Source organism: Anaeromyxobacter sp. Fw109-5 (assembly GCF_000017505.1).
Taxonomy (GTDB): Bacteria; Myxococcota; Myxococcia; order Myxococcales; family Anaeromyxobacteraceae; genus Anaeromyxobacter.
The window spans coordinates 4,586,362-4,640,447 of sequence record NC_009675.1; the positions used below are offsets into that span (position 1 = coordinate 4,586,362).

The window sequence follows — 54,086 nt, forward strand, 5'->3', positions numbered from 1 at the left end:
TCCGGCGCCCAGCTCCACGATCGTGCGCGGCAGGCCCCCGAACAGCTCCCGCTTCAGCTCGCCGTAGCCGGCGTGGAGGTGCCGGTCCATGACGCGGAGGAACCAGGCGTTCAGCCGGCCGCGGACGGCGTGATCGACGGGCTCGAAGCCCTCGCGATCGAGCGTCGTCTCGAGCTCGTTCATCGTCTCGGCAGCTTGCATGTCCGTCTCCTCGTGCGCCTCGCCGGGCGCGTCGTTCACGAGGACGAAGCTACGGAATGGCTGCTCCGAGGTCCTGACCGAACCCTGATCTCGCGCAGGACGGCTCCGCTCGCCGACCACGTGACCGCGCGCGGTCCGCGAGGATTCGGTGGACGCGCGCGCGTCGCCCGCACACAAGAGCCCGGCGGGGCGGTCGCGCGCCGGCGGGCCGGCTGCCGGCCTCGCGAGGAGAGGAGCGGGTGATGAAGCTCCAGGGCTCCACGACGGCATTCGACGAGAAGCGGGCGGAGCGGTTCGCGGAGGGGATGGCCGCCACCCTCAACTCGGGGGCGCTCGCGGTGATGATCTCCGTGGGCCACCGGACGGGCCTCTTCGACACGCTCGCGGAGCACCCCGGATCGCCGAGCGCGGCGCTCGCGCGCGCCGCCGGGCTCGAGGAGCGGTACGTGCGCGAGTGGCTCGGCGCGATGGTCGCGGGCCGCATCGTGGAGTTCGACGCCGAGCGCCGGACGTACACGCTCCCGGCGGAGCACGCCGCCTTTCTCACGCGCGCGGCGGCCCCCAACAACCTCGCGGTGTACGCGCAGTACATCCCGGTCGTCGCGTCCGTCGAGGACGACGTCCTCGCCTGCTTCCGCGCCGGCGGCGGGGTCCCGTACGAGCGGTACGCCCGCTTCCACGAGGTGATGTCGGAGGACTCCGAGCAGACCATCCTGACGGTGCTGTTCTCGGACGTGCTCCCGCTCGCCGAGGGTCTCGCGGCGAGGCTCGAGGCCGGCGCCGCGCTCGCAGACCTCGGCTGCGGACGGGGCCGCGCCCTCCTGCGGATGGCGGAGCGGTTTCCGCGGAGCCGCTTCGTCGGCTACGACCTGTCGAGCGCCGCCGTCGCGTGGGCCCGGGGCCAGGCGGAGCGTCTCGGCCTGGGCAACGCGCGGTTCCTCCAGCGCGACCTCCGTGACTTCGATCGCTCGGCGGAGCCCGGCGCGTTCGACGCGGTGACGACGTTCGACGCCGTCCACGATCAGCCGGCGCCCCTCGCCCTCCTGTGCGGCATCCGCCGCACGCTCCGCGACGACGGCGTCTATCTCATGCAGGACATCCAGGCCTCGAGCGACGTCGCCGAGAACCGCGACCACCCGTTCGGCCCCTTCCTCTACACGGTCTCCACGATGCACTGCCTCGCCGTCTCGCTCGCCCAGGGCGGCGACGGTCTCGGCACGATGTGGGGGACCGACACGGCTCGCGCCATGCTCGCGGAGGCCGGGTTCGGCTCGGTCGAGGTGCACCAGCTCCCGCACGACCCCATGAACGCGTACCTGGTGGCGCGACCGTGAGCTGAGGTCCAGGACGCTCAGCGCTCCAGCAGCCGCTTCAGCGCGTTCAGGTCCTTCTCCACCCAGCGCGCGTCCTCGGAGAACCTCTCGTCGGAGACGCCCTCCAGGCGGAAGAGCGTGAGCGTGACCTCGCTGCCGCTCCCGTTCGGAACCACCCGCATCGGCGTGTGGATCGTCGCGCCCGACGCGAGGACGATCTCGTGGTCCAGGACCCCGAGCGTGTTTCGCTCCACGAACCTCACCGTCACCCTGCCCGCGGGAGAGTCCGCGATCCACGCGCCGCCCACGTTGGCGATCGTCCCTGCGAGGCCGGTCGCCCAGCGCGGGAGGTTCTCCGGGTTCGACGCGAACGCGTACACCTCGGCGGGAGCGCGCGCGATGGAGACGCTGACGTGCCGGACCTCGTGCAGGGAGCTCATCTGCGGCGACCTCCGCACGAGGTTTGTCGCCGGTCGGGCCGCGGCGCCATCCGTTCGCCGGCGCGAGCGCGGGTTCCCCGACCGTACCGGGCGCTGCGATCGCACGCCTCGCGCTCGGCGCCGAGCGGGCCGCGATCCAACTGGGGTTCCGCTGCTCGCCCGACCCCGTCCTCGCGCCGCGCGGACCGGCGGGCGCTCGGGACCGATCGCATGCCGGTGGGCGGCAAGGACTCTCGCGGGCACTGCCACCCACAGGCGCGCGTGAACGGCGCGGCCCGGCGTGGCGTCCCCACGTCCCCCGACCTCCCCGGCCAGCGCCTTGCGAACGAAGACTGTCGGGCCTGACCTTGGGTTGGTAGGCTCCAGAGCCCCTCCGACATGCCCCCCTCCATCGTCGAGAAATACGAGCAGATCCTCGCAGCCGATCCCCGCTCGCGCATCTTCGTCGAGCTCGCGAAGGCGCTCGTGGAGCGCGGCGACGCGGCCCGCGCCGTCGAGGTGTGCCGCCGCGGGCTCGAGCACCACCCGTCGTCGATCCTGGGCCGGGTGGTCTGGGGCCGCGCGCTCCTCGACACGGGCGACGCGGGCGGCGCGGTCGCGCAGTTCGAGGCAGCGGTCGCCGTCGATCCGGCGAGCCCGTACGCCTTCAACCTCGTCGGCGAGGCGCTCGTCGCGAAGAAGCACTTCGCCCAGGCGCTGCCGTACCTCGAGCGGGCCGTCGAGCTGCAGCCCGCGGACGCGCGCGTGCGCGGCTGGCTCGACCAGGCACGCCGGCAGCTCGGCGTGGGAGCCGTGACGCCGCAGCCGGGCCCGAAGCAGGCGCCCGAGCAGGAAGACTCGGAGACGACGATCCAGGTCGGGTTGAGGAGGCGCTCGAGCTCGGCCGCGACGCCGGCGCCGACCTCGGCCCCCGCCCCGGCCGCGACCGGGACCGCTATCTCGACCGCGACCTCGACCGCGATCCCCACCGCGACCTCGACCTCGTCTCCTGAGACCGCTCATCCCGAGCCCTTCGACTCCGCGGCCTCCGGCCGCTCCGCTCAGGACAGGCTGCGCGTCTCCGCGACAGCGGAGACGGGGACTCGAGGGGCCCCGCCCGTGCTCTCGCGCGTGGCGCCGGCGGGCGAGACCTCCGCCGCGGGTACCGTCCCGGGCGCGGGAGCGACCGCTCCCATCACCCCCCCGCCGCTCCGCGCCCCCGCGACGCCTCCCCCGCTCTCGCCGGATCCGTCGCGCTCGGTGCTTTACATGATCCCGACCGAGACGACCCGGGACGTCATCGGTCCGTCCGCCGCCGGCCGCGTGGGCGCGCTGCGCGCGCCCGCGGGCGCGGCGCCCGACGCCGCCGAGGCGGATCGGCTCGCGCAGCAGTTCGCCGACGAGCTTCGGAAGAAGCTGCTCGCGGAGACGCCTCCGCCCGCTCCCTCACGGCTTCGCCGTAGCCGCCGCCTGCTCGGCGCCGCCGCGATCGTGCTCGCCGTCGGCGCGGCGGTCGCCGTCTACCTCGTGGCGGACGCCAAGCGCGCCACCGCCCTCGCCGCCACCGCCGGCGTCCGGGCGCGCGCGGGGCTCGCCCGCGACACGCTCGGCTCGCTGCGCGAGGCCGCCCGCCTCCTGGAGGAGGCGCGCCGCGCGTCCGAGGATCCGGAGCTCGTCTCCCTCTCCGCCCAGGTCGCCGCGCTGCTCGCCGTCGAGCACGGCGACGAGGCCGCCCGCAAGCTCGCGGCGGAGCTCGCCCGCGATCCCCGCTCCGGCGACGGCGGCCGCGTCGTGGACTACCTCCTCGCCGCGTCGCCCGCCGAGGCGAAGGACGCGGAGGGGTCGCTCCTCGACGCGCGTCCGTCGTCCGCCCCGCTGGTCCAGGAGCTCGCGGGGCGCGTGCTCGTCGGGCGCGGCGAGCTCGAGGCCGGCCGCGGTCGGCTCGAGATCGCCGCGCGCGCGAACCCGCCGCTCCTGCGCGCCCTCTCGGAGCTCGGCGACCTCTCCCTCCGCGCGGGCGACGCGGACCGCGCCCTCGCGCTCTACCGCGCCGCGCTCGGCGCGCACCCGACGCACCCGCGCTCGGTCGTCGGCGCGGCCGAGGCCCGGCTCGCGACCCGCCGCGACCTGGCGGACGCCGCCCGCGAGCTCGCCGCGGTGGAGGCCGATCCCGCGAGCGCCCCGCCGCAGGATCTCCGGCTCCGCTTCGAGCTGGCCGCTGCCCGCGTCGCGCTCGCGCGAGGCGAGCCGGCCGAGGCCGCGGCGCGGCTCGCGCGCGCGACGGAGTCGCTCGGGCAGACCGGCACGCTCGCCGCGGCGCTCGCCGAGGCCCACCTCGCCGCCCGCGACTGGGACCGCGCGGAGGCCGCCGCCGCGCGCGCCGTGCAGCTCGAGCCGCGCGAGGTCTCGCATCGGCTCCTGCTCGCCCGCGCGCAGGTCGGCAGGGGCCGGCCCGCCGCCGCCCTCGCCGCGCTCGCCCCGGTCGACGGCCGCGCGGTCCGGATCCAGCGCGCCATCGCGAGGCTCCGGCTCGGCCAGCCCGCGGCGGCCCGGCGCGAGCTGGAGGCGACGGGGCGAGACGGCCGTATGCCGGCCGAGGCCGCGGTCTGGTACGCCCTCGCCGACGTCGCGCTGGGCCGCGCCCCCCGCGCCCGCGCCCTGCTCGAGAAGCTCTCGCTGGCACGCACCCCGCCCCCGCTCGTGCACGCCGCCCTCGGCCGGGCGCTCGAGGCCGAGGGCAACCTCGCCGGCGCCGAGCGCGCCTATCGCACCGCCGCCGAGCGCGAGCCCGACGCGCCGGAGGGGCTGGCCGGGCTCGGCCGCGTGCTGGTCGCGCGGGGGCACGCCAAGGACGCCATCGCGCCGCTCGAGGACGCGGTGCGGATGGATCCCGCCGACCTCGAGGCGCGCCGCGCGCTCGGGGAGGCCCGGCTCGTGGCGGGGCTCGCAGGCTCCGCGCGCGCGGAGCTCGACGCCGTGCTCCTCGCGCGGCCGAACGACGTCCCGGCCCTCACCCTCCTCTCGGCCGCGTGGCTCGCCGAGGGCGAGGCCTCCGAGGCGCGGCGCGCCGCCGAGCGCGCCGTCGCCGCCGGACCGCGCGACGGGCGCGCGCTCCTCGCCGCGGCGCGCGCCGCCCACGTCGCGGGCGATCTCGCCGCCGCGAAGCCCCTCGCCGCGCGCGCGCTCAAGGCAGGGCTGCGCGGCGACGACACGGTCGAGGCGAAGAAGATCCTGACGTTCGCCGGCAAGCAGGTCGCGATGAACGCCCCCTCGTCGGCGAAGAAGGTCCCCGCGGCGGTCAGCAAGCCGGCGCGGCGCCGCTAGCTAGGGCATCGCTGGGCCCGAGCAGGCGTTTACCGTTGGTCGCAGCGCCGACCCGGCGAGCAGCGGAAGTAGCTGCCGTCCGATGAGCGCGTTCAGGTAGACTCCGGACGGGAGGGACCCTCATGAAGCCGTCGCTCGTCGCGCTCGTGGTCGCCGTCTCCGTCGCGCTCGCCTGCAGCGGCGGCGATGACGGCGGTGAAGGCGGAGGGGGCGGTGGAGGTGGTGGTTCCTCGATCACCGTGACGTACGTCCCCGCTGCGATCGACGCCCATGCGATGGTGGGCTACCCCGCTCCGGTCACGGTCCGTGCAACCTTGAGCCCGGAGCCCACGACGATGGCTTACCCGGTCATCGTGGCGGACCATCCCCACTTCATGGCCGGCACGACCACCGTCACGCAGGACCTCGACGGTAGCTACTCGGCCACGATCTACACGACGAGCACGCTCACACAGGGCGTCCACGCGGGAACGCTCACGCTCCGGCTGTGCAAGGACTCGAACTGCACGCAGCAGTACGCGCTCACCGGAGCGAGCGTCGCGTACTCCATCACCGTGGAGCCCCCGCCGACGCTGACGGTGAGCGTCGGTGGAAACACGCTCACGCCGATCTCCTGGGACGTGAACGGCGCCCCCACGTACGGCATCGACTCGGGCGTGCCCGTGACGATCACCGCCAGCATGCCGGTCACGTGGGCGAACGGCAGCTCATGGGCGGTGACGCTATCGTCCGTCTCGCAGACAGAGACGACGTGGACCGGCACTCCGTCGGCGTCGAGCGGCCACTGGTTCGAGATCCGCGCGTACTCCGCGACTTACGCGCCGAACTCGAACTCGGTGTGGTTCGACATCAACTGACGTTCCGGCCGAGCAGCTCGTCGAGGAGCGGCCGAGCGCGACGGCCCTCCGGGTCCCCGGGCGCGGCGCCTCGGCTCGGCGGCCGGGCGGCACCTCACCGTCGCCGCCGCCCCGCCTCCACGAAGCTGTAGTAGCCCCCGGCCGCGACGATCACGTGATCGCGCGCGAGCACCCCGACCAGCTCCGCCCCGGCGCGCAGCCGCTCCGTGAGGTCGGCGTCGTCCGGGCTGAGAAGGGTCGCCGCAATACGGAGAGCTACGCATCAGCGGCGTCATGCGGACCTCGCCGACGTGGCTCGGCTTGACGGGCACGCTGCTTCCGAGCTACATCTGCGACCTGTGAGGTGCTAGATGAAATCCTCTCTGTACGGAGCTGGTGCCGAGTACGCGCTGCACTCGCTGCTGATCCTCGCGGTCCGCTCGGAGCCGGTCAGCGTGCGCGACCTCGCGCGCTTCCAGGACCTGCCGGAGCGCTTTCTCGCGAAGCTCTTCACGCGGCTCCAGAAGGCCGGGCTCGTCGAGGCGACGGAGGGCGTGCGAGGCGGGTTCGCGCTCGCCCGCCCGGCGGCGCGGATCGCGGTGCGCGACGTGCTCGAGGCCGTCGATCCCAACCGGACGCTGTTCGAGTGCGCCGAGATCCGGCGCCATTGCGCGTTGTTCGGCGCGGAGCCGCCGGCCTGGAGCATCTCCGGGATGTGCCGCATCCACCTGTTCATGAAGGAGGCGGAGGGCGCGCTCCAGGGCTTCCTGGCCTCGAAAACGCTCGCGGACCTGGGCCACGAGTTCGAGCGGAAGGCGCCGGAGCCGTTTCTCCGGGACGCCGAGGCCTGGTTCCAGGAGCGCAGGGTCGGGCGGACAGCGGCAAGGAGCGGTGGGCGCCGTGGGAAGGCCCCGGCGGCCCTGAGCTCGAAGCACCCGGCAGTCAACGCAGGCAAAAGGAGAAGTCCTCGATGAACAAGTGCATCTTCCTCGCGGGAGCGTCCGGCGCGATCGGCCGGCGCCTCGCTCCCCTCCTCGTGGCGGACGGCTGGCGCGTGGTCGGCACCACGCGATCCACCGACAAGGCGCCCCTCCTGCGCGCGATGGGCGTCGACCCGGTGGTCGTCGACGTCTTCGACGCCGCCGCGCTGCGGAGCATCGTGGCCGACGTCCGGCCCGAGGTCGTCATCCACCAGCTCACGGATCTGCCCTACGCGCTCGACGCGAGCCAGATGAGCGACGCCCTCGTGCGCAACGCGCGCCTGCGGGACGAGGGCACCCGCAACCTCGTCGCGGCGTCGGTACACGCCGGCGCCCGGCGGCTGATCGCCCAGAGCATCGGGTTCATCTACGCGGAGGGCCGCACGCCCCACCGCGAGGAGGATCCGCTCCTGCCGGAGACGCACCCGACCTACGGCGGGACGGTGACCGGCGTCCTCAGCCTGGAGCGGCAGGTGCTGGAGGCGCCGCTCGAGGGCGTCGTCCTGCGCTACGGGCTGTTCTACGGGCCCGGGACGGGCTTCGACGCGCCCATCGGCCCTGGCTCCGTGCACGTGGACGCCGCCGCGAAGGCCGCGCAGCTCGCGATCACGGGAGCGCGGCCGGGCGTCTACAACGTCGCCGAGCGGGACGGCTCGGTGGACGTCGAGAAGGCCACCCGCGACCTCGGGTGGGACGCGGGCTTCAGGATCGCGTGAGCCGGGCGGCGGCTCACCGTCGCCACCGCCCCGCCTCCACGAAGCTGTAGTAGCCCCCGGCCGCGACGATCACGTGATCGCGCGCGAGCACCCCGACCAGCTCCGCCCCGGCGCGCAGCCGCTCCGTGAGGTCGGCGTCGTCCGGGCTGGGGGAAGGATCGCCGCTTATGGAGAGCTCTCCATAAGCGGCGTTATGCGGACCTCCGCGTTATGCGGAGCGCCCATCGGGATCGCGCGTGGGCGTGCGATTCGTGCGGTTCGCAGTCGGCATAATCGGGACGCAGCGGCAGTCGAGGTGCGGTCGTGAGCAAGCGATCCGCCGAGGCCGTCCATGAGCGCATGCAGCAGGTGGGACTGCGTGCGCTGTCGGACGCGGAGCTGCTCGCTATCCTGCTCGGGCCTACCGCAGGTGTGAGATCGATCCGCGACGCCGCCCAGCGGCTGCTCGATGCGCTGCCGCTGTCCCAGATCGCCTGGGCCCCGCCGGAGGAGCTACAGCAGCAGCCCGGCATCGGCCCAGCGAGGGCGGCGGCAATCGCCGCCGCGTTCGAACTCGGCCGGCGCGGAGGATGGTCGCCGCCGAAGCGGGGCGAGCGGATTCTCGACCCTGCGCGGGTGTTCGAGCTGATGAGGCCCCTCGCGCACGCCGAGCGGGAGGAGTTCCACACCGTGCTACTCGACGTGCGCGGGCGGCTCATCAAGACAGTGAAGATCGCCGAGGGCTCGCTCACGCAGTGCCCGGTGTCGCCCCGAGACGCGCTGCGCGAGCCGGTCCGGAGCGGCGCGCACGGGGTGGTGTTTGTGCACAACCACCCGAGCGGCGGGGACCCGAGTCCGAGCGCGGACGACGCGGATCTCACAGAACGCCTGCGCGCCGCGGCCGAGCTTGTCGGCGTGCTCGCGCGGGATCACGTGATCGTGGCGGCGGGCGGCTACTATAGCTTCGTCGAGGCGGGGAGGTGGCGGCGTTGAACGAGCTTCTCGGGCCCGCGACTGCGTCATTGCGCGCGCGGGCCCGAGCCGCGGCCCGTCCGTTAGGAGAATCCCGTCAGGGCCATCACGCCTGACCGACGCGGCCAGGCGTTCCTGAGGTGTCGACGTCAGCGGGCCTCGAGCCGTGACCGGTCACGGCGTGAAGCACTGGAGCAGCAGTTCGGAGCAGGTGTCGTCCGGCCCGGCTACGCACTGCCCGGACGGCCCCGACACGCCCGCCTGCGGCGGCTCACATGCGGTCGCTGAGTATCCGAGGAGGACGCACCCCGCGCACAGCGTAACGGTCGGGCACGAACGGTACGACCACCCGCAATCACCGCCCTCACCGCGCTTGCACGGGCCGGGGCCGCCGATGGTACCGTCGGTGCACAGGTAGTTCGGCGCGCCCATGGCGGGACCGCAGGCATCGGGGGTGCACCCGTCCCAATACCTCGCACTCGCGTAGGCGGTGAAGTCTTGCCCGGTGACGTTCGCGCTCGTGATGCTGATGTCCGAGCTCGGCGGCGAGAACGCGTACGCACTGTCGCTCGGCGTCACCGTGTAGCTGCCATTCGCGAGACCACTGAAGCTGTAGTTCCCGTTTGCATCCGTAGTCGTGGAACGGGTCGCCGTCCCGGATAGCGAAATCGTGAAGCCCGCGCCTCCCCGCACTGTGCCCGAAATGCTGTACATCGCGCTTGCGTAGGCGGTGAAGTCTTGCCCGGTGACGTTCGCGCTCGTGATGCTGATGTCCGAGCTCGGCGGCGAGAACGCGTACGCACTGTCGCTCGGCGTCACCGTGTAGCTGCCATTCGCGAGGCCACTGAAGCTGTAGTTCCCGTTTGCATCCGTAGTCGTGGAACGGGTCGCCGTCCCAGATAGCGAAATCGTGAAGCCCGCGCCTCCCCGCACTGTGCCCGAAATGCTGTACATCGCTGCGGGACTCGGATCGGTCGCGTCGGCTCCGCAGCCCGTGAGGTCAAGAGAGCCCAGGCAAGCGAACAGTGCAGCGCACGCTCTGACATCCGCTCCGAAGATTCCGGTTAGGCGGGCCCGCGCACTCAAGAACGTTGGTTCCCGCGACGCGGCCGCCATGCTTCCCTGTGAAGAAGCGCGCGGCATGATCGTACCGTGAGAACCACTCATGGCCACATCCTCCGCTCTTCAGAGCACTGCGATCATGACGAAAAGTGAATACGCATGTCAACGGGTGGGCGGCCGGCCTGCTCCGGCATACAGCGTCGACGGGGCCGCATCTCGATGTAGGGATGTGGTGCCGCTGATCCTGTATGAGTCATCCCCCCCCCGGCGGCCGCCGGGACAGCTATATTATGCCCCCTTCATCCACACTCACCTCCCTCGGCTTCCCACACGGTGAATAGGCGCAGGAGATCGGGCGTGGGCGAGACGGTGGACCCACGCCTCGCGCTTCCAGCAGATACCGTGCGTTGCGCGCTCCTCATCGCATCCCATCCGTGCGGTGATGGCGCAGACTTCAGGCCGCCGCTGGTGCCGCTCATCACCGCAACGGTGCGGCGCGGCGAGGCAGCGCCCGCGGAAGGGGCCCCTCACCCCCCCGGCGTCCCTGTCGCTCCTCGTGGAGCGCGCCCGAGTCTCCACGCGAGGGAGCTCGGCGCTGGGATAAAGAGCGTGGGGCCGGTCGGCGACGTGGCGCCCCTTTCAGCGCGCCTCCGCGCACCTCCTCGACGGCAAGGGGATGCAGGCGATCAGATGACGCAGAAGCCACCATTGCCGCCTGCGATGTCACCTCCTCCAGCGCCCCGCCTCGACGAAGCTGTAGTACCCGCTCGCCGCCACGATCACGTGGTCCCGCGCGAGCACGCCCACGAGGTCTGCGGCGGCCCGTAGCCGATCCGTGAGATCCGCGTCGTCTGCGCTCGGGCTCGGGTCCCCGCTGCTCGGGTGGTTGTGCACGAAGACGACGCCGTGGGCGCCGATCCGTACCGGCTCGCGCAGCGCGTCCCGCGGCGACACGGGGCACTGCGTGAGCGAGCCCTCGGCGATCTTTACGGTCTTGATGAGGCGCCCCCGGACGTCGAGCAGGACCGTGTGGAACTCCTCGCGCTCCGCGTGGGCGAGCGGCCGCATCAGCTCGTACACCCGCGCCGGATCGAGCACGCGCTCGCCGCGCTTCGGCGGAGCCCACGCCCCGCGGCGCCCGATCTCGAAGGCGGCGGCGATCGCGGCGGCGCGCGCCGGCCCGATGCCCGGATGCTGGCGGATCTCGTCCGCCGACGCCCAGGCGAGCTGCGACAGCGGGACCGCGTCGAGGAGCCGCTGCGCGGCGTCGCGTGTCGAGTTCACGCCTGCAGTCGGCCCGAGCAGGATCGTGAGCAGCTCCACGTCCGCGAGCGCGCGGACGCCGAGCTGCTCCATCCGCTCGTGGCACGCCAGGGCAGGTCGCCGGCTCACGACGCCACCTCGGCACCGGCGAGATTATGCGGACGATCCGACGCGGCGATCTCACGCCAGAGCGCGATCGCGGAGGCCGCTGCACATAACGCGGAGGTCCGCATAACGCCGCTCGGGTGGTTGTGCACGAACACGACGCCGTGCGCTCCCTCCCGCACCGCCGGCCGGAGCGCGTCGCGCGGCGAGACGGGGCACTGCGAGAGCGAGCCCTCCGCGACCTGGACGGCGCGCAGGAGGCGCCCGCGCACGTCGAGCAGCACGACGTGGAAGCCCTCGCGCTCCGCGTGGGCGGCGTGGCGGAGCAGCTCGGACACGCGGCGCGGGTCGAGGCAGCGCTCCCCGCGCCGCGGGGGCGACCACGCCGCGCGCCTGCCGAGCTCGAAGGCCGCCGCGATCGCGGCCGCCCGCGCGATCCCCACGCCCGGCGCGCTCGCGATCGCGTCGGGCGGCGCCCAGGCCAGCTCCGCCAGCGGGATCGCCTCGAGGAGCGCCAGCGCCGCCGCGCGCGGGGACAGGCGGGACGAGCCGGCGCCGAGCAGGAGCGCCACCAGGTCCGCGTCGGAGAGCGCCCGCGGTCCGTCGGAGAGGAGCCGCGCCCGCGGGCGGTCGTGGGCGGGAGCGGCCGTGTCGGAGACGATGGGCGGCATGCGGCGCCGCCTCAGCAACGGGTGTGCCTCCGCCAGATCCGAGCGGGGTGAGCAGGCGTTCAGGTGGAGGGGACGCGCCGCGACCTGGACCGGGCGCGTCGCGACCGCTCCTCGAGGTGGGGCGCGGATCCGGGCGTCCGGGCACGCTCCTCCTCACGCCCTCACCCGGGAGCCGGACGGAGAGCGGATTTGCGCTTATAGTGCTGGCCTCGCTCGATGCCTGGCCGTTGGCGCGTCCACGGCCACGCCCGCAGAGGTGTTCATGCCCGGTCCGCTCGCCCGAACCGCCCTCGTCGCGCTGGTCGCCTGCCTCGCTGCGCCGCTCGCGGCAGGCGCGGCGCCCGAGCGCGCGGGGCTGCGCCTGCAGGTGGAAGTCGTAGGGCTGCCCGGAGACGTGGGGGCGCGGGTGATCGTCACCGGTCCCCGGGACGTCCGCACCACGCTGACCGCGAGCGCCACGCTCGAGGTCCTCGCCCCCGGCGCGTACACGATCGCGGCCTCGCCCGTTCGGCTGGAAGGCGTCTTCGTGGACTCGCTCTACGAGCCGGAGCGCGGCTCGCTCCGCGCCGTGGTCGCGCCCGGGAAGCCCGCCACCGTCACGGTCCGGTACCGCCTGCGCGGCGGCTCCGGGCTGCTCTGGATGGCGGCGGCGAACGACAAGGCGGTGGTGGGCTTCACGAGCTCGGAGCTCGGCGCCGGCGGCAAGGCGGCGGGGCGGAAGGTGTCCGACGGCGGCCGCACCACTCGAGGCCTCGCCTTCGACGCGAACGGCGACCTCTGGATCTCGGGCGACTGCAGCGGGACGCTGAGCCGCCTCCCGGCGGCGCAGCTCGCCGCGAGCGGCGCTCGCCAGGCGGCCGTGGTGCTGAAGCCGGCGGGGCCGGGACGGTGCCTGGACGGCCTCGCGATCGGGCGCGACGGCCGGCTGTGGGCGGCGGACCGCGCCTCGGGACAGCTGCTCGGGTTCTCGCCCGCCCAGCTCGCGCGCTCGGGCGCGGTCGCGCCGGAGGTGGTGATCCAGTCGCCCGATCCGAAGCGTCCCAAGCTGCGGAACCCCTGCGGCCTCGCCTTCGACGCCCGCCAGAACCTGTGGGTCTCCAACACCGACGGCGGGGACAGCGTGGTCATGTACGCGCCCGCGCAGCTCGCCGCGTCCGGCAGCCCGGAGCCCACGGTCGTCCTCACGTCCTCTGGGAACCGCACGCTCTCCAGCCCGCGCGGCCTCGCCTTCGACGCGAGCGGGAACCTGTGGGTCGCGAACCGCTACGGCCCCATCGCCAGGTTCACTCCCGAGCAGCTGAAGAGGAGCGGCTCGCCCGAGCCGGCCGCGGCGCTCGCCGTGGCGGGGATCGCCAGGCAGACGGAGCTCGTGGGCCTCGCGTTCGACGAGGACGGCAACCTCTGGGTCTCGAACAGGGTGAACCCGGCGCGCCTGGCCATGTTCCGCGCCGCCGAGGTCGCGCGCACCGGGGCCGCGCCCGCGGCGTTCGTGGACGGCACGTTCGCGGCGCCGGGGCACCTCGCGCTCTCGCTGCCACCCCGCGCGCTGCCAGTCGCCCCCGCGGAGGACGCGGACGCAGACGAGGCCCGGGCCGGGGCCGGCGGCCCCGCCGACGCTCCGAGGTGACCCGCCCGTCCCTCCGCTCACCGTGAGGCTGTCGAAGGTGAAGCGGGTGGTGGGCTCCAGCGGCGTGGCCCGCGCCGCCGTCACGCGAGCGCCCTCGACACACGAACGCCCCGGCCCGCGGCTGGTCGCGGACCGGGGCGCCCGTCGGGCCGCCGTCGCCCGAGCTAACCGGCGTCCATCGTCTGCGGGCCCTGCTTCACCAGCTCCGCCTCGATCTCGACCTTCACCTCGTCGCCGACCACCGGCCCGGCCTCGACCATCTTGTTCCAGTCGAGGCCGAAGTCCTTGCGGTTGAGCGTGGTCCGCGCGGCGATGCCGCGGCGGGAGTTGCCCTGCATGTCGACGATCGCCGGGGTCGGCCCCTCGACGTCGAGCACCACCGGCTTCGTCACGCCGTTCATGGTGAGGTCCCCCTTCACCTTGAGCTTCCCCCGGCCCGCCTTCTCGACCTTGGTGGACCTGAAGGTGATCTTCGGGTTTTTCTCGGCGTCGAAGAAGTCGGGCGAGCGCAGGTGGTCGTCGCGCTTCTGCTCGCGGGTGTTGACGCTGGCGGTCTCGATCACCGCCTCGACGCTCGACCTCGTGGGGTCCTTCTCGTCGAGCTTCACCGTGCCGGCCGTCTTGCCGAACTCGCCGCGCACGCTCGAGATCACCATGTGCCGCACCGTGAAGCTCGCGTGCGTGTGGCTGGGATCGATGGTCCAGGTGCTCGCCTGCGCGAGCGCGAGGCCCGGCAGGAGCGCCAGGGAGAGGAGAAGCCGCTTCATCAGGAGTGCTCCTTTCGTGCTGCGGAACCGCCGAAGGCGATCGAGAGGAGGCGGCCGTGCTCGGCGGAGGCCTGGATGTAACGCCCGACTGACCCGGATCAAGCGCACGGGCGAGCCCGGATGGGGGGCAGGCGCGGCTACAGCTTCACGCCCAGGCCGGCGGAGAGCCGCAGGAGCTGGTCCTGCTCGAACGCGAGCTCGCCGGCGAGGAACATGGGGCCGAGGTCGAGCCGGAGTCCGAGCGCCACCTGGAACCAGAGGCGCCAGTCCACGTCCGGACGGCCGGCCCCGGCACCGAAGGTGAAGGCGGCCTCGAGCCCGCGCCGGGTCTGGAAGCGATTCGTGAGCCGGAGGAGCATGATGGGCGCCCAGTCCTGGCCGCCGTTGCGGATCTTGTAGCCGGATCCCCAGAGCCCGAGGTCCCCGAACCCCAGCGAGTAGGACACCTCGCCGCCGAAGGCCGAGCCGTCGCCCGCGTCGCCGCTCCCGAGGTCGAACGCCTGGCCGCCCCAGGCGATGAGGAAGAGGCGCGGCTCCCGGTCCTCGTCCTCTTCCTCGCCCTCGCCCTCCCAGCCGTACTCGTCCTGCGCGTTCGTGCGATCGAGCGCGAGGCGGCCGGGAGAGAGCGAGCGGGTCGCGGTCCCGGGTACCCGCCCTTCCGCGGGCTCACCCTTCGACTGGCTCAGGGTGAGCGGCTCCGAGAACTCTGGGCGCGCGAGGTCGGCGCCTGGGATCGCCGCGACGCCCCCTTCACCGACGGCGTCGGCGCTCGAGAGCGCGAGGGCGAGGGCCAGGGCGAGCACGCCCGGGAATCATAGCGGTGTGTCGCGCGCGGTCCGAGTCCCGGGTGAGCCGTTCACTCGGCGGCGAGAAACCGCTCGTAGATCTCGTAGCCTCGCGCGAGCGCGGCGAGCTCGACCCACTCCCCGCGCTGGTGCGCCTGGCTCGTGGCGCCGGGGCCGAGGTTCGCCGCGGGGATGCCGTGCACCGCGAGCCGCGCCACGTCCGTCCAGGCCTGCTTCGGCTCCACGGCGATCCCGGTCCGCTCGAGCAGCCGCTTCACGATCGGGTGCTCCGCGTAGGCCGGGCAGGCCGGAGAGAGGTCCGTGAGCTCCGTCTCGGCGCCGTGGCGCGCGGCGATCGCGACGAGCTCCCTCGCGGCGGCGTCGAGGGAGCGATCCGGCGCGAAGCGGAAGTTGAGGTTCAGGGTGCAGCGGTCCGGGACCACGTTGCGCGCCCGCCCGCCCTCGATGCGCGTCGCGGAGAGCACCTCCCGGAAGCGGAGCCCGCCGCTCGTCGCCTCGCGCGCGGCGCGCGCGTGCAGCTCGGCGAGGAGCGCCCCGGCGCGGTGGACGGCGTTCTCGCCGTGCCACGGGCGGGCCGAGTGCGCGGCGCGGCCGTGGAAGGTGACCGTCGCGTGGATGGAGCCGACGCAGCCGAGCTGGAGCACGTTGTCGGTCGGCTCGAGGCAGAGCGCCAGGTCCACGCCGGCGAGGAGCCCCGGCGCGCGCAGCACGTCCTCGAGCTCGTTCTCGAGGTAGGGCCCCTCCTCGCGCGCGTAGAGCACGAGGACGAGATCGCAGAAGCGCGCCGCGCGCGGCAGCCGCTCGGCGAGCTCCATCGCGACCGCGACCCCGCCCTTCATGTCCGACGCGCCCGGCGCGACCAGCCGGCCGCCCTCGCGGCGGGGCGGGTGGCGGTCCTCGTCGTGCACGGGCACCGTGTCGAGGTGCCCGCACAGCGCCACCGTCGGCCGCCCGGGGCCGCCGTCGCCGTCCACCCGCACGACGAGCGAGTCCTTCACCCGCTCGACGCGCGGGAAGCGCCCCCGCGCCCAGCTCTCCACGGCGTCGCAGAGCGCGCGCTCCTGCCCGATGGGCGAGAGCATCGCGCACAGGGCGGAGGTGCGCTGCGCCAGCGACTCGGCGAGGTCCGAGCTCATGAGCTCACACCTGGACCTCGAAGTCGCGCAGCGCCTGGTTCAGCGAGACCTTCCGGTCGGTGCTCGGGCTGCGCTTGCCGACGATGAGCGCGCAGGGGATCTGGTAGGTGCCCGCGGGGTACTGCTTCGGGCGCGTGCCGGGGATGACCACCGAGCGCGCCGGGACGCGGCCCTTGTGCACCACCTCCTGCGGGCCGGTGACGTCGATGATGGGCGTCGACGCGGTGATGACCACGTTCGCGCCGAGCACCGCCTCCTCCTCGACGAGCACGCCCTCGACGAGGATGCAGCGGCTGCCGATGAAGGCGTTGTCCTCGATGATGTTCGGCCGCGCTCCGGGCGGCTCGAGCACGCCGCCGATGCCGACGCCGCCGGCGAGGTGGACGTTCTGGCCGACCTGCGCGCACGAGCCGACGGTGGCCCAGGTGTCCACCATCGAGTTCGCGCCGACGCGTGCGCCGATGTTCACGAAGCCGGGCATGAGCACCGCGCCCGGCTCGAGGAACGAGCCGAAGCGCGCGACGCCGCCCGGCACGAGCCGCACGCCCGCGTCCTCGAGGTTCTTCTTCAGCGGGATCTTGTCGCGCGTCTGGAACGGCCCGAAGTCCTGGGTCTCCATGCCGGTGATGGCGAAGTAGAGGTTCACCGCCTGCATGAGCCAGGCGTTCACCTTCCACTCACCGTCCACCTTCTGCGCGACGCGCAGCTCGCCGCGATCCAGGCCGTGCAGCGCCTGCACCACGGCCGCGCGGTGGACGGAGTCGGCCAGCTTGTGCTTGTCGCCGAACGCGGCCGTGACGCGCCGCTCGATCTCGTTCCAGTCGGTCATTCCCTCACCCTTCGCCAGGCCTCGATGGCCTCCTCGCACTCCGCCAGCGTGGGCACGAGCGCCACGCGCACGTACCCCTCACCCGCGCCGAACGCCGTCCCCGGCGCGACCACGATCCCCTCGTCCAGCAGCCGCAGCGCGTAGGACGCCGCGCTCTGCCCGCCCGGCACCCGCACCCACAGGTAGAGCGTCGCCTCGGACGCGTCCGCCTGCAGCCCGTGCTCGGCGAAGAACGCGAGGAAGCGATCCCGCTTCCGGCGGAAGATCTCCCGCCGCTCCGCCGGGTGCGCGTCGTCGGACCACGCCGCGGTCGCCGCCGCCGCCACGAACTCCGGCGAGGCCACGCCGGGGTGGCTCCGCAGCGAGCGCAGCACCGCGACGAGGTCCGGGTCGCCGGCGAGGAAGCCGGAGCGATAGCCGGTCATGCCGCTCCGCTTCGAGCAGGAGTGGACGGCGACGACGTTCTCCACCTGCTCCTCGAGCATCGAGGGCGGCGGCGCGCCGAAGTAGACGTCGGCGTAGCACTCGTCGGAGGCGACCACGAACCCGTGGCGGCGCGCGGCCTCCCCCACCCGGCGCAGGTAGTCGCGCGGGGCGACCGCGCCGGTCGGGTTGTGCGGGTACGAGATCCAGAAGATCGAGGTCTCGCGCAGCACCGCCTCGCCGACGTCCTCGGGCTCGAGCAGGAAGCGGCGGGCGGCGGTGAGCGGGACCATCACCGGCTCGAGCCCCGCGAAGCGCGCGCCCACCTCGTAGGTCGGGTAACCCGGGTCGGGCATCACCACCATGCGGCGCGCAGGATCGCCCGCGAACGCGAGGGGCAGGTGGAAGATGGCCTCCTTCGCGCCGGCGCAGGCGAGCACCTGCGCCTCGGGATCCACCGTCACGCCGAAGCGGCGCGCGAGGTACCCGGCCACCGCGCGCCGGAGCGCGGGCGTCCCGAACGCGCTCGGGTACTGCGACACCTCGGGCACGGCGGCGCGGAGCGCCTCGCGCAGGAAGGGGGGCGTCGGCTCCCTGGGATCGCCGAGGCCGAAGTCGAACAGGCGCTTCCCGGCCCGGACGAGGGCGCGGCGCCGCTCGTCCAGCTCGACCATCAGGTTCTTGCGGACGGCGCCGAGGGCGGGGTTCTTCGGGGCGTTCTTCACGAGGACCGACGACAATATCGAACTCCGGCGGGCCGTGCATTATAAGCGACCCCCATGCTCCACTACGACGTGGTGGTCATCGGCTCGGGCCCCGCCGGCGAGAACGGCGCCATCCAGGCGGCGTTCACCGGCAAGAAGGTCGCCCTCATCGAGAAGGAGGCCGTCCCCGGCGGCGCCTCCGCGAACACCGGGACGATCCCCTCGAAGGCGCTCCGCGAGACCGCCCTCGCCATCCTGCAGGCGCGCAGCCGCGACGCGCACGGCATCGAGCTCCGCATCTCCGGGACGGTCACCATCCCCGAGCTCATGGGGCGCAAGGGCCTCGTCACGGCGCGCGAGCACTCCCGCATCCGCGACGCGCTGAACCGCGCCGGCGTCGAGCAGTTCCGCGGGATCGCGAGCTTCGTCGATCCGCACACGATCCGGGTCTCGATCCCCGACGGCGGCGCGCAGGAGCTCCAGGCGGACATCATCCTGCTCGCCCCCGGGACGCGCCCGTTCCACCCGCCGCAGTACCCCATCGACAACGCCCACGTCTACGACTCGGACTCGATCCTCCTGCTCGACCGCGTGCCGCGCTCGCTCGCGGTGCTGGGCGGCGGGGTCGCGGGCTGCGAGTACGCCTCGCTCTTCGGCGCGCTCGGCGTGAACGTCAAGCTCGTCGACTCGAAGGACCGGCTCCTCACCTGGCTCGACGCCGAGATGTCCCACGCGCTCGAGGACGTGTTCCGCTCGAGCGGCATCGACCTGCACCAGCGCAACCGGGCGGCGAGGCTCGATCCCGGCGACAAGGACGTGCTGGTGACGCTGGAGGACGGGGGCCGCATGGTCGCCCAGAAGGTGCTCGTCGCCTCGGGGCGCGTCGGCAACGTCGAGGCGCTCAACCTGCCGGCCGCCGGGCTCGAGGCGACCGAGCGCGGCCTCCTCAAGGTGAACGCCCAGTTCCAGACGGCCGTGCCGCACATCTACGCGGCGGGCGACGTGGTCGGCTTCCCCGGGCTCGCCTCGGTGTCGATGGAGCAAGGGCGGGTGGCGATGAGCCACGCGTGCGGCGGCATCCTCAAGCAGCGCGTCTCGAGCATCCTGCCGATGGGCATCTACACCATCCCCGAGGTGTCCTCCGTCGGCGACACCGAGGAGACGCTCAAGGAGCAGGGGCGCGCCTACGTCGTGGGCCGCGCGAGCCTCACCGAGAACGCGCGCGCGAACCTCATCGGCGAGGCCGTCGGCTTCCTGAAGATCATCGCCGACGCGGAGAACGGCCGGATCCTGGGCGTGCACTGCATCGGCCCGCACGCCTCCGAGCTCGTCCACACCGGCGCCGCGGTGATGGCCCACCAGGGCGACCTGCAGTACTTCATCGAGGCGGTGTTCAACTACCCGACGCTCGGCGAGGCCTACAAGTACGCGGCGTACGACGCCCTCGACCGGATGCGCGAGCGACGCGAGGGGAACGTCTGGCCCTTCGAGCGACCGACGTCGCGCTCGAGGGTGCCGTAGGGCGTCACCTGATCTGGTCGAGCGGCACGTCCAGCAGGCGCCCGTTGGGGAGCATGTTGGGCGGGACCGCGGCCCCCTCGGACGACAGGCGGAAGCGCTCGCAGCGGTCGAAGTCGCCCTCGCAGTAGTACGACTGCCAGACGCGGAGCGACGACTTCATCGCGAAAGCCTTGTAGAGCGGACATCCCGAAACGCGCGAACAGGCCATCTCTTCTCACCCCCGAAGCTCGGGAGCGCGCAGCCCACGCGGCTCCGTCGAGCAGGGTGGATTCTACCCACCGCACGCGCGGATTTCGCCTGGACGACGCGCGGCATGAGGTCGCGCGCCGGGACACCGCTCGCCGCACCCTCAGTGAACCAAACCCGCTCCACCCGGGGGCAGGCGGATCTCGGCGGGCGTGACACCCGGGCGCCGCGGCGCCCACCTCGCCCGACGCCGCGCAGCTCGGCTCAGCCCAGCCGCGCCCGCGCCTGCGCGAGGGCCGCGTGGACCTGCTCGAGCGCGCGCTTCGCGGAGGCGAGCTCGTCGCGCTCGCGGCGGAGGCGATCCAGCTCGCCGGCCAGCTGGTCGCGATCGCGCGCCAGCTCGCCGATGGCGGTGCGCAGCCGCGCGCTCTCGGTGGAGCCGGCGCGCAGCTCCTCGGAGAGCCGCTCGACCTCCTCCTCGCGCTCGGCCCGCAGCCGCGCCTCCTCGTCCGCCTTGCGCGTGACCTCCTCCAGCAGCCTGGCGCGCTCCTCGTCGAGGGCGGCCATCGCCTGCGCGCGCCGCAGCGCCTCGTCCCGCTCCTCCTCGAGGGTGGTCATCTCGCCGAGGAGCTCGGTGAGGACGCCCCGCTTCTCGACGAGCTCCGCGTCGGCGGAGACGAGCCGCTCGGCCGAGGCGCGTGCCTCGCCCGCGGTGCGCGCCAGCTCCGTGCGCGCCTGGTCGAGGTCGGCCCGGAGCGCGTCCTCGCGCTCGCGGGCTCGCACGAGCTCCACCTCGAGATCGCGGACGAGGCCGAGCACGCTCTCGGCCGCCCGGGCGGGATCGCCGGGGACCGGCTCGACGCGCGGCGCGGGGCGCGCGGCCTCGGCGACCCGGCGCTTGATCTTCTCCAGGCGATCGCGCCGGGAGAGGACGTCGTTCTGGGGCTGAGCCTCCTCCGCGGGCGCTCCGACGGGCTCGGCGCGAGCGGCTGCGCGGGTCGGGGTCGCTCGCCCTTCGCCCGAGCCTGCCGACGGGTCAGGGCGAACGGAGCGATCTCCAGACCGCTCGTGGTGAGCCTGTCGAACCACGAGCGGGACCGGGTCGAGGTCGGGCGGGTTCGTCTCCGTCGATCGCCCTTCGACTCGCTCACCCTTCGACAGGCTCAGGGTGAGCGGTGTCTCCGAGCTGTCGTGATCGGCGTTCGTCCCGGGCGGGGGAGCAGCGACCTCCTCCTGCGCCTGGATCGCCGCGCTCACCTCGGCGGCCTCCTCGCCCTTCGACAGGCTCAGGGCGAGCGGATCCTCGCTCGTCGCTCGCGCCTCGGGCGCGGCGCCGGCCTTGAGGCGGGGCCGGAGCTTGGGGACGTTCGCGTCGAAGGCCTTGCGCATGTCTACGCTCCCGCCGCGCCCGCCTCGGCGCAGGCCGCGCGGATGCGCCCGAGGATCTCGTTCTGGACCGCCTCGATGTCGGTCGCGCCCTTGGAGTCGGGGTCGTACCCGAAGATCGGGCAGCCCTCCGACGACGCCTGGGCGAACTTGGTGCACTGGCGGACCACGGAGTCGAGCAGGTAGTCCGCGTAGTGCTCGCGCAGCGCGCCGAGCGCCTCGCGGGCGATCTTGAAGGTCTGGTTGTAGGCGTTCACGACGATGAAGATGTTCTCGAGCTGGTGCGACAGGTCCTGCTCGAGCCCCTGGATCGTCTCGAAGAGGAGGCGCAGCCCGTCGTAGGAGAGGAAGTCGGCGAGCACCGGGATGACGAGATCCGAGGCCGCCATGAGGGCGTTCAGGTTGAGCAGCCCGAACGACGGCGGCGCGTCGAGCACCACGAAGTCGTACTTGCCCTGCACGCCCTGGAGCGCGTTGCGGAGCCGGAACTCCCGGCCGGCGAGCGGCATCAGCGCGAGGTCGATGGTGCTCATCGACAGGTTCGCCGGCACGAGCGAGAGGTTCGGCATGCCGGTCGGGACCGTGACCTCGTCGAGCGGGCGCCGGCGGATGATCACGTCCTGGAGGGTCTGGGTGAAGCTGCCGCCCTCCTTGCCGAGGCACTTCGTGGCGTGACCCTGGCTGTCGAGATCGATCATGAGCACGCGGTAGCCACGCTCCGCGAGCCGGTAGGCGTACGAGGACGAGAGGCTCGTCTTGCCGGTGCCGCCCTTGAAGTTGAGGAAGAGCTGGACGCGCGGCGCGAACGGCTCGGGTGGGCGGCGCAGCTTCGCGCGCAGCACGGGCAGGTCGTCGGGGACGAACCCGTCCCTCTTCCCGAGCGCGCCCTCGATCTGCTTCGACGTGACGCCGAAGATCTCGGCGAGGCGCTTCGCGGTGTAGCGGACGTTCTCCATTCGTTCCCCTAGGCCATGAACCAGCGCGCGCCGCGCTGGACGAGGGTGCCGCGCCCGGCGAGCGCGGCGAGGGCGGCATCGACGCGGCCCGGCTCGGCGCCGAGCACGTTCGAGAGGTCGGCGGCGGTGCAGCCGCGGAGGGCGGCGCGGACCTCGAAGACGATCCCGGCCGAGAGATCCTCGCCGGGCGCCGGCGCGACCTCGACGACCGCCACGGCCGCGCGGGAGAGGAGCGCGGCGGGTGACGCGGTCGCGATCGCTCGCCCTTTCCCCGAGCCTGCCGAGGGGTCAGGGCGAGCGGACTCTCTCGGCCGCTCGTGGTGAGCCTGTCGAACCACGAGCGGGGTCGCGGGCGCTCCTGGCGCCGCCGCGAGGACCGCGGCGCGGATCTCCTCCCCTCCCATCGCGGCGAGCTTCTCGGCGATGCGCCGCGAGGCGGCCCGGCGGGCGGAGGCGGGCGCGTCGGAGTCCACGGTCTCGCCGGCGAGCCGGCCGAGGGCGGTCGCCGCGGAGCGTCGGACCGAGGCGTCCGGGTGCTCGAGCCCGCGGGCGAGGGCGCCCTGCGCGCGCGCGGTCGGGCGGCCGGAGAGCGCCGCGGCGGCGGCGCGGGCGACGCCGCGATCCGGGTCCGCCAGCGCGGCCGCCAGCGCCTCCTCTGCCCGGTCGCCGGTGGCGAAGCCGAGGAGCAGGGCCGCGCGGCGGCGGACGAGGGGGCTCGGGTCGCGCAGCGCCGCCGAGAGCCGCTCCTGGGCCGACCCGGACGCGACCGCCACGATGGCCTCGAGCGCCGCCACCCGCACCGCCGGGCGCCCGTCCTCGAGGGCGCGCACGGCGAGCTCGGCGGCGAACGGCTCCTTGAACCGGGCCAGGGCGCCGAGCAGCGCGGCCTTCACCTCGGCCTCCGGCTCGCGGCCGAGGGCGGCGGCGAGCAGCGGCGCGGCGGCCTTCGAGCCGAGGGCCTCGAGCGCGCGCACCGCGCGCAGGCGCCGGCCCGCGTCGGGCGCGGAGAGGTCGTCCATCGAGCGCTCGTAGAGGGCACGATCGGCGCGCGTCGCGAGCAGCGCCTTCATGTGGTCGTTGTCCCGCGCGGTGAGGCCGACCCGGCCGTCGGAGGCGAACCGGTCCGCGACCATCGCCACCGACTCGGGGCCCGCGCCGGCGTCGTGCCCGTGCCGCTGCGAGGACGGCCGCTCGGCGCGGACGCCTCCGTGCGCCGGCGCCTCGGCGGAGCGCGCCGGATCGCCGAGGCCCGCGGCCTCGGCGGCGACCTTCCACGCGCGGAGCGACTCGATCTCGGCGCGCAGCTCGGCGATGAAGCCGGCCAGGTCCGCGCCGCCCTCCTCCGGGCCCGGCGCGCCGTCGCAGCCGGTCGCCCCGGAGAGCCGGGCGCGCTCGACGAGCCCGCCGAGGAGCCGCTCGCGCTCGGCCTGGAGCAGGCGCACGCGCTCCTCCACCTCGTCGACGCGCGCCTCGGCGTCGCCGCGCTGGCCGCGCTCGGCCGCCAGGGCCTGCTCGAGCTCGACCTCGCGCCGGCGCGCCTGGGCCGCGTCGCCGCGCGCGCGCTCGGCGGTGGTTCGCGCCGCGGCGAGCTCGGCCTCGAGCTGCGAGACGCGGCACTCGAAGAACACGATCTTCTCGAGCGCGCTGCGGAGGAACTCCTCCGGCTCGACGATGGTCCTCGCCCCTTCCACCCCGTCCATTCGCCCGCCCTGCCCCATCGCCGTCGAAGATCCCGTCCTGATCCCAGGATCTTGCGGAGATATCGCAGCTTACGAGATCGCGATCCGCCAGGCAAATTAGTTGACGGCCGGAGCTTCCCGGTGATCCGGGGCGTTCACGCCGCGTGTCGCCCGGCGCGCGCCTCGAGGCCGTGCGCGCCGGGGCCGCGCTCCTCGCGCCACAGGAGGAAGGAGAAGACGAAGCCGGCCGTGGCGAGCCCTGCGAGCATCCACATCGCGGGCAGCCAGCCCGCGGGGTGCTGCGCCGAGGCGCCCGCCGCGTCGTTCACCGCGCCGATCCCCCAGCTCATCAGCGCCCACGCCGCCTGCTGGCAGAAGGTCATGAGCGCGTACGCGGAGCCGAGGCGAGCCTCCGGCACGAGGTAGGTGACGGCGGGCCACAGCACCGCGGGGACGAGCGCGAACGAGAGGCCGAGCATCGCCATCGAGAGCTCGAGCGGCAGGTCCGTGTAGGCCATGAGCAGGAACGGCGGCACGAGCAGCGCCGAGCCCACGGTCATGAGCAGGGCGCGCTTCCCGATCAGGTCCGCGAGCAGCCCGAAGATGGGCATGCCGATCATCGACAGCAGCGGCAGCCAGCTCTTGAGGGCGCCGGCGGTCTCGGGCGCGACCCCGTGGGCCTGGATGAAGAAGAGGTTCGCGAAGGTGCGGAAGGGAAAGATCGTCGCGTAGAACGCCACGCACAGCCCGACCACCCACCAGTACCCGCGGCTGAAGCGCACGAGGTCCCCGAGGACGAGCTTGTCGGTCTGCACCGCGCGCCCGACGCCGTACCGGCGGCCCGCGTAGGTCTCGAGCGCCGCGTACACGACGGCGAACACCAGCCAGAGGACGCCGAAGGACGCCGCGAGGAGGAGCGGCGGCTGCCAGCCGCCGAACAGCTCCTTCGCGAGATCGGGCGAACGGTCCGCCACCCATGAGCCGAACCGCGCGATGAGGAGCTGCACCGCGAGGGCGGACGAGATCTCCTTCCCCTTGAACCAGCGGCCCACGACCGTCGTGGCCGCGACGATGAAGAGCTCGGAGCCCACCCCGAGGACGAACCGTCCCGCGGCCATCGAGAGCGCCGGCGCGCCGGGCACGGCCGCCGGCAGGAAGGCGATGAGCGCGCTCCCCGCCGCCCCGACCGCTCCGAAGAGCACCGCGGCGCGCGCCGTGCCGAGGCGGTCGATGAGCACGCCGCCCGCGATGAGCGTCAGCAGCGCCGCGACGTTGTAGGCGGTGTCGAGCAGCCCGATCTGCTGGTCCGTGAACCCGAGCTGCTCCTGCAGGAGGGGGGTGACCGGGTAGAGCGCGTCGAAGACGTAGTAGTTCCCGAACATCGCGACGCTGCACGCGAGGAGCACGAGCCAGCGGAAGCGCCACGAGGGCTGCGGGGGGGCGAGACCCGGATCGGGGGCGGTCATGGCCGCGCAAGATAGCGCGGAGCGCCAGGGCCGACCACGGCGGTGGCTGCCCGACGCCTTCAAGCCCGCAGGCGTGAACTAATGGTGGGTGGCGGGGGCCTGCGTGCTCTGGCCGCGCTGCTGGGCGTAGCGACGCTCCTCGGAGGTCGCCGGCTCACCCGCCGGCCGCTCCCAGATGAGCGACTCGGCGGGAGCGGGACCCGGCGAAGGGTTGCTCGTGGGCTGCGGCGCGGGCAGGCGCGCCGACGCCACCTCCGCGAAGACCGCGCGGGCCTCCGCGGGGGCCGCCGCCGTCGGGAAGCCGGAGGGCGCCGGAATGCGCCAGGAGGCCGGCAGCTCGCCGCGGGCGAGCTGGAAGAGGTCCCTCTCCCCGCGCGCCACCACCAGCGCGCCGTCGCGCGTCCCGCGGACCTCGTCGTAGCGGAAGACGAAGTCCTTCCGGAACAGGATGGGAAAGCCGCGCTGGACCGCGAAGCCCTCGTCGAAGAGCTCCACGACTCGCCCGACCGACTTCCCGTCCACGCTCCTCACGCGCTGCCCCACCCGAACCCCGTTCCGTTCCTTCATGAGTGACAGGTAGGGACGGCGCGCCCGCCCGGCCACTCGCGAGCGGGGCGCGCGCTCCGGGGGAACTCCTCCCCGGCGAGCTTCGGGAGCGCACGCCGGGGGGCACGGCGTGCGAGCCCTCGCCGCGCGCTCGACCTTCAGGCGCGCTTCACGCGCGCGGCGCGGACCTTGGTCACCTTGCGCGAGTCGCCGTCGGCGACGGTGAACACCCAGCCGCGCCAGAAGAACCGGTCGCCCTTCGCGGGGATGGCGCCGGCGAGCGAGTTGAGGAAGCCGGCCATGGTCTCGACCCCCTGGTCCTCCGGGATCGCGGCGGCCGCCGACGCGTTGAACTCGGCGATGGCCGTGGCCCCGAGGACGGTGAACGAGCCGTCGCCGTGGGCCTCCACCGACCTGCCCTCGGCCTGATCGAACTCGTCGCCGATGTCCCCGACGATCTGCTCGAGGACGTCCTCGAGGGTGCACACGCCCATCACGCCGCCGTACTCGTCCACCACGAGCGCCATGTGCAGCTGGCGGCGCTGCATCTCGCGCAGGAGCTGGTCGATCGGCTTGGACCAGGGGACGAAGTGGGCGGGCCGCAGGATGTCCCGCAGCACGATGAGCTCCGGGTGCGCGAGCATCGGGACGAGGTCGCGCGCGTGGAGGACACCGAGGATGTGATCGAGGCTCCCGCGGTAGATCGGCATCCGCGAGTGCCCCTCCTCGGCCATGAGCCGCAGGATCTCGTGCACCGGCGTGTCCACGTCGAGCGCCACCACCTCGGTGCGCGGCACCATCACGTCGCGGGCGATCTTGTCGCGGAACTCGAAGACCGCGTGGATGAGCTCGCTCGTGGTGGCCCCACCGCCGGCGACGCCGTGGACGCGGGCGTACTCCGAGAGGGCGCGCTCCATCTCGTCGAGCGGCGGCGGCGGGTTGGAGAAGCGGGCGCGCTTCCCGGCGAGGAGGCCCACCACCGCCGCGAACGGGCGGGCGATCCGGCGCAGCAGCCGGAACGGCGGCGCCAGGGCGAGCGCCACCGTCTCGCCGTGGGCGGCGCCCAGGCCGCGCGCGCCGGCGGCGAGCGGCAGCGAGAGGAGCACCGCGCCGGCCGCGATCCCGACGCCCGCGAGCCACGGCGAGCCGGGGGCGATGGCCGCGCCGGCGGCGGCGGCGAGCACCCCCGCGAAGACGGTCGCGAACGTCACCGTCGCGCGCAGGGTGAAGGCGGTGATCTCCGGCTCGGCGAGCAGCGAGGCGAGCGCCCGCGCCTGGGGCCCCGCCGACGGATCCGCCGCGAGCTCCTGCGCGCGGGGAGTGCCCACGGCGACGAGCGCCGCCTCCAGGGCGGCCACCAGGGCCCGCACCGCGAGGAGCGCCGCGGCGGAGGCTGCGAGCACGAGGAAGTGACGGATCGAAGGGTCCATCAGCGCTCGCCACCCTAGCAAAAGGCCGGGATCGTGGCGGGGGCGGATCTGTTATAAAGCCGCGCATGGCGAAGAAGGCGCGGGTGTACGTCACGCTCAAGCGGGGGGTCCTGGATCCCCAGGGCTCCGCCGTGAACCGGGCGCTCCACGCGATGGGCTACGGCGAGGTCTCGGACGTCCGCCTCGGGAAGTTCATCGAGGTGACGATCGACGAGCGCGCGCCCGAGGCGGAGGAGCGCAAGCGGCTCGAGGAGATGTGCAGGAAGCTCCTCGCGAACACGGTCATCGAGGATTTCCGGATCGAGCTGTGATCCTCTCGGGCTTCGCGTCCGTGAGGCTCACCCGTCGACGGGCGCACCCGTCGATAGGCTCACCCTTCGACACGCTCAGGGTGAGCGGACCCGTTATGGCGAGAGCGGCGAGATCAGCATGAAGATCGGGATCGTCACCTTCCCCGGCTCGAACTGCGACCACGACGTCTACCACGTGGTGAAGCACTCCATGGGCGCGCCGGCCGAGTACGTCTGGCACAAGGACCGGCTGCCGGCCGGCCTCGACGCGGTGATCCTGCCCGGCGGCTTCAGCTACGGCGACTACCTCCGCTGCGGCGCGCTCGCGCGCTTCTCGCCGGTGATGGAGGACGTCGTCGCGTTCGCGAAGAGCGGCGGGCCGGTGGTCGGCATCTGCAACGGCTTCCAGATCCTCTGCGAGTCGGGGCTCCTGCCCGGCGTGCTCATGCGCAACGCGTCGCTCAAGTTCATCTGCCGCGACGTCACCCTGCGCGTCGAGGGGGCCGAGACGCCGCTCACCCGCGGGCTCGCCGGGGCGACGCTGACCATGCCGGTGGCGCACGCGGAGGGGAACTACTTCGCGGACGCAGCCACGCTCGATCGCCTCGAGGGCGAGGGCGACGTCGTGTTCCGCTACGTCGGCGGCGCGCCGAACGGCGCCGCGCGCGACATCGCCGGCATCGCCGGCGGCCCGCGCCGGAACGTCGTGGGGCTCATGCCGCACCCCGAGCGCGCGGCCGAGGCGATCCTCGGGCGCGACGACGGACGGCGGCTGTTCGAGTCGCTGCTCGCCTGAGCCGGCGGCCGCTCGCCCGCGAGCGATCGGGGAGTGGGACATGTACCTCGACATCCAGGGTCCCGCGGGACGGCTCGAGGCCATCGTCGAGGAGCCGCTGGGCGAGCACCGGGCGACGCCCCGGTTCGCGGCGCTGGTGTGCCACCCCCACCCGCGCTTCGGCGGCACGATGCACACGCACGCCGCTCACCGGCTCGCGAAGGCGGTGCGCGCGTCCGGCGGCGTCGCGCTCCGGTTCAACTTCCGCGGCGTGGGCCGCAGCGCCGGGACCTACGACGGCGGGCGGGGCGAGGCGGACGACGCGCGGGCGGCGCTCGCCTGGCTCGCGCGCGAGCGGCCGGAGCTGCCTCGGCTCCTGGGCGGCTTCTCGTTCGGTGCGTGGATCGCGCTCGGGGTGGGCGGCGACGATCCGGCGGTGCGAGGGCTCCTCCTCGCAGGCCTCGCCCTGCGCTCCGCGGACCTCGACGTGAGCCGGGACGCCGCCAGGGTGGCCGAGGTGGAGAAGCCGATCGCCATCGTCCAGGCGGCGAGCGACGAGTTCGGCTCGCCGGCGGAGGTCGAGCTCGCCCTCGCAGGCTCGCGCGGCCCGCGGCGGCTCGCGCCCGTGCCGGGCGCGACGCACCTCTTCACGGAGGACCTGGAGGCGCTACAGCGCGAGGCGGAGGCGTCGCTCGCCTGGATCCTCGCAGAGACAGGGCTGTAGGGCTCGCCTCACATCGGCGCGTGCGGACCGTCCACTCGCCCGCCGACGTGACCGTCGGCGTACTGGCGGACCGCGTCGAGGAGCTCGTCGAGATCGAACGGCTTCTGGATGAAGCGCGCCGCGTCCATGCCGGCCACGCGCCCGAGCGCCGAGAGCACGACCACCGGGATGTCCGAGAGCTCCGGATCGCCCTTCTGCGCGGCGCGGAACTCCCAGCCGTTCATGCCCGGCATCATCAGGTCGAGGAGCACGATGTTCGGGTGGACGGCGCGCGCCTTGCGCAGCGCCTCGGCGCCGTCGCCGGCCCCGTGAACCACGTAGCCCTCGTCCGCAAGCACCTCCGACACCGCCTCGCGGATGTCACTCTCGTCGTCCACCACAAGTACGGAGACCATTCTGGATAAGAATTGCGGATGGTTGCCGCGATCGGCAAATCCCCGACCTCGGATGCTGGGGTGTGCCCCAAACGGCTCATGGATCTCCGAGCGGGCGCCTCGGGAGGGACCGACCAGGCACGCGCCGGGCGCGATCGAGCGCGCCGATCGCTCGTCACCGGGCCCAGTCGCCGCGCCGAGGCGCGCCAGTCCCTCGACTCCGGGTCCGCATCCGGCAGCCGCGACCCTCCGTACGTGTTCACGTACCGGCGAACTGGACCCCCTCGAACACCAGCGTGGGCGTGCGCATCGAGGAGTACGGGTACGGGTCGTTGCCCACGGCGACCAGGCGATTCCAGAGCTCGACGTGGTTGCCGGAGACGTTCATCTCCCCGACCGGCTCTGCCAGCCGGCCGCCGCGGATCCGGAAGCCGCGCACACCCAGCGAGAAGTCACCGGTCGTGCCGTTCGAGTTGCCGCCCAGGAAGCCGGTCACCAGCACGCCCTCCCCGAGGTCGGCGAGGAGCTGCTCCGGCGAGCGCTCGCCGAGCGACCAGGCGAGGTTGGAGCTGCGCGAGGTGGTGGGCGGGATGCCGAGCTTCCGGCCGTAGTACGTGTCGACGTAGTAGCTCCGGAGCACGCCGCGATCGAACACCGGGAACGGCCGCGCCGCGATGCCCTCGCCGTCGTACAGCCGGGAGCCGAGGCCCCGCGGCACGAACGGATCGTCCCGCACGTCGAGGAGTGCGCTGCCGACCGTGGCGCCGAGCTTCCCCTCCATGAAGGAGCGCTTCTGCTGGATGGGGGCCGCGGCCAGCGGGCCGAAGAGCGCGCCGACGATCCGGCCGGAGGCCCGGTTGTCGACGGCCATCGTCAGCACCGCGGACTCGCCCTTCTTCGTGCCGATGCGCGCGATCGCCCGCTCCGCCGCGCGCCGGCCCATCACCTCCGGCGCCTCCATCGCGCTGCGGAAGCGCCCTCCGCTCGCCGCGTACTCCTCGGGCCGGCGGCCGTCGGGATCCTGCACCGTCACCTCGGCGCCGATCCAGAAGTCGGTCCCCCGGCGCTCGCCCTCGAAGCCGTTCGTGTGGACGAGCGCGCTCTCGGCGCGCGTGTCCGAGACGCTCGTCGACACCGACAGGATCGCCTCCGCGCCGCGGACCTCGCGCGCGGCCGCCTCGACCGCGCCGGCCTCCTGCCGCCGCTGCGCGGCGGTGACGCCGGCGTAGCTCGGGTCCTCGAGCTCGAGGTCCACGTTCGCCTGCCCGCGGTAGAGCTCCGGCTCCGGCAGCCGACGGTACGGGTCGGGCGCGAGCGTGCGCGCGAGCGCGACGGAGTCCTCGATGAAGCGGTCGAGCGCGTCGGGGCGCAGGTCGCTCGTGGACACCGAGGCGTAGCGGCCGTCCACGTACAGGTCGAGGCCGATCCCGCGGGTGGTGGCCTCCGACACCTTCTCCACCTTGCCGTCGCGCCAGGCGACCTCGACGTGGCGGGCGCGATAGGCGCCGACGGCGGCCTCGCTCGCGCCCTTCTTCAGCGCGAGCTCGGCGGCGCGGCGGGTGATCTCGAGGAGGTCGGACATGGTCGTGTGGCTCCGATCCGTTCTCCGCTCGTGCTTCGACGAGCTCAGCACGAGCGGCCTAGCGCATGGATCCGCTCGCCCTGCCCCCCTCGACAGGCTCGGGGAAAGGGCGAGCGGTGAGTCTTGATCACGAGCCGCGGCCGCCGACGGTCATGGAGGAGACGCGCACGGTGGGGAGGCCCTGCGAGACGGGCACGCTCTGCCCGTCCTTCCCGCAGGTCCAGCCGCCCTCGTCGATGGCGAGGTCGTCCGAGACCATGTCCACGCGCTCGAGGGCCTGCGGGCCGTTGCCGATGATGTTCACGTCCTTCACCGGGCGCGTGAGCTTGCCGTCCTCGATGAGGTAGCCGTTCTTCACGTAGAAGGTGAAGTCGCCCGCGCCGATGTTGACCTGGCCGTTCGAGAAGTTCATGCAGTAGATGCCCTTCTTCACGGAGCGGATGATCTCCTCGGTGCGGTGCGGCCCGGGCAGCATGTACGTGGAGCGCATGCGCGGCAGCGGCGCGTGCCGGTAGCTCTCGCGCCGGCCGTTGCCGGTGGGGCGCACGCCGAAGTGGCGCGCCGAGATGGCGTCGTGGAGGTAGGTGGTGAGCACGCCGTCCTGCACGAGGTGGGTCGTGCCGGCGTCGTTGCCCTCGTCGTCCACGTTGATCGCGCCGCGCGCGCCGGCGTTGGCGGCGTCGTCGACGATCTGCACGAACGGCTGCGCGATGCGCTTGCCGATCTTGTCGGCGTAGATGGAGACGCCCTTGCGGTTGAAGTCCGCCTCCATGCCGTGACCGATCGCCTCGTGGAGGAGGATGCCCGAGGACCCGGCGGCGAGCACCACCGGCAGCTCGCCGGCGGGCGGCGTCACCGCCTCGAAGAGCACCGTGGTCCGGCTCACCGCCTCGCGCACCACGCGCTCGAGCCGCTCCGGCGAGTAGAAGTCGAAGCCCGCCCGGCCGGCGACGTTGTAGCCGTTCTGCTCGCGCCGGCCGTTCGACTCGGCCAGGACCGAGAGGTAGAGGAGCGTCATCGGCTGACGGTCCTCCACGATGCGGCCCGAGGAGTCGGCGACGAGGATCGCGCCGGACTCGTCGCGCAGGAAGAGGTTCACCTTCTTCACGCGCGCGTCGGACGAGAACGCTTGCTCGTTCAGGGCGGCGAGGATCGGCAGCTTCTCCTGGGGGCGGACGTCCTCCCAGGGGCGGATCAGCGGGTAGCGATCGGGGAGGCCGGCGCGCACGTGGAACCGCTCCGGGACCGCGCGCGACGGCCCCTCGGCGATGGTCGCCGCCGTGCGAGCGCACTCGAGGAGCGCCGGCAGGGAGAGGTCCTCGGTGTAGCCGTAGCCCGTCTGGTCGCCCTTCACGACCCGGACCCCGACCCCCAGCTCGACCGTGGCGTGGGCGCGGTTCACCGCGCCGTCCTCGAGCCCCACGTCCGACCCGACACGGTGCTGGAAGAAGACGTCCGCGTGCTCCCCGCCCCGCGCCAGCGCGGTCGCGAGCGTCTGCGCGATCATCCGCTCCGTCACGCCGAAGCGCGCGAAGTAGCCGATCCCCTCGCTCGGGCCCACCTGGGGCGGGCGAGCGCCCGTATCCTGGTTCAGCATCTCGTTCCTTGCCCCGTCGCCGGTCGCGACGGCGGCTCATTCATAACCGGCCCGCGGCGGCTTGCCCGCTTCGCGGCGTTCCCCGGGCTCGCCACGCCCAGTACCGCCCTTCCTCGCCGGCGTCATTCGGTCACCGTTCGTCCCGAGCGTAGCCCGGCCGCGAGGCCGGGCGGAGTCGAGGGGCGAGCACGGGCGAACTCTCCCCGCTCGGGCTGAGCCTGTCGAAGCCCGAGCGGTCGGGCGTTCCGCTCCGCACCCCGCCCGCCTGCCCCCTCGGGGATCACCCGCTCCACCCCGCACGTCCGACGAATCGGGATAAACCTTCCGTCATGCCCATCGCACACGTGAACGGCACCGACCTGCACTACCGCGACGCCGGCACCGCCCACAAGGACGTGCTGCTCCTCCTGCACGCGTTCCCGCTCCACTCGGGCATGTGGCTGCGGCAGATCGCGGCGCTCGAGGGCCGGTGGCGCATCGTCGCCCCGGACTACCGCGGGCTCGGCCAGTCCGCGCCGCGCGGCGAGGCCTCGACCATGCAGGTGCTCGCCGAGGACGTCCGCGCGCTGCTGCAGCACCTGCGCATCGAGCGTGCCGCCGTCGCCGGCCTGTCGATGGGCGGGTACCTCTCGCTCGAGCTCTACCGCCAGATCCCCGGGTTCTTCCGTGGCCTCGCGCTCTGCGACACGCGCGCCGGGGCGGACACCGACGAGGGGAAGGCCGGGCGGGAGAAGTTCGCGCAGACCGCGATCGAGCGCGGGCTCGAGTGGGTCGCGGACGAGATGATCCCGAAGCTGCTGCGGCCCGAGCCGGATCCGGCGGTGGCGAAGGAGGTCCGCGACCTGATCCGCCGTGGCACCCCCGCGGGCGTGGCCGCCGCGCAGCGCGGGATGGCCCAGCGGCCCGACTCGACCGAGACGCTCGCGAAGATCACCTGCCCGACGCTCGTCCTCGTGGGCGCGGAGGACACGCTCACGCCCCCCGCCGAGTCCGAGAAGATGGCGAAGGCGATCAAGGGCGCGAAGCTCGTGAAGGTGAAGAAGGCGGGGCACCTCGCGAACCTGGAGGCGACCGCGGCCTTCAACGCCGCGCTGCAGGAGTTTCTGGACGGGCTCCCCGCGTAGGGACGAGCGTCGGGCTCGCCGAGCCGACCTCGTTCCCTGGCCGGCGATAGAGCGATCCGGCGGCGGACGTCGCCGCCAGCCTCCAGGTGCCGTCGCGCTCCAGATGGCGCTCCAGGCGTGAGCCATGCTGCACGAGCGCAACCCTCACGCCGAACCGATCGATCCAGGCATCCAGCCAGGCGGGATCGGCCCGGATGTAGCCGAGCATGAAGTCGTCGCCGTAGAGCTCCCAGCGATCGTCCACGAACACGCGGAGGCCGGGGGCCGTATAGGCGACGAACCCGCCGAACGGCATGTCGTTGAGGATGGGGGCGCCCTCTACCTCGCGCTCCGCCGCGCGGAGCGCCGGTACGAGCTCGACCGGCCAGCGGCGGGGGTCGAGGCGCGCCAGCGCCGGCGCGCGATCCGGCGCGTACGCGGCGAACGTCGCGACCGCGACCAGCGCGATGGCCAAGGCGCCGATCGTGCCGGCGGCGAAGCGCACTCCAGGGAGCGTGCCCGGAGCGCCCCGGACGCGAAATCCGCGGCGCGCGAGCGCTTCCGTCCAGCGGGCGGCGGGCAGCAGCTCCGCGAGCGCGAGGGCCGCGGCGACGGCGAAGAACGGCGCGTGGCGGATGCGCCCGAACGCGAGGAGGAGCCACACGAGCGGCACGAGCGTGGCCGCCCGCAGCGCAACGCGAGGCGCGCTCAGCAGGGTGGCGAGGTAGACCGCCACGAGGGCGAGCACCTGCCACGAGCCCGTCCTCACGAGGGACGCGTGCTCCACGACGAACCGGGGCAGCGCCGGCGAGGAGAGGATCGCGAACCACGCGCGCGCGGTGTCGAGGCCGTAGGGGGTGATCGGGACCGTCGCCACGCTCGCCGCGACGAGCGCGTACACCACCGCGGCGTCTCGTCGGCTCCGGACGGGCGACGTCCATCCCGCTCGCCACGCGCCGAGCCACGAGAGCGCGAACAGCCCCAGCGTCGCCAGCCCGCCCACCACCGCGCCGTGCGCGTTCACCCAGGCGAGGAACACGAGCGGAGCGGGCCAGAGCGCGGAGAGCCCGCGCCGGCCGGCGTCGACGTCCGCGAGCCGGCCGTAGAGCCACGCGAAGGCGAAGATCGAGAGGAGGTGCGGGCGGACGTGGAAGTGGTGCGAGCTCGCCGCCACCGTCAGCGCCACGACGAGACCCGCCCAGAGCGCGCTCACCCCCGCCGCCACGAGCCGCGCGTACAGCCAGGCGAGGAGCAGGGCGATGCCGCCCGCGGTGGCCACCACGAGCGCATCGAGGCCGCCCAGCCGGTGGAGCGCCGCCATGAGGCACTCGGCGAGCCACTGGTGCGCGATCCAGGGTCGCCCGTCGAAGGTGAAGCTGAGCCAGTCTCCGCGCGGAAAGCCCGCGGCGAAGATCCGGTGGCCCGTGACGGTGTGCCAGAGCGTCCCGGGATCCTGCAGGAGCTTCGATCCTCCTGCGAAGACGAGCAGGAGCCAGCTGAGGACGAAGACGACGAGCGCGAGGGCCGTCGTGGAGCGGCTCGTGCCGGGAGCGTCCTCCGACGCGGGGCGCGCGCTCCTCGCAGCGCGCGTCACGGCCATCGCGCGACGACCTCCTCGAACAGGCCGTTCACCGCCGTTCCCAGGCTGACCACGGCCGCGAAGATCACGACGGCGACCGCGGCCAGCAGGATCGCGTACTCGGCCGCCGCGGGCGCCGTCTCGTCCTCCCACAGCGGCCTGAGTGAGCTTCGGAAGTCGCTGCGGACCAAGTGGCGCCTCCGATCAGTGGACGAGCCTCGGCGGCGGGAGCAGGCCGAAGCACTGGCATCCGGCGGTGGCCGTGGACGGCTCCCCGCACTCCACGTTGATGATCATGAGCTTCGTGCTCTCCGGGTAGCAGTCGCTCTCCGGCGGTGCCATCCCGTCGTTGAGGAGCCGGTACTGCGCGATCGTACCCGCGAACTTGATCATCACGCTCGCGAACCCGATCAACGCACCGGTCTTGACCATCTTCGCGCTCGTGTCGGTGCCCCGGTACTTGATGCACTTGCCGGTGACGGGATCCTTGAACGCCGACGCGGGCGACTCGGAGCACGCGAGGTCGAGGATGGCGACGGGGTAAGGGCCCTTCCCGGCGAGCGCCTGGAACTTGTCGATGTTGGGGTTCAGGTTCGCGCCGTTCGCGACCTCGATGAAGTTGCTCGGGTCGGCGACCGCCGGTGCGCCGCACGTGGGGGGGTCGCTCATGAACCCATCGAGCATCAGACCGATCGTTTCGGTGTTCACGTCCTCGTACTGATTGAGCACGGTGAACGCGATGTTGTCGGCCGGATCGCTGTGGAAGAAGATCCTGTGGTCCTCGCCACACTTGAACCCGGCCCCGTCGAGGATCTGACACTTTGCGAACGCGATCGGCAGGGCGCACTCCTCGGTGCACGGACCGCCGCGGACCGCGATGGCCCCTGCGCCGACGTTCGCCGTGTTGTTGCCACCGAGGAAGACGGGGAAGAACACCGGCGCCGCGTTGGCGTCGACCCTCGTCGACCGAACGCGGACCGCGTTCGTGAGCGACACGAGCTCCGGATTCGAGCCCGGGTCGGAGATCGGCCAGAACCGCTCCTTGTCGACGCTCCAGTAGCCGGTCTCGACCATCGTGTCGCTCGGCAACAGCGGCTGATAGTCCGTCGAGTGGCGCGTGGCGTAGTCGAGCGCCGCGACGCGCGCCTTCGCGATCCCATCGACCGTGCAGTCCAGATCCCACGCGCCGCCGAGCGCGCCCGCGTCGCTCGCGTTCTGCAGCTCGCCACGGACGGACAGCAGGTGCCCGACGTTGAGGGACAACGCCATGAAGCCGCCGAGCACGAGCAGTACGATCGCCACGATGACGGCGACCGCGCCCCGCTCCCTTCTCTTTCCGCGCGCGGGCATGTCTCGTCCTCGCTATCTCGACGGCGGCACCGACGGCGGAAGCGCCTGCGGTCGCTGGCGAGTCGACTGGGGCGGCGCGATCAGCAGCACCTCGGGCTCCTCGACCGCCGTCCCCTCGGGAGCGAGGCTCTTCCGATACGTCTCCGCGATGATGGTCGCCTCCTGCGAATCCAGACCGGTCAGCGCCTTGGGCGGAGGCCCGCGCCGCGGCGCATCGGGGTTCGCCCGCTGCACCGCGAACGACTCGCGCATGGACTTGCCGTGCGTCTCGGTGAGGTGCTCCCTCGCGCATCCGGCGGCCAGCACCACGAGAGCCGCGACTACGACGGTCTTCATTGCATCCTCCCCGAGGGAACCTTCTCCGGACGCGCCCCCTCCGGCGGCGGCGAGCGGTTGAGCTTACGGGCGACCTCTTCCAGGTTTGCGCGCGCGCGGGAGAACCCGGGGGCGAGCCGCACCGCCTCCGAGTACGCCTCGAACGCCTGCGGCAGGTTGCCGGCGAGCTCGTACGCGTAGCCCAGGTTGTTCTTCGCCTCGGCGGGTGCGCCGCCGACCGCGAACCGCTGCGCCGCTCGCGTGAAATCCCCCGCGCGCGCATACGCGAACCCGAGGTTGTTGTGGTAGCGCGGCGGCAGCGGATCGAGCCGGATCGCCGCCTGCAGGCGCGCGAGCGCGTCCTGCGTGCGGCCCTGGAGATGGAGCGCCCACCCCCAGTCGCTCAGGTAGGAAGCATTCGTCGGGTCGAGCGCCGTCGCCCGGCGGTGGTGCTCCTCGCCGTCGGCCCAGCGCTTCGCCTCGTCGTGAAGGACCGCGATCGCCGCGTGCGCAGGCGCGTGGTCCCGGTCGAGGCGCAGCGCCTCGCGCAGGTCCTCCTCGGCGTCGGCGGTGAGACCCTGCCCCCGGTACGCGAAAGACCGCAGCGTCAGCGTCTGGGCCGATCGGCCATCGGTCTCGTGGATCGCCTGGATGGCTGCGAGCGCATCGCCGTACTGGCGACGATCCACGAGATCGCGCGCGACCGCCAGGCGGACGCCTGAGATCCCCTGGGGGCCGGCACGCCGGGCAGTCGCGCACGCGGACAGGACGAGGACCGCGGAGACCACGGCGACCGAGCGTGCCGGGTTCATCGCTGCCCTCCGAGCATGGGCATGAGGGTCTTCATGATGTTGATGGCGGCAGGGCCGATGATCACCGCGAACAGCGAAGGGAGGATGCAGAGGATGAGCGGGAGGGTCATCTTCACCGCGACGTAAGCCGCCCGCTCCTCCGCGCGCTGCATGCGGCGGATACGGATTCCCTCCGCCTGGACGCGGAGCGCGGAGGCGATGCTCGTGCCGAAGAGCTCCGTCTGCGTGAGGGTCGCCGCGAGGGCGCGCAGCTCGGGGGATCCGGTGCGCGCTGCGAGCCGGCGGAAGCCGTCCATGCGAGGGATGCCAGCCCTCACCTCGAGGAACGTGAGCCGCAGCTCGCTCGAGAGGAGCGGCCACGCGAGCGCGATCTCCCCCGAGACCCGCTGCAGCGCGGCGTCGAGCCCGAGACCGGCCTCCACGCACGTGACGAGCAGGTCGAGCGCGTCGGGGAGGGCGCGGTCGATCTGCCGCAGCCGGTTCGCGATCCGCGACGACAGCCACAGGTTGGGCAGGAAGAAGCCGGCGCCCGCCAGCCAGACCGCGATCCCCAGCGCGAAGGGCACCGGCTCCGCTCGCGCCGCGTTCACGGCGAGGAATCCGAGCAGCAGCCCGAACGACAGCACCGCCTTCGCCCCCACGAACAGCTTGGGCGCCCGCATCGAGCGGAATCCCGCCCACACGAGCTGCCGGCGCAGGCGCGACTCGGCGTCCTCGTCCGTCGTCGCGGCGCCCCGGCGGGACGCCTCGTGCGTCGCGGCCTCCAGCCGCTCGCCCGCGACGACCGCCGCGAGCGGGACCGAGTGCGGATCCGAGCCCTCGCGGAGGCGCCTCACCGCGGGATCTGCCGCCGCTCGGAACGAACGCGCCGCCGCGCCGATCGAAGCGACGGCGAGGACGACGAGGCCACCCATCGCGAGCGTGAGAGCGTCGAGCGGCATGGGCTAGATCTCCAGCTGCGTGAGTCGCCGAAGCCACACGATCCCGACGGCCCAGCTCACGATCGCGTAGCCGACGATCCAGTGTCCGGACGGGTTCTCGGCGAGGGTCCGGAGGTATCCCGGGTTCATCACCGACACCGCCAGCGCCACGATGAACGGGAGGAGCCCGAGCACCCAGGCCGAGGCGCGACCCTCGCCGGTCAGCGCGCGGAGCTTGCCGTAGAATCGATACCGCTGCCGGATCGTGTCGGAGATCTTCTCGAGGATCTCGGCGAGGTTGCCGCCCGTTTCTCGCTGGATCACCGCTGAAACCGCGAAGATCTTCACGTCCGAGTTTCCGGGGCACCGCTCCGCCATGTGCAGCACCGCCTGCTCGAGCGAGAGGCCCAGCCGCTGCTCGTCGTACGAGCGCGCGAACTCGACGCACACCGGCTCGGGCATCTCGCCGGCGACCACCTGGAACGCCGAGGTGAGCGCGTGTCCGGCGCGGAGCGATCGGGCCATCATCTCCAGCGCCTCGGGGAGCTGCTCGGAGATCTTCTGGCTGCGGCGGCTCCGGGCCGAGAGCACCGACAGGAACGGTGCGGCGCCGACCATGAGCCCGAGCAGGATCGTGATCGGCAGCCCCAGCCGGAGGACCAGGCCGAGCAGGAGCCCGCTTCCGGCTGCCGCGGAGGAGAACGCGAAGAGCTGCGCCACCGTCCACCGCGAGTCTGCCTGCTCTAGGAGCTGCTCGAGCGACTTCGCCCACGGCAGCGGCGCGACCAGCCCCTGCGCCCACTCCCGGCGCGCGATGCGACCGCGGCGCAGGAGCTCGGCGTCGAGGGCGCCCGCCTTCCCGATGGCCCGCAGGCGCCGGCGCAGCTCGGCCCGGCGGCGATCGCCGACGAACTGGGCGCCGTAGTAGATCGCCTCGACGGCCGCGAAGATGCCGAGCGCGAGGCCGGCGATGAGGAGCTCGCGCATCAGCGGTCCTCCAGCACGCGCGCGGCGATCGCTGCAGGGTCGGCCCCGAACTGCGCGATGCGCGTCATCGCGCGAGCGCGGATGCCGGTCGGGATGAACTCTCCGATGACCTTGCCGGTGGAGTCCACCCCGCGCTGCTCGAACCGGTAGATCTCCTGCATGGTGATCGCGGCGCCCTCGGTGCCGGTGATCTCGGCGATCGACATGATGCGCCGGCGGCCATCGGTGCCACGGTTCAGCTGCGCGATGATGTTGAGCGCGCGCGAGATCGTCGCGCGCGTGGCCCCCTCGCTCAGGGGCACGCCGCTCATGCCGATCATCGCCTCGATGCGGGAGAGCGCGTCGCGCGGCGTGTTCGCGTGAACGGTGGTCATCGAGCCCTCGTGGCCCGTGTTCATCGCCTGCAGCATGTCGAGCACCTCGCCGCCGCGCACCTCGCCGACGACGATCCGGTCCGGCCGCATGCGCAGGGCGTTCTTCACCAGATCGCGCGCGATGATCTCGCCCTTCCCCTCGATGTTCGCCGGCCGCGTCTCGAGCCGAACGACGTGCCGCTGCTGGAGCTGGAGCTCGGCCGAGTCCTCGATGGTGACGATGCGCTCGGTGTCCGGGATGAACGAAGAGAGCGCGTTGAGGAGCGTGGTTTTGCCGGCGCCGGTCCCGCCGCTGATGAGGACGTTCAGCTTCGCCTTGACGCACGCGCCCAGGAACCCGACCGCCTCCGGGGTGAGCGCGCCGTTCGTCACGAGGTCCCGGACCTTGAGGGGGGACACGCCGAAGCGGCGGATCGAGAGGATGGGGCCGTCGATCGCGAGCGGAGGGATGATCGCGTTCACGCGGGAACCGTCGGCGAGGCGCGCGTCCACCATCGGCGACGTCTCGTCCACGCGGCGCCCCACCTGCGCCACGATGCGGTTGATGATCTGCTGGAGGTGGCCGTTCGAGCCGAACCGCACCGCCGTGAGCTCGAGCTTGCCGCGGCGCTCGACGTAGACCGTCGAGTAGGTGTTGACGAGGATGTCCGAGATGGTCGAGTCGGCGAGGAGCGGCTCCAGCGGCCCGAGCCCGGTGAGCTCGTCCAGGAGCTCCCCGATCATGCGCTCGCGCTCGAGCTGGTTGAGCGGCAGCTCCGAGCGGCCGATCTCGCCCGACAGCACCGCCCGCAGCTCGTCGCGGCGGCGCTCGGGCGCGAGGCGATCGAAGGCCTGCAGATCGAGCTTGTCGATGATGCGGCGGTGCAGCTCGCTCTTGAGGTCGTGGAAGACCTCGGGCGCAGATTCCGGGACCAGCGCCGCCGCCGCGGGGCTCGCCGCGCTCGCGCGCTGCCGCAGCCGCTCACCGAGACCCATGTGCGCCTCCCAGGAGCCGCCGCCACCACGACCGGCGCGTCGCACCCGAGTCGTCCTCCGCGCCGAGCAGGCTCGCGAGCGCCTCGACGTCGCGCGTGATCGCGGCGCGCGGGCCGACCTCGGCGAGGGTGGCGCCACGTCCGACCGCGTTCGCGAGCAGCGGGAAGTCGTTCGCGACGGTCGCCGCCACGGGCAATCCGACGGTCTCGGTGATCACCTCGCGCGTCACGTTGGAGCGGGGTTGATAGCGGTTCAGCACGAGGAGCAGCTTCGAGTCCTCGTACCCGAGCTTCCGAAAGATCCCGACCGCGCGCTGGGCGTTGCGCACCGCAGGGACCTCCTGCGTCACGAGCAGCACCACGCGGTCGGCCGCGTCGAGGGCGGCGAGCGACAGCTCGTCGAACCCGTGGAGGCCATCGAGGAGGACGTGCCCGTAGTGCTGGCGGAGGAATCCGACGAGCTGGCCGATCGCGGCAGCGTCGATCTTGTCGGCCTCGTCGAGCCGCTCGCCCTGGGCGAGCACGCTCATCCCTGCGCGGTGCTTCGCGACGGAGCTGTCGAGCAGCTCGCGGTCGAGCCGCCGGAGGTTCGCGAGCACGTCCGAGACGGTGTAGGCGCTCTGGAGATCGAGCAGCGACAGCGCGTCACCCAGCTGCAGCTCGAGATCGACGAGGCACGCCCGCGCGCCCCGCGCCGCGGCCGCAGCTGCGGCGTTGGCGGCGATCGTCGTCGCGCCCATGCCGCCCTTCGCGGGGAAGAAGGCCGTGACCGTGCTCGTCGTCCTCGCCATCCCTGGACGCACGAGCGCGCGCACCGCCACCTCCAGCCGCTCGGGCTCGCCGGCGACGACGAACTCGCGCGCGCCGCTGCGCATCGCGCGGAGGATGAGATCCGCATCCTTCGAGTCGCCGACCACCGCCACGCGCACGCCGCCCGCGGCGAGCCCGGTGACGGAGCGAAACGCCGCCTCCGGATCGCCGTTCAGCCCCACGACCGCGATCGCGGGCTTGCCGGGCTCGGCGAGCGCGCGCGGCTCGGCGTCCACCTTGTGGATGGGGAGATCGTCGAGCGCGGAGAGGAGCTGCCCTTCGGCTTCCGCCGCGAGGCCCGTGACGTAGAGCGGGATCTGGTCCATGGTCGTTCCTTTCACCGGGTGAACCCGCTCTGTCCGCTCGGGCCGCGCTCCGGGCTCGCCGGCTGCCGCTTCTCCGCGATCTGCGCGCTCTTGCCCTGGCTTCCGAGAAGATAGAACGGCAGGTCGCCCGGGTCGTTCATCTCGTACTCGGTAGGAAGCGGCGGGAGCTCGTGCGGCGCGACGGGCTTCACGAGGTGCGCCGTCACGACCACGATGAGCTCGCTCTCGTCCCGCTGGAACGCCTGCGAGCGGAACAGCGCGCCCAGGATCGGGATCGAGCCGATGAACGGGACCTTGGCCACCTGAGAGCGGATCCGATCGGAGACGAGCCCCGCGATCGCGAAGCTCTGGCCATCGGCGAGCCGGATGCTCGTCTCGCTCTGCCGGGACGTGAGGCCCGGGACGCTCGTCCCGGCGATGGTCACCGCGAGGCTCGGATCGATGTCGCTGACCTCCGTCTTCATCGTGAGGTGGATCGCGTCGCCGATCACGGTGGGCGTGAACTCGAGCTGGATCCCGAAGCGCTTCCACTCCACGGAGGTCTGCCCGAACGAGGACGCGAGCGGGATCGGCAGCTCGCCGCCCGCGAGGAACCGCGCGCCCTGCCCGGAGAGCGCGACGAGGGTCGGTTCCGCGAGCGACTTGGCGAGGTTGTTCTGCTCCAGCAGGCTCAGCATGACGCTGAAGGGAAAGTCGTCCATGCGCGAGAGGAACACCGAGAAGGCGTTCTGGAACGCTGGCGCTGGCACGTCCGGCGGGAAGCCGTTGCCGGCGAGGCCGCGTGGCCCGGTGCCGGGGATCGAGGGGTTCTGGTTGGTGTTCAGGAACTCGCCGGGCAGGGTGCGGTTGCTGAAGAGGCCCCCCACCGTCCGGAAGTCGTCCGACTTGTGGAAGAGGTTGACGCCGAGCTCACGCAGCCCACCGCGCGCCACCTCCGCGAACCGGACCTGCAGCTGCACCTGCTGAACCCCGGAGACCTGGATGAGGTTCGCGACCTTCTCGGCGTGCAGGCGCGCGACCTCTGCGACGCGCTCCGGCAGGCGGACGTCGGTGACCTCCCCAGAGAGCACCACCAGGTCCCCGCTCGCCGTGATCTTCACGTTCTCGCCGGGGAAGAGCTGCTTCACCTGCGTCCGCAGCGCCTCGAGGTTGCGCCCCACCTGCAGCGCGATGACGAGCGGCTGGTTGTCGCGGTTCCAGAGGGTCAGGTCGGTGGTGCCCACGCCCTTGGCCGTGAGCAGCACCTGCGTCGGCGTGACGACCTTCAGGTCGGCGACGTCCGGGTTCGCCACCGCGATCCGGGCGATCTGCTCGGAGATGATGAGCAGGCGGTTCTGCCCCGCCTCCAGGGACATCTCGCGCGCGGCGCCCATCTCGCGATCGATGCGCAAGGCCGGAGTGGCCTGCGCCTGCTCCTGGGCGACAGCGGGTCCCGCGGCGACGAGGAGCGTGACGAGCAGGGCGCGGGCGCGGTGCGGGATCATGGGCGAGCTTCCTTCTCGAAGTCGCGGCGCTCGAACACGTCGCCGCGGAGGATCTCGACCGTCTGCTTGTTGGCGACCGCGGGCTTCGCCTCGACGACCTCGGGGCGCGCGCGCAGCCGGCGAGCGGACTTCTGCGCCGGCGTGGAGGAGGGCTTGGGTGCGGGCTGCTCCGGCTCGCGGCCGCTGGCGAGCAGCACGGGCGGAGTGATGCCGGGCGTCGCCAGCATCTCCTCGTCCGCGCCGCTGCGCAGGCTGAGGAGGATCTGCCCCTTCGTCGCTGCGAGCGCGAGCTTCTCGGATTGCTCGCTGTCGACCATCAGCGTGGCGACCGTCGCCGGGATGGCCTTGTCGAAGGCCCGGTCCGCGCGCTCCACCTCCTTGCCCACCGCGAGCACGCGCACGTTCTGGAGGATGATCTTCGACATCGGGGCCTGCCCTCCGCCCCCGGACGGCGACATCGTCACGATGACGTCCACTGCGTCTCCGGGATGCAGGAACCCCGCGACGCCGACGACGTCGTTCACCCGGACCGCCACGGCCCGCATGCCAGCGGGCAACACCGCCGCGAGACCGGCGGCCGTGCCAGGAGCGGCGAGCCGGCTCTCCAGGATCGGCTCGCCCTTGGAGACCGCCGACGTGACGACGCGCTCCACGAGCGTGGCCGGATCCGCGAACGTCCCCTGCGGCGTCGAGGCTGACGGCCAATCGATGACCGAGAGCGACTCCGTCCGAAGCATGGTGGCGGACGGGATGTCCACGGAAGCGACCACGACCTTGGTCGTCGGGACCTTCGCCGCGGACGCCTTCGCCTCGAGGTATCGCGTGAACAGCAGCGCGGTGGCGATGGCCGCGATCGCGGCGATCCCCAGGAAGAGCGCCGCGCGGAGCCCGGTGCGCCGCGAGCCTTTCTCCGCTGCGCGTCGCAGGTTGCTGCTGCCTCGATCCCCTCCGCCCGAGCCCGTCATCCTGGATTCTCCCTGCGCTCAGCGGCGCATCTCGGCCGTCGCGACGATCCGCTCCGGCATGAAATCTTTGAAGAGAAGCGTGAAAGAGCCGCCGGTGCAGTCGATCGACACGCGAATCGCAGGCGTGGGCGGCGACCCGGTGTTCGTGAGCGTCGGGGCCACGTCGCAGGTGGTCCCATCGAGACCTGCCACCCCGAGATACGCGAGCGCGCGATCCTCGGCGACCGTCTCCGCGTCCGCGTCGGCGATGCTCCCCGCGCGTGCCCCCTCGCGGGCGGCGTTCACGATGATCTCGCGCTGGAAGAAGTGGAACCCCCACTCGATCGCGCCGAGGCAAAGGAGCATCAGCACGGGGAGCACGAGCGCGAACTCGACCGCGGCCGCGCCTCGTGCGTGCCTCACCATGGACTCGCGAGCGATCACGGCGTCCCCCCGAACAAGATCGTGAAGAGCGCGCCGAGCGCGAAGGCGGCGCCTGCCGGGACCACCGCGCGCCCCGGCACGGGCTGGAGCGGGAGGTCGGCGCTGCCGCTGCCGAGCGCGAGCGCGACGAGGTTCCGCCGCATCGCCGAGCGCGCACCGAGCGTCGAGGCTGAGTAGGCAACGACGGCGAGCATCCCCGCCGCCAGCGCGCTCGCGACGAAGTACACGGGGACTCCCGCCAGCGCAATCCAGCCGGCGGACGCAGCGGCGAGCTTCAGGTCTCCGCCTCCCACCATGCGCCGCTTCCACGCCGGCCACAGGACGCCGGCCGTGATCCCGGCGGCCGCGAGACCGCTGGCGGCGTTCCCCATCCCGTGGACCACCGCCTGTGAGGCGATCCCCGCGGCCGCAACCGCAACCACCACGACGTTCGGGATCCGACGCAGCGCTACGTCCGACGCTGCGGCGATCGCGAGCAACGCGCTCAGGAGCGCAAAGTGCGAGGACGGGTAGTCCATGGGGAGTCGCTCGCGCCGGCCGGGGAAGTCGCCCGGGCCGGCGCGCCGATCGTCGAGGACCTACCCAGCCGCGGGGAGGATCTGGGTGGCGACGTCGTTGAAGGTGGTGCTCAGGTTCTGGCCGAGCAGGATCACGGCGGCGATGATGACCACCGCGATCAGCGCAACCATCACGCCGTACTCGACCGCCGTCGGGCCTTCCTCGTCCTTCCACAGCTTCATCAGCATCTGCGTCATGGCTTCGCTCCCTTCACTGCACGCGAACGGCCCCCGCCGTGTCGCGGCTGGATGGCAGGTGCTCGCGCACGTCCCCAGCCGGACGTGCGGAGGTCGTCCCGTGCGCGTCACTCCGGCGCGCACAGGTAGGTCTGTCCGAGATGCCGGGCGTCCAGGCGAGTGACGGTCCAGTTGCTCGCCTTCCCTGGCATCGCTTGCTCTACCGCTCTCCCAGCCTTCTTCCGATCGCTCTCCCGAGGTGCGGACGAGCAGCCTGCCGGTGTAGTCCGGTTTTCGCGGTACACCCGAGTCCGTGCCCCATCGGCGGAGCACGCTGCGGAGTGAGTCCGCGGCGCTCGCCCCGGCTGGCTTCCCACCGTGATGTCCGCGATCACTGCCACGCGTCCCCCGCACGAACGCCTCCCCGGCAGTCGGTGTGGCCACCGAGACAGGGTTCGCTTCCGGTACGTGCGAAGCTGTGTCGCAGGCGAGCGAGGGACTACTCCCGCGACCGCGGGGCAAGCGGAGGTTCACTCCCCTGCCGGGCGGCCGGGGGCCTGCTCGCTCATGGCAAAGCCGCGGATCGTGGTGCGCCGCACCCGCGCGGGAATCGCGCGGGAAATACGGGTCGCAATGACGAAGCTCGAGCGTCGACTGCCTGGCGGCCGCTCGTGGCCGCGTTCAGGTGCTCAGGACGGCTCGCTTACAGCCCCTTCGAGCGCCCCCGCGATGGTCGCGAGCGCGCGCTCCACCTGGGCGCGGGCCTCCGGGGTGAACTCCGGGTCCTCGTCGGCGAGCACGTCGAGCTGCTCCGACACGTACGCGGCCAGGGCGGGCTGCGACGACTCGAGCGCCGCGGGCTCCTGCTCGAGGGTGCGCAGCTCGCGGAAGTCGACCGCCGCGAGCCGATCGCCGAAGGCCTGGTCGAACATGGCCCATGTCTCGAAGGCGAGGTCCTGCACGGCCACCGCGCCGGACTCGGGGATGGGGGCGGCGTCGAGCCAGGCGACGATGTCGGCCTGGACGTTCATGTAGCGATCGCGCCTGCGCTGCACCTCGCGAGCCGGCAGCGCGTCGAGGTGGCGCCACACCGTCTCGACAAGCTCGGGGGCGAGCTCGGTGCCGGTCTGGGAGCCGCGATCGGGCAGCTCGGGCAGCGGCTCCTCGGCGGCTACCACGTTCTCCGGCGGCGCCGCCTCCTCCTCGGGCCCGCCGCCCGCCGCGACGCGCGCCCACAGCCCGAACAGGTTCGCGTAGAGGCGCCGCGCCTCGTCCGGGGACGCGAAGTGCGGCTCGCCGGAGAAGACGCCCGGGATGACCGCCGAGCGCGACTCGCCCGCGGCCTGCGCGCGCCGGAACGCCTCGGCGACCTCGCTCGCGGAGTAGCGCGAGCCCGCGCGGGAGAGCAGCGCGGTCAGCACCTCGGCGCCCTCGTAGGCGGGCGCGATGCCGGGCGCGGCGTCGCGATCGCGATCGCGGTCCTTCGGGGAACGGCGGCTCATTTCTCCTCCCGGTGCGCGAAGGCGGCGATGCGGCGGACGACCGACCGGGGCATGAAGCGGACGGCGGTCGCGGTGAGGCGGTAGACGACGGTGGGGACGTGGACGACGGCGCGCCGATCGATCTGCGCGAGCGCCTCGCGTGCGGCGTCCTCGGCGGAGAGGACCGCGGGAACGCGCTCGAAGCGGCCCGCGGCGCCGGCGACCTCGCCGAACTCGGTCGCGACCGGGCCCGGGCAGTAGGCGCCGACATAGACGCCCGCAGCGCGCTGCTCCTCGGAGAGCCCCTCGGAGAACGACAGCACGAACGCCTTGGTCGCGCCGTACAGGCTCATGTACGGCGTCGCCTGGAAGGCGGCGGCGGAGGCGACGTTGAGGAGGACGCCGTCGCCCGCGGCGCGCAGGTCGGGCAGCAGCGCATGCGAGAGCAGGACGAGCGCCTCGCAGTTGAGCCGGATCATCTCGCGCACCCGCGCCGGCTCGAGCCGCTCGAACTGACCGTAGGCGCCGAAGCCGGCGTTGTTCACGAGCCAGGCGGCGCCGCCGTGCTCCCGCGCCGCGGCCGCGACCTTCCCGGGCGCGTCCTCGTGGGTCAGGTCCACCGCGAGCGGGATGATCTCCGCGTGGCCGAGCGCGCGCGCCTCGGCGGCGAGGGACTGGAGCCGCTCGACGCGGCGGGCGATCGCCAGCACGGGTCGACCTCGGCGGGAGATCTCCCGGGCGAGCATGGCGCCGATGCCGGCGGAGGCGCCGGTGACGACGGCGAGCGTTGGGCGGGTGGTGGTCGGGGGCATGCGCGCCGGAAGGATAATGGCTATCCGGCGCCAGGGCGCGAGTGAGACCGGAGGGGGTGGTCGGATTTTGCGGATCGCGCCCCGCCGCCGCAGCCGGCCCGGGGTCCGATCGCGTCGATTTCGCTCGGGCTGGGAAGCGCGAGCGGGGTCCTCCCACTACCGCCGCCGCGGCTTCGCCCTACCCGCCGCCAGCTCGGGACGAACGGGCCCTGGATCCCGCTCGTCCCGAGCGATGGCGACGGCGCCCGAGGCGAGCCGGCGCTGGTACCGGCTCTTCGCGGGCGCACACCTTAGACCGCTACTCCTCGTCTCCGTCCGGCTGGTTCATCGGGCAGTCCGGGTTCGGGCACATGCCGCCGGCGCCCATCCCCATCCCGCCGCCCATCGGGCCCATCCCCATCCCCATGCCCATGCCGCCGCCGTGCATGTGGCCGCGCATCCCGCCGCGACCGCCCATCATGCCCGGGCCGCCCTGGCCCGGCCCGAAGCGCCGCTGGAAGCGCTCGAGGAAGAGCACCGCGCGGGCGCGCTTGTCGGGGGTGAGGTCCTTCACGAGCGCCTGGGTCGCGTCGCGATCGATGGCCTCGAGCTGGCCGCGCGCGGCGAACATCCGCTGGACCGCCTGATCGACCTCGGCGGCGGTGACCTTCTCGCCCGAGGCCGCGCGGCGCAGCGTCTGCTTCGACTCGGCGAGCTGCTTGTGGATGGCGAGCCGCTTCTCGTCGGACTTCTCGAGCTGGGCAGAGAGCTTCACCGCCTCGGCCGGCTCGAGGTCGAGCGCCTCGGCGAGGCCGAGCGTGCGCGCGACGCGCATGCGCCGCTCCATCTGCTCAGGATCGCCGCGTCCCATGCCCGGACCGGGACCCGGCCCGCGCATCGGCCCGGCGCCCGGACCCGGCGGCTGCCCCTGCTGCGCGCCCGGCTTGGGCGGCGGCTGCTGCTTCTGCGGCTGTCCCGCCTGCGCGAAGGCGGCGAGCGGGAACACGAGTGCCGCGATGAGGATCTTCCTCATGGTCTCCTCCTTGGTTGTCGATCGGGGCGCGACCGAGCTCTTTCGCGCCTCACTGCACCGCGGCTTCCGCCGCGAAGGCCATCTCCTCGAGCTCGCCGAGGGCCTGGAGGACCGAGCTGTCCTCCCAGAGCTGATCCGGATCCGGCTCCTCCCAGGACGCCGCCTGCACCGGGAGCTGCGGCGAGGCGGAGGCGAGCTGCGGGTGACCGCCACCCGAGCTCTCCCGCACGCGCCGCGCGGCGCGCGGATCGACGAGCGCGTCCGGCTCGCCTGCCGCGTCGAGCGTCTCGGAGGCGCCGCTCGCCGTGAGCCCTCCCGACCGTCCGCTGGTGGTGAGCCCTCTCGACCTACCGCTCGTGGTGAGCCTGTCGAACCACGAGCCGGGATCCCCCACCTCGGGCGGCGCGTCCCTCATCACCAGCGGCACGAGCGAGAGGGCCGCGACCGCCCCCATCGCGAGCGCGATCCGCCGGACCACGCCGCGCCGGCGCTCGCCCTGGCGCACCGCCTCGACGGTGCGCTCCGGCAGGCTCGAGAAGACGCGCCGCTCCACCGGCGTCGGCGCCGGCAGCCGCGTGAGGCGGAGCAGCTCGGCCGTCTCCTCGAGCGCGCCGCGGCACTCCGGGCAGCGCGCGAGGTGCGCCTCGAGGCGGTCGCGGTCGTCGCCGCGCAGCGCGTTCGCCGCGTGGAGCGAGAGGAGCAGATCGTAGTCGCTGCAGGCGCTCGCGGGGGTCATGGCTGGCCCTCCGGGACGAGCGCGGCGCGGAGCTTCCGCGTCGCGTGGTGGAAGGTGACGCGCGCGGCGTTCTCGCTGATGCCGAGCGCGTCGGCGATCTCGGCGAAGGGCAGCTCGGCGTCCACGCGCAGGGTGAGCACCTCGCGCATGCGGCGCGGCAGGCGGAGGACGGCCGCGCGGACCGCGGCGTGGCGCTCGGCCTCCTCGAGCGCCTCCACGGCCACGGCCGGGTGGGCCTCCCTGGCGCCGAGCGCGTCGAGCGACACGCGGCCGACGCGCAGGTCGTCGCGCAGGTGGTTCTTCGCGAGGTTCACCGCGATGCGCACCAGCCAGCGGCGGAACGGGAAGCCCTCGCGGGCGCCGCGGCGGAAGGTGCGCCGCGCCGCCTCGAGGGCGCGCAGGAAGGTGCGCTGGGCGAGGTCGCGGGCGTCCTCGGGGGTGCGGGCGTAGCGGCGCACGATGGAGAGGACCAGCCGCTCGTGCCGCCGGACGAGATCGCCGAACGCGTCGTCGTCGCCGACGAGGAACGCGGCGAGCAGCGCGTCGTCGGAGACGCCGAGACCCGCCGCCTGGTGCGCGGCGCCGCCGGTGAGCACCCGGAGCGTCGGACGTCGCGTCGTGTCGCCGTCGTCGGGCATGCCGTTCGCGCGGGTCACGGCACATGAGACCCCTTGCCCGCGCAGAAGTTAAAAGCTACTCCTACCCGCCGATTTCACGCTCCTTTTCGGGGCGAGACAGGATCGACATGCTCGACCTCAAGGCGGTCGCCCAGGACTTCGAGGGCTTCGAGAGGAAGCTCGCCCGACGTGGGGAGGCGGCCGTCCAGGCGATCGCTCCCGTGAAGCCGCTCGCCGCTCGCCGCCGCGAGCTGAACGTGCAGCTCGAGAAGCAGAAGAAGGAGCAGAGCGACGCGAACGCGAAGATCCGCGAGCTCATGCGCACCGACAAGGCCGCCGGCGAGAAGGCGCGCGCCGACCTGCGCGCGCTGGGCGACTCGGTGAAGGCGACGGAGCAGGAGCTCGGCCAGGTGGAGGCGGAGATCGAGCGGCTGCTCCTCCTCGTGCCGAACCCGCCGCACGAGTCGGTGCCGGACGGGAAGGACGAGCACGACAACCGCGTCGTCTCCACCTGGGGCGAGAAGCCCGCGATGGACTTCAAGCCGAAGCCGCACTGGGAGCTCGGCGAGGCGCTGGGCGTGCTCGAGTGGCAGCAGGCGGCGAAGCTCTCCGGCTCGCGCTTCACCATCTCGAAGGGCGCCGCCGCGCGGCTCGAGCGCGCCCTCGCCGCGTTCTTCGTCGACGTGCACACGAGCCGCGGGTACACGGAGATCCTGCCGCCCTACCTCGTGACCGCCGAGACGATGACCGGCACCGGGCAGCTGCCGAAGTTCGAGGAGGACCTCTTCAAGACGCAGGGCGAGTCGCCGATGTACCTCATCCCGACCGCCGAGGTGCCGGTGACGAACATGCACCGGGACGAGATCTTCGAGGCGAACCAGCTGCCCATCTCGTACTGCGCGTGGACGCCGTGCTTCCGCGCCGAGGCCGGCGCCGCCGGCCGCGACACCCGCGGCCTCATCCGCCAGCACCAGTTCCACAAGGTGGAGCTCGTGAAGTTCGCGAAGGCGGAGGAGAGCTACGCCGAGCACGAGAAGATGGTGGACGACGCCTGCGAGGTGCTGCGCCGCCTCGGCCTGCACCACCGCGTGTCGCTCCTGTGCACGGGCGACATGGGCTTCTCGTCGGCGAAGACCTACGACGTCGAGGTGTGGTGCCCGGGCCAGGACCAGTTCCGGGAGATCAGCTCGGTCTCGAACTGCGAGGACTTCCAGGCCCGCCGCATCCGCGTGCGCTACCGCGGCGAGGGCGGCAAGCCGCGGCTCGCGCACACGCTCAACGGCTCGGGCGTGGCCATCGGCCGGACGGTGGTGGCGATCCTCGAGAACTACCAGCAGGCGGACGGGACGGTCGTGGTGCCCGAGGCGCTGCGGCCGTACATGGGCGGCCTCGAGCGGATCGCGCCGCAGGCGTTTCCGAGGGGGGTGGAGAGGTAGCCCCCCGAGGCCCCTCTCCCTCGGCCTGTTCTCAGAGGTTACCGACGGCCAGCTCAGGCCCGAGGCTCGGGTCGAACCAGGTCGCGCTCCCCTTGGCGTCGTCCGCGGTGAACCACTCCCCATCCGGCCCCGCGGCGCGGTACCAGATTTCGCTCTCGACGCCCCCGTTCCGCGCGTAGCTCAGCTCCCGGTACGAGTAGACGTAGTCGTCCGTCGTGAAGCACGTGGCGTCGTCGCCGGCGCGGTACCACGCGAACCGCGTCGGACGGAGGTTGGCGCCGTACGAGACCCGCTGGCAGGAGTCGGGGACGTCGTCATCGGTGAGCCAGACCGCGTCCGGTCCCGCGGCGCCCATTGCGATCGTCGTGTCGTGGACGCCCGCGGCGTCGTACTGGAACTCGTAGTAGTAGTCCGGGACGTCATCGGGCGTGAGCCACTTACCGTCGGCGCCGGGGTTCGACACGGTGGTGAGGCGCATCAGCCGTCCTCCGGGCGCGTCGTAGGCGAACGCGTCGTACGCGTACGTCGGGTCGTCCGCCGTGAACCACGTCCCGTCCGCGCCCGGGTACTGGTGGAACTTCTCGGCGACCACGTCGCCCGCCGCCGAGCGAACGATCTCGGACCAGCTCGACGGCACGTCGTCGGCCGTGAACGGCAGCCCATCGAGACCCGCTTCGCCGTACCCCACGCTCCGCAGGACGCGACCCACCTCGTCGAACACGGCGCCACGGAAGTCCGAGACCGGATCGTCGGGGGTGAACCAGGCGAGATCCGCGCCGGCCTCCCACGCAGCCCAGCTCGTCCAGTTCCCCGCGGCGTCGTACGCGCTCGTCCAGACCGAGCCCACCGGGTCGTCGGCGGTGAGCCACTCGCCGTCGCCGCCCGGCTGATAGGACGAGACGCCCTGGATGACGTTCCCGGCCGCGTCGTGGGCGAAGGTCTGCGCTAGCGAGATCGCGCCCGCCGCGTCGTAGGAGACGCGCCGGGTCATCGGGTTCGCGACGGTGCGGAACGAGACGGACGCCGCCACCTCACGGCCGGCGCCGTCCCGCAGCCCGCCAGTCTGGAGCACGCAGTTCCGCCTCGCCGCCAGCGGCGCCCGCGGCGCCACGGTGATCGTGCGCGAGGCCGCGGCGTACGAGACCTCGACGGGCACGACGGTGGGGAAGGTCAGCGCCTCCGACACGTCCCAGTACGGCTCTCCCGTATACGTGCCGGTGCAGCGCAGCGACACGGACGAGGCGCTCACGCTCGCCTCGGCGAGCGCGCCAGAGAACGTGAGCGTCACCTGCGCGCTGGTCGCCACGCCGAGCGCGCCGTCCGCGGGCGAGCTGCCGGCGAGGACGACGGGAGGGAGCTCCTCCCGCTGGTCGCCGTCACCGCCCGAGCACGCCTGCAGGACGACCGAGAGGAACCCCACCAGAGCCACCGCCGAAGTCCGCGCCATCCGATCTCCTCTCCCAGTGAGGGAGCGAGCGTGCAGGGGTGCGGCAGGGTGTGTCAACCCCGAGGAGGGAGGCGGGGGCGAGTTCGCGGAGACGTATAGACCACGTTCCAGAGGAACCGCCCACCTACCCCGCTCACCCTGAGCCTGTCGAAGGGTGGGCGGAGCGGGTCCTGTCCCTCCTCCCCAGCGCCGGCGCAGCGGCCCACGGCGGCGCGAGCTCGGCGATCCGTCCCTCTGCTTCTCCCCTTGATCCCCGCCCGCCGCTCACGTATATGGGCCGTCCGCTCGCGCGCGCCTGAGGCGCCCGCGGGCAAGGTTTCGGAACGAGGACGGATTCGGAGGAGTGGCCGAGCGGTTTAAGGCGGCGGTCTTGAAAACCGCAGAGGGTTCACGCCCTCCGAAGGTTCGAATCCTTCCTCCTCCGCCAGGTGAAGGAGAACGAGGGTTCGGAAAGGTGGCCGAGAGGCCGAAGGCGCTGGTTTGCTAAACCAGTATACGGGTAACCGTATCCAGGGTTCGAATCCCTGCCTTTCCGCCAGTCAGTCGTGCAGCAACCCGGCCCAGCGCATCGCGGCCGGCACAGTCGAATAGGTTTTGGGCCCTTAGCTCAGTTGGATAGAGCGTCGGACTACGAATCCGAAGGCCAGAGGTTCAAATCCTCTAGGGCCCGCTAGTAAATCCGAGGCCTTGCGTGCTCAACCGCGCAAGGCCTCGTGCTTTTTCGGCGCTTCTTACAGCCTTTCG

General features: G+C 73.0%; 54 protein-coding genes, 3 tRNA genes and 1 pseudogene (1 of these 58 running past the window's edge). 16 read left to right on the forward strand and 42 right to left on the reverse strand.

The genetic code is table 11. The annotated features are described in order from the left end of the window. A protein-coding gene (locus ANAE109_RS20160) for a class I SAM-dependent methyltransferase (RefSeq protein ID WP_234945194.1) crosses the window boundary here: on the reverse strand, positions 1-240 show its start. Its footprint begins 486 nt before the window's first position; the window shows 240 of its 726 coding nt (coding positions 1-240); the start codon lies at positions 238-240; its stop codon lies beyond the left edge, outside the window. A gap of 203 nt (positions 241-443) precedes the next feature. Here ANAE109_RS20160 and ANAE109_RS20165 point away from each other — a divergent pair, with 203 nt between their 5' ends. Beyond that, positions 444-1,535, forward strand: coding sequence for a class I SAM-dependent methyltransferase (locus ANAE109_RS20165; protein WP_012098742.1), 1,092 nt, complete (start codon positions 444-446; stop codon positions 1,533-1,535). 17 nt (positions 1,536-1,552) lie between these two features. Here the strand turns inward: ANAE109_RS20165 and ANAE109_RS20170 are convergent, their stop codons facing one another. Beyond that, positions 1,553-1,954, reverse strand: coding sequence for an SRPBCC family protein (locus ANAE109_RS20170; protein ID WP_012098743.1), 402 nt, complete (start codon positions 1,952-1,954; stop codon positions 1,553-1,555). 378 nt (positions 1,955-2,332) lie between these two features. Here ANAE109_RS20170 and ANAE109_RS20175 point away from each other — a divergent pair, with 378 nt between their 5' ends. Together ANAE109_RS20175 and ANAE109_RS20180 are read left to right on the forward strand one after the other, a co-directional pair. Further along, positions 2,333-5,257 carry a tetratricopeptide repeat protein gene (locus ANAE109_RS20175; RefSeq protein WP_012098744.1) on the forward strand — a complete coding sequence of 975 codons (2,925 nt, stop codon included), beginning with the start codon at positions 2,333-2,335 and terminating at the stop codon, positions 5,255-5,257. A 122-nt stretch (positions 5,258-5,379) separates the two neighbouring features. After that, the gene (locus tag ANAE109_RS20180; protein WP_012098745.1) at positions 5,380-6,114 is read left to right on the forward strand and encodes a hypothetical protein; all 735 of its coding nucleotides are present in this window, start codon (positions 5,380-5,382) and stop codon (positions 6,112-6,114) included. A 94-nt stretch (positions 6,115-6,208) separates the two neighbouring features. Here ANAE109_RS20180 and ANAE109_RS26225 read toward each other — a convergent pair whose 3' ends face one another. Continuing rightward, positions 6,209-6,361 carry a JAB domain-containing protein gene (locus ANAE109_RS26225; protein WP_083777031.1) on the reverse strand — a complete coding sequence of 51 codons (153 nt, stop codon included), beginning with the start codon at positions 6,359-6,361 and terminating at the stop codon, positions 6,209-6,211. Between the two features lie 103 nt (positions 6,362-6,464). Here ANAE109_RS26225 and ANAE109_RS20185 point away from each other — a divergent pair, with 103 nt between their 5' ends. Together ANAE109_RS20185 and ANAE109_RS20190 are read left to right on the forward strand one after the other, a co-directional pair. Beyond that, positions 6,465-7,067, forward strand: coding sequence for an Rrf2 family transcriptional regulator (locus ANAE109_RS20185; RefSeq protein ID WP_012098746.1), 603 nt, complete (start codon positions 6,465-6,467; stop codon positions 7,065-7,067). Continuing rightward, positions 7,064-7,789: an NAD(P)-dependent oxidoreductase gene (locus ANAE109_RS20190; RefSeq protein ID WP_012098747.1), complete on the forward strand. Its 726-nt coding sequence runs from the start codon at positions 7,064-7,066 to the stop codon at positions 7,787-7,789. Before ANAE109_RS20185 ends, ANAE109_RS20190 begins: the two co-directional genes overlap by 4 nt. A 13-nt stretch (positions 7,790-7,802) precedes the next feature. Here the strand turns inward: ANAE109_RS20190 and ANAE109_RS24445 are convergent. Next, a pseudogene (locus tag ANAE109_RS24445) lies at positions 7,803-7,958 on the reverse strand (JAB domain-containing protein); the annotation flags it as partial. Positions 7,959-8,092: 134 nt separating this feature from the next. Here ANAE109_RS24445 and radC point away from each other — a divergent pair. Beyond that, positions 8,093-8,761, forward strand: a complete 669-nt coding sequence (gene radC / locus ANAE109_RS20195) for a DNA repair protein RadC (protein WP_012098748.1) — start codon at positions 8,093-8,095, stop codon at positions 8,759-8,761. A 153-nt stretch (positions 8,762-8,914) separates the two neighbouring features. Here the strand turns inward: radC and ANAE109_RS25055 are convergent, their stop codons facing one another. The 3 genes from ANAE109_RS25055 to ANAE109_RS20205 form a co-directional block, all read right to left on the reverse strand. After that, entirely contained in the window at positions 8,915-9,694 is a 780-nt protein-coding gene (locus ANAE109_RS25055) for a collagen binding domain-containing protein (protein ID WP_158305919.1), read from the reverse strand. An 831-nt stretch (positions 9,695-10,525) separates the two neighbouring features. Continuing rightward, positions 10,526-11,194, reverse strand: a complete 669-nt coding sequence (locus tag ANAE109_RS20200; RefSeq protein ID WP_012098750.1) for a RadC family protein — start codon at positions 11,192-11,194, stop codon at positions 10,526-10,528. After that, positions 11,191-11,841, reverse strand: a complete 651-nt coding sequence (locus tag ANAE109_RS20205; protein ID WP_041448553.1) for a RadC family protein — start codon at positions 11,839-11,841, stop codon at positions 11,191-11,193. The genes ANAE109_RS20200 and ANAE109_RS20205 overlap by 4 nt, the downstream gene beginning before the upstream one ends. A 262-nt stretch (positions 11,842-12,103) precedes the next feature. Here ANAE109_RS20205 and ANAE109_RS20210 point away from each other — a divergent pair, with 262 nt between their 5' ends. Beyond that, positions 12,104-13,468, forward strand: coding sequence for an NHL repeat-containing protein (locus tag ANAE109_RS20210; RefSeq protein WP_012098752.1), 1,365 nt, complete (start codon positions 12,104-12,106; stop codon positions 13,466-13,468). Positions 13,469-13,632: 164 nt separating this feature from the next. Here ANAE109_RS20210 and ANAE109_RS20215 read toward each other — a convergent pair whose 3' ends face one another. From ANAE109_RS20215 to dapC, 5 genes are all read right to left on the reverse strand, one after another. Further along, positions 13,633-14,235 (reverse strand): YceI family protein, encoded by a 603-nt coding sequence (locus ANAE109_RS20215; RefSeq protein WP_012098753.1) that lies wholly within the window; start codon positions 14,233-14,235, stop codon positions 13,633-13,635. A gap of 137 nt (positions 14,236-14,372) precedes the next feature. Further along, entirely contained in the window at positions 14,373-15,038 is a 666-nt protein-coding gene (locus ANAE109_RS20220) for a hypothetical protein (RefSeq protein ID WP_012098754.1), read from the reverse strand. Positions 15,039-15,091: 53 nt separating this feature from the next. Next, positions 15,092-16,177 carry a succinyl-diaminopimelate desuccinylase gene (gene dapE / locus ANAE109_RS20225; RefSeq protein WP_012098755.1) on the reverse strand — a complete coding sequence of 362 codons (1,086 nt, stop codon included), beginning with the start codon at positions 16,175-16,177 and terminating at the stop codon, positions 15,092-15,094. Between the two features lie 4 nt (positions 16,178-16,181). Then, positions 16,182-17,006: a 2,3,4,5-tetrahydropyridine-2,6-dicarboxylate N-succinyltransferase gene (locus ANAE109_RS20230; RefSeq protein WP_012098756.1), complete on the reverse strand. Its 825-nt coding sequence runs from the start codon at positions 17,004-17,006 to the stop codon at positions 16,182-16,184. Beyond that, on the reverse strand, positions 17,003-18,154 hold the full coding sequence (gene dapC, locus ANAE109_RS20235; RefSeq protein ID WP_041449483.1) for a succinyldiaminopimelate transaminase: 1,152 nt from the start codon (positions 18,152-18,154) through the stop codon (positions 17,003-17,005). Before dapC ends, ANAE109_RS20230 begins: the two co-directional genes overlap by 4 nt. A gap of 54 nt (positions 18,155-18,208) precedes the next feature. Between dapC and sthA the strand changes: the two genes are divergently transcribed. After that, positions 18,209-19,654, forward strand: coding sequence for a Si-specific NAD(P)(+) transhydrogenase (gene sthA / locus ANAE109_RS20240; RefSeq protein ID WP_012098758.1), 1,446 nt, complete (start codon positions 18,209-18,211; stop codon positions 19,652-19,654). A 4-nt stretch (positions 19,655-19,658) separates the two neighbouring features. Here the strand turns inward: sthA and ANAE109_RS20245 are convergent, their stop codons facing one another. The 7 genes from ANAE109_RS20245 to ANAE109_RS20275 form a co-directional block, all read right to left on the reverse strand. Continuing rightward, positions 19,659-19,814, reverse strand: a complete 156-nt coding sequence (locus ANAE109_RS20245) for a hypothetical protein (RefSeq protein ID WP_234945195.1) — start codon at positions 19,812-19,814, stop codon at positions 19,659-19,661. A gap of 290 nt (positions 19,815-20,104) precedes the next feature. After that, entirely contained in the window at positions 20,105-21,229 is a 1,125-nt protein-coding gene (locus tag ANAE109_RS20250) for a hypothetical protein (RefSeq protein ID WP_012098760.1), read from the reverse strand. Between the two features lie 2 nt (positions 21,230-21,231). Beyond that, the gene (locus ANAE109_RS20255) at positions 21,232-22,182 is read right to left on the reverse strand and encodes a ParA family protein (protein ID WP_012098761.1); all 951 of its coding nucleotides are present in this window, start codon (positions 22,180-22,182) and stop codon (positions 21,232-21,234) included. Between the two features lie 8 nt (positions 22,183-22,190). Beyond that, positions 22,191-23,882 carry a HEAT repeat domain-containing protein gene (locus ANAE109_RS20260; protein WP_234945196.1) on the reverse strand — a complete coding sequence of 564 codons (1,692 nt, stop codon included), beginning with the start codon at positions 23,880-23,882 and terminating at the stop codon, positions 22,191-22,193. Between the two features lie 134 nt (positions 23,883-24,016). Then, a complete protein-coding gene (locus tag ANAE109_RS20265) occupies positions 24,017-25,327 on the reverse strand; it encodes an MFS transporter (protein ID WP_012098763.1) in 1,311 nt (436 codons plus the stop codon). Positions 25,328-25,405: 78 nt separating this feature from the next. After that, complete coding sequence (locus ANAE109_RS20270; RefSeq protein ID WP_041448555.1) at positions 25,406-25,894, reverse strand: hypothetical protein; 489 nt, start codon at positions 25,892-25,894, stop codon at positions 25,406-25,408. Between the two features lie 137 nt (positions 25,895-26,031). Beyond that, complete coding sequence (locus tag ANAE109_RS20275; RefSeq protein ID WP_012098765.1) at positions 26,032-27,303, reverse strand: hemolysin family protein; 1,272 nt, start codon at positions 27,301-27,303, stop codon at positions 26,032-26,034. A 65-nt stretch (positions 27,304-27,368) separates the two neighbouring features. Here ANAE109_RS20275 and purS point away from each other — a divergent pair, with 65 nt between their 5' ends. The 3 genes from purS (at position 27,369) to ANAE109_RS20290 (ending at position 29,092) form a co-directional block, all read left to right on the forward strand. After that, positions 27,369-27,614, forward strand: a complete 246-nt coding sequence (gene purS / locus ANAE109_RS20280; RefSeq protein WP_012098766.1) for a phosphoribosylformylglycinamidine synthase subunit PurS — start codon at positions 27,369-27,371, stop codon at positions 27,612-27,614. 118 nt (positions 27,615-27,732) lie between these two features. Next, a complete protein-coding gene (gene purQ / locus ANAE109_RS20285) occupies positions 27,733-28,389 on the forward strand; it encodes a phosphoribosylformylglycinamidine synthase subunit PurQ (RefSeq protein WP_012098767.1) in 657 nt (218 codons plus the stop codon). A gap of 40 nt (positions 28,390-28,429) precedes the next feature. Continuing rightward, positions 28,430-29,092, forward strand: coding sequence for an alpha/beta hydrolase (locus tag ANAE109_RS20290; protein WP_012098768.1), 663 nt, complete (start codon positions 28,430-28,432; stop codon positions 29,090-29,092). 8 nt (positions 29,093-29,100) lie between these two features. On the opposite strand, the gene ANAE109_RS20295 is transcribed toward ANAE109_RS20290, so the two are convergent. The 3 genes from ANAE109_RS20295 to ANAE109_RS20305 form a co-directional block, all read right to left on the reverse strand. After that, positions 29,101-29,487: a response regulator transcription factor gene (locus ANAE109_RS20295; RefSeq protein ID WP_012098769.1), complete on the reverse strand. Its 387-nt coding sequence runs from the start codon at positions 29,485-29,487 to the stop codon at positions 29,101-29,103. Between the two features lie 238 nt (positions 29,488-29,725). Next, positions 29,726-31,048, reverse strand: coding sequence for a TldD/PmbA family protein (locus ANAE109_RS20300; protein ID WP_012098770.1), 1,323 nt, complete (start codon positions 31,046-31,048; stop codon positions 29,726-29,728). Between the two features lie 127 nt (positions 31,049-31,175). Next, entirely contained in the window at positions 31,176-32,645 is a 1,470-nt protein-coding gene (locus ANAE109_RS20305) for a TldD/PmbA family protein (RefSeq protein WP_012098771.1), read from the reverse strand. A 329-nt stretch (positions 32,646-32,974) separates the two neighbouring features. On the opposite strand from ANAE109_RS20305, the gene ANAE109_RS20310 reads away from it, so the two are divergent. Continuing rightward, positions 32,975-33,769, forward strand: coding sequence for an alpha/beta fold hydrolase (locus ANAE109_RS20310; protein WP_012098772.1), 795 nt, complete (start codon positions 32,975-32,977; stop codon positions 33,767-33,769). On the opposite strand, the gene ANAE109_RS20315 is transcribed toward ANAE109_RS20310, so the two are convergent. The 19 genes from ANAE109_RS20315 to ANAE109_RS20405 all read right to left on the reverse strand — a co-directional run bounded on the left by ANAE109_RS20315 (position 33,726) and on the right by ANAE109_RS20405 (position 50,480). Further along, entirely contained in the window at positions 33,726-35,348 is a 1,623-nt protein-coding gene (locus ANAE109_RS20315) for a hypothetical protein (protein ID WP_012098773.1), read from the reverse strand. The genes ANAE109_RS20310 and ANAE109_RS20315 overlap by 44 nt on opposite strands. Next, on the reverse strand, positions 35,339-35,518 hold the full coding sequence (locus tag ANAE109_RS20320; protein WP_041448557.1) for a Flp family type IVb pilin: 180 nt from the start codon (positions 35,516-35,518) through the stop codon (positions 35,339-35,341). The genes ANAE109_RS20315 and ANAE109_RS20320 overlap by 10 nt, the downstream gene beginning before the upstream one ends. Before the next feature lie 13 nt (positions 35,519-35,531). Then, positions 35,532-36,677: a TadG family pilus assembly protein gene (locus ANAE109_RS23735; RefSeq protein WP_012098774.1), complete on the reverse strand. Its 1,146-nt coding sequence runs from the start codon at positions 36,675-36,677 to the stop codon at positions 35,532-35,534. Positions 36,678-36,689: 12 nt separating this feature from the next. Then, positions 36,690-37,013, reverse strand: coding sequence for a hypothetical protein (locus ANAE109_RS20330; protein ID WP_012098775.1), 324 nt, complete (start codon positions 37,011-37,013; stop codon positions 36,690-36,692). Next, a complete protein-coding gene (locus tag ANAE109_RS20335) occupies positions 37,010-37,804 on the reverse strand; it encodes a tetratricopeptide repeat protein (RefSeq protein ID WP_012098776.1) in 795 nt (264 codons plus the stop codon). Before ANAE109_RS20335 ends, ANAE109_RS20330 begins: the two co-directional genes overlap by 4 nt. After that, positions 37,801-38,745, reverse strand: a complete 945-nt coding sequence (locus tag ANAE109_RS20340) for a type II secretion system F family protein (protein ID WP_012098777.1) — start codon at positions 38,743-38,745, stop codon at positions 37,801-37,803. Before ANAE109_RS20340 ends, ANAE109_RS20335 begins: the two co-directional genes overlap by 4 nt. 3 nt (positions 38,746-38,748) lie before the next feature. After that, positions 38,749-39,711 carry a type II secretion system F family protein gene (locus ANAE109_RS20345; RefSeq protein ID WP_012098778.1) on the reverse strand — a complete coding sequence of 321 codons (963 nt, stop codon included), beginning with the start codon at positions 39,709-39,711 and terminating at the stop codon, positions 38,749-38,751. Beyond that, on the reverse strand, positions 39,711-41,060 hold the full coding sequence (locus ANAE109_RS20350) for a CpaF family protein (RefSeq protein ID WP_012098779.1): 1,350 nt from the start codon (positions 41,058-41,060) through the stop codon (positions 39,711-39,713). Before ANAE109_RS20350 ends, ANAE109_RS20345 begins: the two co-directional genes overlap by 1 nt. Then, positions 41,047-42,195, reverse strand: coding sequence for an AAA family ATPase (locus tag ANAE109_RS20355; RefSeq protein WP_012098780.1), 1,149 nt, complete (start codon positions 42,193-42,195; stop codon positions 41,047-41,049). Before ANAE109_RS20355 ends, ANAE109_RS20350 begins: the two co-directional genes overlap by 14 nt. Before the next feature lie 11 nt (positions 42,196-42,206). Next, positions 42,207-43,679, reverse strand: coding sequence for a type II and III secretion system protein family protein (locus ANAE109_RS20360; RefSeq protein ID WP_012098781.1), 1,473 nt, complete (start codon positions 43,677-43,679; stop codon positions 42,207-42,209). Continuing rightward, on the reverse strand, positions 43,676-44,644 hold the full coding sequence (gene cpaB / locus ANAE109_RS20365) for a Flp pilus assembly protein CpaB (protein ID WP_012098782.1): 969 nt from the start codon (positions 44,642-44,644) through the stop codon (positions 43,676-43,678). The genes ANAE109_RS20360 and cpaB overlap by 4 nt, the downstream gene beginning before the upstream one ends. Positions 44,645-44,662: 18 nt before the next feature. Beyond that, complete coding sequence (locus ANAE109_RS23740) at positions 44,663-45,049, reverse strand: TadE/TadG family type IV pilus assembly protein (RefSeq protein WP_083777033.1); 387 nt, start codon at positions 45,047-45,049, stop codon at positions 44,663-44,665. Between the two features lie 14 nt (positions 45,050-45,063). After that, a complete protein-coding gene (locus ANAE109_RS20375; protein ID WP_012098784.1) occupies positions 45,064-45,585 on the reverse strand; it encodes a prepilin peptidase in 522 nt (173 codons plus the stop codon). Positions 45,586-45,645: 60 nt separating this feature from the next. Beyond that, a complete protein-coding gene (locus ANAE109_RS20380; protein WP_012098785.1) occupies positions 45,646-45,822 on the reverse strand; it encodes a Flp family type IVb pilin in 177 nt (58 codons plus the stop codon). A 668-nt stretch (positions 45,823-46,490) separates the two neighbouring features. After that, positions 46,491-47,303, reverse strand: a complete 813-nt coding sequence (locus ANAE109_RS20385; protein WP_012098786.1) for a hypothetical protein — start codon at positions 47,301-47,303, stop codon at positions 46,491-46,493. Further along, positions 47,300-48,094 carry an SDR family oxidoreductase gene (locus tag ANAE109_RS20390; RefSeq protein WP_012098787.1) on the reverse strand — a complete coding sequence of 265 codons (795 nt, stop codon included), beginning with the start codon at positions 48,092-48,094 and terminating at the stop codon, positions 47,300-47,302. The genes ANAE109_RS20385 and ANAE109_RS20390 overlap by 4 nt, the downstream gene beginning before the upstream one ends. A gap of 298 nt (positions 48,095-48,392) precedes the next feature. After that, positions 48,393-49,106 carry a hypothetical protein gene (locus tag ANAE109_RS23745; RefSeq protein ID WP_012098788.1) on the reverse strand — a complete coding sequence of 238 codons (714 nt, stop codon included), beginning with the start codon at positions 49,104-49,106 and terminating at the stop codon, positions 48,393-48,395. Between the two features lie 49 nt (positions 49,107-49,155). Further along, positions 49,156-49,842 (reverse strand): zf-HC2 domain-containing protein, encoded by a 687-nt coding sequence (locus tag ANAE109_RS23750; RefSeq protein ID WP_012098789.1) that lies wholly within the window; start codon positions 49,840-49,842, stop codon positions 49,156-49,158. Next, positions 49,839-50,480: an RNA polymerase sigma factor gene (locus ANAE109_RS20405; RefSeq protein WP_012098790.1), complete on the reverse strand. Its 642-nt coding sequence runs from the start codon at positions 50,478-50,480 to the stop codon at positions 49,839-49,841. The genes ANAE109_RS23750 and ANAE109_RS20405 overlap by 4 nt, the downstream gene beginning before the upstream one ends. A 107-nt stretch (positions 50,481-50,587) precedes the next feature. On the opposite strand from ANAE109_RS20405, the gene serS reads away from it, so the two are divergent. Further along, positions 50,588-51,895: a serine--tRNA ligase gene (gene serS / locus ANAE109_RS20410; RefSeq protein WP_041448558.1), complete on the forward strand. Its 1,308-nt coding sequence runs from the start codon at positions 50,588-50,590 to the stop codon at positions 51,893-51,895. 31 nt (positions 51,896-51,926) lie between these two features. Here serS and ANAE109_RS20415 read toward each other — a convergent pair whose 3' ends face one another. Beyond that, entirely contained in the window at positions 51,927-53,342 is a 1,416-nt protein-coding gene (locus ANAE109_RS20415; RefSeq protein ID WP_012098792.1) for an Ig-like domain-containing protein, read from the reverse strand. Between the two features lie 337 nt (positions 53,343-53,679). Between ANAE109_RS20415 and ANAE109_RS20420 the strand changes: the two genes are divergently transcribed. The 3 genes from ANAE109_RS20420 (at position 53,680) to ANAE109_RS20430 (ending at position 54,012) form a co-directional block, all read left to right on the forward strand. Continuing rightward, positions 53,680-53,769 (forward strand) — tRNA-Ser (locus tag ANAE109_RS20420). A 21-nt stretch (positions 53,770-53,790) separates the two neighbouring features. Beyond that, positions 53,791-53,880, forward strand: a tRNA-Ser gene (locus ANAE109_RS20425). A 58-nt stretch (positions 53,881-53,938) separates the two neighbouring features. Beyond that, positions 53,939-54,012, forward strand: a tRNA-Arg gene (locus tag ANAE109_RS20430). Positions 54,013-54,086: the final 74 nt, after the last annotated feature.

What these genes read in the sequence shown, in the direction of transcription:
- ANAE109_RS20350 (WP_012098779.1), bottom strand. Translation starts at nt 41,060, where the DNA reads ATGGGTCTCGGTGAGCGGCTGCGGCAGCGCGCGAGCGCGGCGAGCCCC.
- ANAE109_RS23735 (WP_012098774.1), bottom strand. Translation starts at nt 36,677, where the DNA reads ATGCCCGCGCGCGGAAAGAGAAGGGAGCGGGGCGCGGTCGCCGTCATC.
- ANAE109_RS23745 (WP_012098788.1), bottom strand. Translation starts at nt 49,106, where the DNA reads ATGAGGAAGATCCTCATCGCGGCACTCGTGTTCCCGCTCGCCGCCTTC.
- ANAE109_RS20255 (WP_012098761.1), bottom strand. Translation starts at nt 22,182, where the DNA reads ATGGAGAACGTCCGCTACACCGCGAAGCGCCTCGCCGAGATCTTCGGC.
- cpaB (WP_012098782.1), bottom strand. Translation starts at nt 44,644, where the DNA reads ATGACGGGCTCGGGCGGAGGGGATCGAGGCAGCAGCAACCTGCGACGC.
- ANAE109_RS20310 (WP_012098772.1), top strand. Translation starts at nt 32,975, where the DNA reads ATGCCCATCGCACACGTGAACGGCACCGACCTGCACTACCGCGACGCC.
- ANAE109_RS20275 (WP_012098765.1), bottom strand. Translation starts at nt 27,303, where the DNA reads ATGGACCCTTCGATCCGTCACTTCCTCGTGCTCGCAGCCTCCGCCGCG.
- sthA (WP_012098758.1), top strand. Translation starts at nt 18,209, where the DNA reads ATGCTCCACTACGACGTGGTGGTCATCGGCTCGGGCCCCGCCGGCGAG.
- ANAE109_RS20315 (WP_012098773.1), bottom strand. Translation starts at nt 35,348, where the DNA reads ATGGCCGTGACGCGCGCTGCGAGGAGCGCGCGCCCCGCGTCGGAGGAC.
- ANAE109_RS20360 (WP_012098781.1), bottom strand. Translation starts at nt 43,679, where the DNA reads ATGATCCCGCACCGCGCCCGCGCCCTGCTCGTCACGCTCCTCGTCGCC.
- ANAE109_RS20230 (WP_012098756.1), bottom strand. Translation starts at nt 17,006, where the DNA reads ATGACCGACTGGAACGAGATCGAGCGGCGCGTCACGGCCGCGTTCGGC.
- ANAE109_RS25055 (WP_158305919.1), bottom strand. Translation starts at nt 9,694, where the DNA reads ATGTACAGCATTTCGGGCACAGTGCGGGGAGGCGCGGGCTTCACGATT.
- ANAE109_RS20265 (WP_012098763.1), bottom strand. Translation starts at nt 25,327, where the DNA reads ATGACCGCCCCCGATCCGGGTCTCGCCCCCCCGCAGCCCTCGTGGCGC.
- ANAE109_RS23750 (WP_012098789.1), bottom strand. Translation starts at nt 49,842, where the DNA reads ATGACCCCCGCGAGCGCCTGCAGCGACTACGATCTGCTCCTCTCGCTC.
- ANAE109_RS20170 (WP_012098743.1), bottom strand. Translation starts at nt 1,954, where the DNA reads ATGAGCTCCCTGCACGAGGTCCGGCACGTCAGCGTCTCCATCGCGCGC.
- ANAE109_RS20415 (WP_012098792.1), bottom strand. Translation starts at nt 53,342, where the DNA reads ATGGCGCGGACTTCGGCGGTGGCTCTGGTGGGGTTCCTCTCGGTCGTC.
- purQ (WP_012098767.1), top strand. Translation starts at nt 27,733, where the DNA reads ATGAAGATCGGGATCGTCACCTTCCCCGGCTCGAACTGCGACCACGAC.
- ANAE109_RS20270 (WP_041448555.1), bottom strand. Translation starts at nt 25,894, where the DNA reads ATGAAGGAACGGAACGGGGTTCGGGTGGGGCAGCGCGTGAGGAGCGTG.
- ANAE109_RS20340 (WP_012098777.1), bottom strand. Translation starts at nt 38,745, where the DNA reads ATGCCGCTCGACGCTCTCACGCTCGCGATGGGTGGCCTCGTCGTCCTC.
- ANAE109_RS20175 (WP_012098744.1), top strand. Translation starts at nt 2,333, where the DNA reads ATGCCCCCCTCCATCGTCGAGAAATACGAGCAGATCCTCGCAGCCGAT.
- ANAE109_RS20385 (WP_012098786.1), bottom strand. Translation starts at nt 47,303, where the DNA reads ATGAGCCGCCGTTCCCCGAAGGACCGCGATCGCGATCGCGACGCCGCG.
- ANAE109_RS20295 (WP_012098769.1), bottom strand. Translation starts at nt 29,487, where the DNA reads ATGGTCTCCGTACTTGTGGTGGACGACGAGAGTGACATCCGCGAGGCG.
- purS (WP_012098766.1), top strand. Translation starts at nt 27,369, where the DNA reads ATGGCGAAGAAGGCGCGGGTGTACGTCACGCTCAAGCGGGGGGTCCTG.
- ANAE109_RS20185 (WP_012098746.1), top strand. Translation starts at nt 6,465, where the DNA reads ATGAAATCCTCTCTGTACGGAGCTGGTGCCGAGTACGCGCTGCACTCG.
- ANAE109_RS20355 (WP_012098780.1), bottom strand. Translation starts at nt 42,195, where the DNA reads ATGGACCAGATCCCGCTCTACGTCACGGGCCTCGCGGCGGAAGCCGAA.
- ANAE109_RS20305 (WP_012098771.1), bottom strand. Translation starts at nt 32,645, where the DNA reads ATGCTGAACCAGGATACGGGCGCTCGCCCGCCCCAGGTGGGCCCGAGC.
- ANAE109_RS23740 (WP_083777033.1), bottom strand. Translation starts at nt 45,049, where the DNA reads ATGGTGAGGCACGCACGAGGCGCGGCCGCGGTCGAGTTCGCGCTCGTG.
- ANAE109_RS20380 (WP_012098785.1), bottom strand. Translation starts at nt 45,822, where the DNA reads ATGACGCAGATGCTGATGAAGCTGTGGAAGGACGAGGAAGGCCCGACG.
- ANAE109_RS20205 (WP_041448553.1), bottom strand. Translation starts at nt 11,841, where the DNA reads ATGCCGCCCATCGTCTCCGACACGGCCGCTCCCGCCCACGACCGCCCG.
- ANAE109_RS20245 (WP_234945195.1), bottom strand. Translation starts at nt 19,814, where the DNA reads ATGAAGTCGTCGCTCCGCGTCTGGCAGTCGTACTACTGCGAGGGCGAC.
- ANAE109_RS20335 (WP_012098776.1), bottom strand. Translation starts at nt 37,804, where the DNA reads ATGAACCCGGCACGCTCGGTCGCCGTGGTCTCCGCGGTCCTCGTCCTG.
- ANAE109_RS20330 (WP_012098775.1), bottom strand. Translation starts at nt 37,013, where the DNA reads ATGAAGACCGTCGTAGTCGCGGCTCTCGTGGTGCTGGCCGCCGGATGC.
- ANAE109_RS20375 (WP_012098784.1), bottom strand. Translation starts at nt 45,585, where the DNA reads ATGGACTACCCGTCCTCGCACTTTGCGCTCCTGAGCGCGTTGCTCGCG.
- ANAE109_RS20165 (WP_012098742.1), top strand. Translation starts at nt 444, where the DNA reads ATGAAGCTCCAGGGCTCCACGACGGCATTCGACGAGAAGCGGGCGGAG.
- ANAE109_RS20300 (WP_012098770.1), bottom strand. Translation starts at nt 31,048, where the DNA reads ATGTCCGACCTCCTCGAGATCACCCGCCGCGCCGCCGAGCTCGCGCTG.
- ANAE109_RS20210 (WP_012098752.1), top strand. Translation starts at nt 12,104, where the DNA reads ATGCCCGGTCCGCTCGCCCGAACCGCCCTCGTCGCGCTGGTCGCCTGC.
- ANAE109_RS20405 (WP_012098790.1), bottom strand. Translation starts at nt 50,480, where the DNA reads ATGCCCGACGACGGCGACACGACGCGACGTCCGACGCTCCGGGTGCTC.
- ANAE109_RS20250 (WP_012098760.1), bottom strand. Translation starts at nt 21,229, where the DNA reads ATGCGCAAGGCCTTCGACGCGAACGTCCCCAAGCTCCGGCCCCGCCTC.
- ANAE109_RS20190 (WP_012098747.1), top strand. Translation starts at nt 7,064, where the DNA reads ATGAACAAGTGCATCTTCCTCGCGGGAGCGTCCGGCGCGATCGGCCGG.
- ANAE109_RS20180 (WP_012098745.1), top strand. Translation starts at nt 5,380, where the DNA reads ATGAAGCCGTCGCTCGTCGCGCTCGTGGTCGCCGTCTCCGTCGCGCTC.
- serS (WP_041448558.1), top strand. Translation starts at nt 50,588, where the DNA reads ATGCTCGACCTCAAGGCGGTCGCCCAGGACTTCGAGGGCTTCGAGAGG.
- ANAE109_RS20390 (WP_012098787.1), bottom strand. Translation starts at nt 48,094, where the DNA reads ATGCCCCCGACCACCACCCGCCCAACGCTCGCCGTCGTCACCGGCGCC.
- ANAE109_RS20290 (WP_012098768.1), top strand. Translation starts at nt 28,430, where the DNA reads ATGTACCTCGACATCCAGGGTCCCGCGGGACGGCTCGAGGCCATCGTC.
- ANAE109_RS20260 (WP_234945196.1), bottom strand. Translation starts at nt 23,882, where the DNA reads ATGGACGGGGTGGAAGGGGCGAGGACCATCGTCGAGCCGGAGGAGTTC.
- dapE (WP_012098755.1), bottom strand. Translation starts at nt 16,177, where the DNA reads ATGAGCTCGGACCTCGCCGAGTCGCTGGCGCAGCGCACCTCCGCCCTG.
- ANAE109_RS20215 (WP_012098753.1), bottom strand. Translation starts at nt 14,235, where the DNA reads ATGAAGCGGCTTCTCCTCTCCCTGGCGCTCCTGCCGGGCCTCGCGCTC.
- ANAE109_RS20345 (WP_012098778.1), bottom strand. Translation starts at nt 39,711, where the DNA reads ATGCGCGAGCTCCTCATCGCCGGCCTCGCGCTCGGCATCTTCGCGGCC.